We start from the raw sequence: 56191 nt of genomic DNA, 5'->3' as shown, positions 1-56191 counted from the left end.
CCGGCGCGCTGGTGGCGGTGGTGCTCGGATTCCTCACCTTCGGCGCGCAGGCGACCGTCGCGCCCGACGGCGTCCCGGTCGCCGTCGCCGCACCACCGGAGATCGCGCAGCGCCTCGCCGCCCACGGCGGGGGCCAGCTCGCCTGGACCGTCGCCACCCCGGCCGAAGCGCGCCGGCTGCTGGAAGACAAGAAGGTCTACGGCGTGCTCGAACTCGCGCCGGGACCGGCCGCGACTGTGGTGACTGTGGTGACATCGGGGGCGATCAACCCGGCCGGCACCCAGGTCGCGCAGCAGGCGCTCACCGGCGCCGCGACCGCGCTGGCCGGCCCGCCGAAACAGGAGGTCCTGCACCCGGTGGGGCTCGCGGGCCGGATCGCGCCGCTGGCCGCGAGCGCGCTGGCCTGGATCGGCGCGCTCGTCGCGGGCCTCGCGCTGACGCAGCTCGCGAAGCGGACCGGCCGCCCGATCGGGGCCGGCGCCCGGTTCGTCCAGATCACCGGCGCCGGTGCGCTGATCACGGCGGTGGTCGCCGGGTTCTTCGCGCTGTGGGATTCGACGCTGCCGCTGACCGTGGACGTCCTCGGCTTCGTCTTCCTCGCCGCGACGGCGTTCGCGGCCCTGCAAGCCGGGCTGCTGCGCCTGCTGGGCCTGCGCGCGATGGCCGTGCTCGGCCCGCTGTACCTGGTCGCGCCCGCGGTGGCCGGGCAGGTGCCGGAGCTGCTGAACCCGGCCTACCGCGCGCTGCTGTGGTCGTGGACGCCGTTCCGGTTCTCGACGGAAGGCCTGCGCAGCCTGCTGCAGGGCGTGCCGGACGCGCCGGACGTGACGACGGCGCTGTGGGTGCTCGGCGCGCTGCTGGCCGCGGGCCTGCTGGTGGCGCTGTGGCCGGGCCGGTCAGCCCGCCAGGAGGCTGAAGCGCACCTTGCGGACGGGGTTGTCGAGGTTGGTGTCCACTAGGCAGATCGACTGCCAGGTGCCCAGGGCCAGTACCCCGCCGAGCACCGGGATCGTCGCGTAGGGCGGCACCAGCGCGGGAAGCACGTGGTCACGGCCGTGACCCGGGCTCCCGTGCCGGTGCCGCCAGCGGCCGTCGCGGGGGAGCAGCCCGTCGAGCGCGGTCAGCAGGTCCTCGTCGCTGCCGGCGCCGGTTTCCAGGATCGCCAGCCCGGCGGTGGCGTGCGGGACCCAGACGTGCAGCAGGCCGTCGGCCGCGTCGGCGTCGCGCAGGAAGGCCTCGGCTTCGTGGGTGAGGTCGTGGACGACGGCTTCGGCGCCGGTGCGGACCTCGATCTCGGTGGAGTACATGCGTGCCAGCCTAGGCTCAGGATTCCAGGTAGCGCAGCACCGCGAGGACCCGCCGGTTGTCCTCTTCGGACGGCGGCAGGCCCAGCTTGCCGAAGATCGACGTCACGTACTTCTCCACGGAGCCGGCCGAGAGGAACAGCTCCGCCGCGATCGCGGAGTTGGACCGGCCTTCCGCCATCAGGCCCAGCACTTCGCGTTCCCGCGGGGTGAGCCCGCCGAGCGCGTCGGTCCGGCGCGTCGCCGAGAACAGCTGGCTGACGACTTCGGGGTCGAGCACCGTCTCGCCGCACGCGACCCGGCGCAGTGCGTCGAGGAAGTCCGACACCTCGGCGACGCGGTCCTTGAGCAGGTAGCCGACGCCGCCCGCGCGGCCGGCGAGCAACTGGGCCGCGTACTTCGTCTCGACGTACTGGGAGAACAGCAGGATCGCGCAGCCCGGCAGCTCGCGGCGCAGCGCGATCGCCGCCCGCAGGCCTTCGTCGGTGTGCGTCGGCGGCATCCGGATGTCCACAATGGACACGTCGGGAGTGTGGCCGTTGACCGCTTCGCGCAGCGCGTCGGCGTCCTTCACCGCGGCGACGACCTCGTGGCCGCGGAAGGTCAGCAGCTCGACGAGACCCTGGCGCAGGATGGTGGAGTCCTCGGCGATGACGATCCGCATGCCGCGACCCTAGCGGGGCAGCGGCACCCGCGCGGTCACATCGGTCGGACCGCCCGGCGGGCTGGTGACGATCAGCTCGCCGTCGACCGTCCGGAGCCGTTCGGCGACGCCGGCCAGCCCGCCGCCCGGCACGACCCGGGCGCCGCCGGGGCCGCCGTCGTGCACTCTCAGCCGGAGGACGTCCCGCTCTTCGGTGACTTCGACCAGCGTCGTCCCGCCGTGCTTCGCGGCGTTCGTGAGCAGCTCGGCGGCGCTGAAGTAGACGATGGTCTCCAGCGACGGCGGCGGGCGGCGCGGCAGGTCCACCACGACCCGCGCGTCGATCCCGGACCTCGCGACCAGCGTGGCGAGGGCGACGTCGAGACCGGCGTCCAGCGCGGCCGGGTGGATGCCGCGGGCGAGGTCCCGCAGCTCGGTCAGCGCCTGTTTGGCGTTGGCGTGCGCGGCGGTGACCAGCTCTTTGACCTGCGGCAGGTCGGCGTCCGCGAGCTCGTCCTTGGCCAAGCCGAGCTTCATCGCGAGCGCGACCAGCTGCGCCTGCGCACCGTCGTGGAGGTCGCGTTCGATGCGCCGCAGCCGCAGGGCGGCGTCCTCGACCGCGGTCGCGCGGCTCGCCTCCAGGTCCCGCACCCGTTCGGACAGCTCGCGCTCGCCGAGCAGCCCGACGATCAGCAGCCGGTCGAGGGCGGCGAAGGCGTGCGTCACCCGTGGCAGGGCGACCAGCACGAGCAGTCCGGACGCCGACCAGGCCAGCGCGCCGGCCCAGCCGTCGGCGCGGATCTCGAAGACGGGCAGTTCCCGTTCGCCGAGCGGGTACCAGAAGAAGGAGTAGGTGGTGGCGGCGAAGCTGTAGACGCTCGCGACGAAGACGGTGAAGAGCCCGGCGAGGGTCAACGGCAGACGCAGGAGCAGGTAACCGGCGGCCCGCCAGCCCGCGGGATCGCCGACGCGGGCCTTGACCCAGCTCCACAACCCGGGTTTGAGCTCGGGCCGGCGCGGGGCGGGGACGCTGACACCGAGCAGGCGTTTCGCGAGCCCGCGGTGGGCGGCCCCGAGGCCACGGACGTAGAAGACGGCGCCGGCGAGGACGAGGAACCCGAGCAGGACCGGCGTCAGCCAGAGACCGAGCGCGAGGACGACGAGGAAGCTGAGGAGCGAGAAGAGGGTGAGCGGCGCGGCGAGCCACAGCCAGAGGTACTCGGCCCGGAAGTCCCGCGTGGCGAGCGGGCCGAAGATGCGCCGGAGCGGGTGGGGTGGGTCGAGGGTGGTCACGGATTCAGTTTCGCCGCGGGCGGCCGCGGTGCCCATCCGGTTTTCCCCCTAGTCGGGCCGGGGGGACCCCCCGTTTTCCACGCTACCGGCGGGCACCGACAATTTCCGCCCTGGCCGGGGGCCGCGACGTCGCGAATGACTCATTGGGGACCTCCCAGGTCCCCAATGAGTCATTCGCGGCACGCAAAGGGCGTGTCACGGCGCGTCCGGGTCGTCCTCCCGGGCCCGCTGGGCGGCTTCCCGCATCTCGATGACGTCGGTGAGCCAGTCGCCCGTCTCGCGGGCGACGTCGCGGATCGCGCCGGTGATGATCGAAGCTATGTTGCCGACGTGCGTCGCCGCTGATTCGGTGATCACCTGCAGGGTGTCCTTCTCCCGTTCGAACTGGCCCACCATGTCACCCTCACGCTGCTCGGAGCTGCCGGTCGGGTTCCACGGTAACCGGCGACGGCGAACTCTGCGGGAGGGCCAGCTTCACGATCTTCTTCGCCACCGACCAGAGCTGCTTGCGCAGCGGTCCCGTGTGGTAGGGCAGCCCGTACTTCTCGCAGATCGCGCGCACCTCGCCGGCGATCTGCGGGTAGCGGCGCGCCGGGATGTCCGGGAACAGGTGGTGCTCGATCTGGTGCGACAGGTTGCCGCTCAGGATGTGGAACAGCGGGCCGCCGGTGATGTTCGCCGAACCCAGGATCTGGCGCAGGTACCACTGCCCCCGCGACTCCTCCGCCGTCTCCTCTTCGGTGAAGCTCTCGACGTCGGCGGGGAAGTGACCGCAGAAGATGATCGCGAACGCCCACAGGTTGCGGGTCAGGTTCGCCGTCGCGTTGCCGAGGAACGTCAGCGGCGCCAGCGGGCCGGTCAGCAGCGGGAACAGAACGTAGTCCTTGCCGACCTGCCGGGACGCCTTCCGCACGATCTTCTTCAGGATCGGCACGTTGTCGGCCCACGAGCGCTCGCCCTTGACGACGTTCTCGACCTCGAGGTCGTGCAGCATGACGCCCCACTGGAAGAAGATCGCCAGCAGCGTCGCGTACACCGGGTTGCCCAGGTAGTACGGGTGCCACTTCTGGGCGGTGTCCATCCGCAGGATCCCGTAGCCGACGTCGCGGTCCTTGTCGACGATGTTCGTGTACGTGTGGTGGATGTAGTTGTGCGAGTGCCGCCAGTTCTCCGCCGGCGCCACGGTGTCCCACTCGAACCGCTGCGAGCTCAGCGCCGGGTCGCGCGTCCAGTCGTACTGGCCGTGCATGACGTTGTGGCCGATCTCCATGTTGTCGAGGATCTTGGCCAGCGACAGCGCCCCGACGCCGGCGAGCCACGCCGGCGGGAAGAACCCGGCGAACAGCAACGCCCGCCCGGCGACCTCCAGGCCGCGCTGGGTCTTGATGATGTCGTGGATGTAGTCGACGTCCTCCTGGCCCAGGTCGTCGACGATCCGCCGGCGCAGCGCGTCGAGTTCGCGGCCGAACTCCTCGACCTGTTCCGGGGTCAGGCGGTCTTGCAAGCCGGTCATGGTGCACTCCCTAAGCGTCGATCTCGACGTCCCCGACCGGGACGGAGATGCAGAGCTGGATTTCCTCGTCTTCTTCGCCGGAGATCTCGCCCGTCTTGGCGTTGCGGACGCGCCCGGCGGTCTTGAGCTGGGTGCAGGAGAAGCAGATGCCCATCCGGCAGCCGTGCTCCGGCGAGAGCCCGGCCTCTTCGGCCTGCTCCAGCAACGGCTTCCCCGAATTCGCGCACTCGCGGCCGCTGCGCTTGAACCGGACCTGCCCCTCGGCGTTCTCCGTGTCGAAGGTCAGCGCCGGCGGCGTGAACTCTTCGGTGTGCACGCGTTCACCCAGCTCCTCGCGCACGGCGTCCATCAGCGGCTTCGGGCCGCAGACGAACGCCTCCGCGTCGCGGAACCAGGGGGCGACCCGCGCCAGGTGCTCCGGCGAGAAGAACCCGTTCAGGTCACCGCCGTCCGAATGGGTGTACGCGTGGACGACCCGCAGCCCGGGGTGCCGGGCGGCGAGCTCGGCCAGTTCGGTGCGGTACAGCGCGTCGGCCGGGCCGTTCGAGTACTGCAGGAACACGATCTCGCCGGCGTGGCCCTCGTCGGCCAGCGTGCGGGCCATGGCGAGGACCGGCGTGATGCCGCTCCCGCCGGCGATCAGCAGCACGCGGTCCGGCCGCTCGGCGGGCAAGGTGAAGCCACCGTCCGGAGTGGACAGGTTGACGACCGAGCCGACGCCGATCGAGCGGTTCAGGTGCCCGGACACCAGGCCTTGCTCCTTGACCGTGAACTCCAGTTCGCCGTCGTACTGCGAACCGCACGGCGAATAGCACCGGGTGCGCCGGACGCCGTCGATCTCCACCTGGAAGCGGACGTACTGGCCGGCGGTGAAGCCGGGCCACGCGCGGCTGGGCCGGACGGTGAGGGTGACGGTGTCCGGCGTCTGCTTGCGCACCGCCGTGACCAGCCCGCGGATCTCGCGGCGGACCAGCATCGGGTCGACGAGCTCCAGGTACCGGTCCATCCCGTGCGGCGTCAGCAGCGCCTCGGCCAGCGAGGCGAGGCCGCGCACCCGCCGGGGGATGAGCGCCGTCATCGGGAACCTCCTCGGTTACAGTGAACGACTGTACACTCAATAGTGCACTGCAGGAGTGGACTGCCTGTCAACGCGAGACCCCGAGGATGTGACGTGAGCAACGCGGTGGACGCTGTGTTGAGCGGGGCTCCGCCCCGACCCCCGGCAGGGGGCAGGCCCCCTGCACCCCCAAAAGCAGTCCGTACGCTGGAACCCGTGTCCGAACCACTGACGCCCGTGAGCCGCCAGGAGCGCAAACTGCGCACGCGCCAGGCGTTGCTGGACACCGCGCTGGAGCTGCTGGCCGCTCGGCCGTTCGCCAGCCTTTCCCTGCGCGAGGTGGCGAAAGGCGCCGGCATCGTCCCGACGGCCTTCTACCGGCACTTCGCCTCGATGGAGGAACTCGGCGTCGCACTCGTCGAAGAGGCGACGCGCACGCTGCGCGGCATGATGCGCTCGGCCCGCACCGACCCGGACACCTACCAGGGGATGATCAGCGCCTCGGTGGCCACGGTGCACCAATTCGTCCGGGCGAACGAGGACCATTTCCGGTTCCTGACCCGCGAACGCTACGGCGGCGGCCCGCTCGCCCGCGCGATCGGCGTCGAACTGCGGATGTTCTCCGGCGACCTCGCGATCGACCTCGCCCGGTTGGCCCCGCTGCGGTCCTGGAGCACCGAAGACCTGCACATGCTGGCCGACTTGATCGTTTCCGTGATGCTGACGACCATTGTCGAACTGCTGGAAGCCCGGCCCGGTGAAGACGCAAGAATCACCGGAACGGCGGAAAAACGGCTGCGCCTGATCCTGCTCGGCGTCCCGCACTGGAAAACGACCTGAACGTTTCCCGCACGGCGCTCGTACTTCCCGGCACAACCCGCAGACTTGCGACCCTCGTCACTGGGGACTGTCGGTCCGGCGTGGTACAACCCTCGGATCGTGCCTCGCCGATGAGGAGGTCGTGTGACGGACAGCGAACAGAGTCAGCAGCTCACCGTGGGTGTGGTGGCCGAGTCACGCCCCGGGGAGCGGCGGGTGGCCGTGGTGCCCAAACTGGTCGGCCGGCTCGTGCAGCGCGGGCTGCGCGTGGTCGTCGAACCGGGCGCCGGGGCCGGTGCGCACCTGAGTGACGACGCGTACACCCAAGCGGGCGCCGAACTCGGCGACGCGTGGGGCGCCCCGATCGTCGTGAAGGTCAACCCGCCTTCGCCGGAGGAAGTCGCGAAGCTGAGCCGGGGTGCCGTGCTCGTCGGTTTCCTCGACCCCCGCGGCAACCCGGACGGGCTCGTGAAGCTCGAAGAGGCGGGCCTGCGCGCCTTCGCGATGGAGGCGGTCCCGCGGATCTCCCGGGCCCAGGCGATGGACGCGCTGTCGTCGCAAGCCAGCATCGGCGGCTACCGCGCGGTGCTGCTCGCGGCGCAGAAGCTGCCGCGGTTCTTCCCGATGCTCACCACCGCGGCCGGCACCGTCCCGCCGGCCAAGGTGCTGGTGCTCGGCGCCGGCGTCGCCGGCCTGCAGGCGCTGGCCACGGCGAAGCGGCTCGGCGCGCAGACCACCGGCTACGACGTGCGGCCCGAGGTCGGCGAGCAGGTCAAGTCGCTGGGCGCGCAGTTCCTCGACCTCGGCATCGAAGCCGTCGGCGAAGGCGGGTACGCCCGCGAGCTGACGGCCGAGGAGCGCGAGGAGCAGCAGCGGCGGCTCACCGAAGCCATCACGAAGTTCGACGTCGTGATCACCACGGCGCTGGTCCCGGGCCGCAAGGCGCCGACGCTGGTCACCGCGGACGCCGTCAAGGGCATGCCCGCCGGGTCGGTCGTGGTCGACCTCGCCGGCGAGACCGGCGGCAACTGCGAGCTGACCAGGCCGGGCGAGGACGTCGTGGAGCACGACGTCACCATCTCCGCCCCGCTGAACCTGCCCGCCGAAATGCCCTCGCACGCCAGCGAGCTCTACGCCCGCAACGTCACCGAGCTGCTGGAGCTGCTGGTGACGAAGGAAGGCGAGCTGAAGCTGGACTTCGAGGACGAGATCGTCGCCGGTGCCTGCGTGGCCGGGCGCGAAGGGAGCGCGTCGTGAGTCCTCTGGTGCAGAACCTGGCGGTGCTGGTGCTCGCCGGGTTCGTCGGCTTCGCCGTCATCTCGAAGGTGCCCAACACCCTGCACACGCCGCTGATGTCCGGCACCAACGCCATCCACGGCATCGTGCTGCTGGGCGGCCTGGTCGTGCTCGGCCTCGGCGTCGACGGGGTGTTCAACAAGATCCTGCTCGTGATCGCGATCGCCTTCGGCACCATCAACGTCGTGGGCGGGTTCCTCGTCACCGACCGGATGCTGTCGATGTTCAAGGCCAAGAAACCCGCCGCCGGTGAGGAGGACGAGAAGTGACCGACTTCGTCGCGATCCTCTACATCGTCGCGTTCGCCCTCTTCATCTACGGCTTGATGGGCCTCACCGGCCCGCGCACCGCCGTCCGCGGCAACTGGATCGCCGCGGCCGGCATGGGCATCGCCGTCATCGCCACCCTGCTCACCCCCGGCATGGGCAACTGGCTGCTGATCGTGCTCGGCGTCGCGATCGGCGCGGTGGTCGGCGTGCCGTCGGCGCGCAAGGTCAAGATGACCGCGATGCCGCAGATGGTGGCGCTGTTCAACGGCGTCGGCGGCGGCGCGGTCGCGCTCATCGCGTGGGTGGAGTTCAACTCCACCGACGGCTACGCGCACGAACCGGCGTACATCGCGATCGCGTCCCTGTTCGCCGCGATCATCGGGTCGATCTCCTTCTGGGGCTCGAACGTCGCGTTCGGCAAGCTCCAGGAGCTGATCAGCGGCCGCCCGATCACCATGGGCAAGCTCCAGCAGCCGGTCAACGCGCTGCTCCTGCTGGTCGCGCTCGCGTGCGCGGTGGCCATCGTCGCCGGCGGCGACTCCTGGCTGCTGATCGTCGGGCTGCTCGTCGCGTCGGGCATCCTCGGCCTCACCGTGGTGCTGCCGATCGGCGGCGCGGACATGCCGGTGGTGATCTCGCTGCTCAACGCGTTCACCGGGCTGTCGGCCGCGGCGATGGGCCTGGCGCTGGACAACACGGCGCTGATCGTGGCCGGCATGATCGTCGGCGCGTCCGGCTCGATCCTGACCAACCTGATGGCCAAGGCGATGAACCGGTCCATCCCGGCGATCGTCGCGGGCGGCTTCGGCGGCGGGCCGGCGGTCGGCGCGGGCAGCGGGACGAAGGAAGCGCGCCCGGTGCGCTCGACGAGCGCGGCCGACACCGCGATCCAGATGGCCTACGCGAGCAAGGTCGTCGTCGTGCCCGGCTACGGCATGGCCGTGGCGCAGGCGCAGCACACCGTCCGCGAGATGGCGAAGCTGCTGGAGAAGAAGGGCATCACGGTCGCCTACGCGATCCACCCGGTGGCCGGCCGGATGCCCGGGCACATGAACGTGCTGCTCGCCGAGGCCGACGTGCCGTACGAGCAGCTCAAGGAGATGGACGAGATCAACTCCGAGTTCGCCCAGACCGACGTCGCGCTGGTGATCGGCGCGAACGACGTCACCAACCCGGCCGCGCAGACCGACCCGAGCTCGCCGATCTACGGGATGCCGATCCTCAAGGTGAACGAGAGCCGGTCCGTGATCGTCTTGAAACGCGGGATGAGCTCCGGGTTCGCCGGGATCGACAACGACCTGTTCTACGATCCGAAGACCAGCATGCTCTTCGGGGACGCCAAGTCGTCGGTGGGCGAGATCGTGGAGGAACTCAAGGCGCTATGACGACCGGGTCGGATGTTCGTGCGGCGTTCACGGATCCGGCCGAGAATCTCGCTTTCGACGAAGCGCTCCTCCGGGTTGCGCCCGGGTCACCCGTGTTGTGGCTCTGGCGCAACCCGGTTTGCGTCGTGGTGGGGCGCGGGCAGCGGATCGCGCGCGAGGTACGCGTTTCGGAGTGTGAGCGTGACGGTGTCCCGGTGCTGCGGCGGGCCAGCGGCGGCGGCACCGTGTTCCACGACCCGGGCAACCTGAACGTGACGCTGGTCCTGCCCGGCCCGGCCGACCGGCCCCTGGAGGCGCTCGGTCAGGTGATGAGCGCCGCCGTCGACCAGCTCGGGCTGGTGCCGCGGATCGGCGACCGCGGCCTGTTCGTCGGCGACGCGAAGCTGTGCGGGTTCGCCGTGTTCCGCACCAGGACCGGCTTGCTGGCCCACTCGACGCTGCTGGTCGAGACGACCGCGGGTCTGGTCGGCCGCTACCTGACCAGCGCACCGCCGGACCCGCGCCCGCTCGACTCGCACCGCAGCCCGGTGGCGTCGCTGGCCGAGCACGGCCTGCGGCCCGGGTTCCCGGCGGTCGAGGCGGCGGTGCGGGCGGCGGCGTCCCAGCTGCTCGGCACGCTCGTGCCCCGGCCGCCGTCGCCGGCCGAGCTGGTGCAGCAGCGGGCACTGCTGCACACCCGCTACCGCTACCCCTCCTGGCACGCCGACGGCGCCCAGCGCGCAGCCTGACCGGACGCAAGGGCGCACTTTCACGTGAAAGTGCGCCCTTGCGGTTCGGCCGGTGTGGACTTACTCGGCCGCCGAGAACGTGACGGTGGGCACCTTGCGCGCGGCCGCGCGGGTGGCGGGCTTCGGCTCTGCGGCCTTCTTGGTGCGCGTGGGCTTCGCCGGCTCGGCCTTCGTGGTGGCTTTGACCGCGGTGGCCTTCGCCTTGGCGGGTGCGGCCTTGGTGGTGGTGGCCTTGGCCGGGGCTGCCTTGGCGGGAGTGGCCTTCGCGGCCGCCGGCTTCGGGGTGACCTTGGCGGGGGCTGCTTTGGCGGCCGCCGACTCCGGGGTGGCCTTCGCCGGCGCGGGCTTCTTCGGTGTGGTTTTGGCCGGTGTGGTTTTGGCCGGGATGGTCTTGGCCGGGGCGGTCTTCTCGGCGCCGGGGACGATCCGCGGCCGGTTCTTGCGGCCGCCGGTGCGGCGGCCGGCGTCGGCGTAGCGCTGCAGGAATTCGCGCAACGCCCCGGCGTTGGCGAAGGAGAGGTCGATGTCGTAGTCGATGCCGTCCAGCCCGAAGCCGACGGTCTCCGCCGCGGGCTCGCCGGTCAGATCATCCAGCACCCGCACAGCCGTGTTCCTGGCCACGACAAACCTCCCGTGCTCGAACGTGGTGTTCGCGCGCACCGGGTCCGACGGCACCCGGTGCCGCCGATAACTTGCAGCTTCCTGACGGAGGATAACCGCTGGCTTGCGCGATCCCGCGTAGTGGTGTGCGCTGAACCCATGTCTGGACAGACTTTTGACGTAGTGGTGATCGGTGCGGGTCCGGTGGGGGAGGTGGCCGCCGAACGAGCGGCTCGCGGAGGCCTGAAGGTCGCCCTCGTCGAGCACGAACGCTTCGGCGGCGAGTGCTCCTACTGGGCCTGCATCCCGAGCAAGGCGTTGCTGCGGCCGGGAAATCTCCTCGCCGCGGCGAAGCGGGTGCCCGGGGTGCCGGTCGGCGACCGGATCGACCCGGCGGCGGTCTTCGCGCGCCGTGACTGGTTCACCGGCAAGGGCGACGACTCGGGACAGGTCGACTGGGCCCGCGGGGCGGGCATCGAACCGGTCCGCGGCCACGGCGTGCTCACCGGCGAGCGGGAGGTGACCGTCGACGGCGACCGCGTGCTGACCGCGCGGCACGCGGTGATCGTCTGCACCGGCAGCGTGCCCAGCAAGCCGTCGATCCCCGGCCTGGACACGATCCGGCCCTGGGGTTCGCGCGAAGCGACGTCGGCGTCTTCGGTGCCGGGCCGGCTCGGCGTCCTCGGCGGCGGCGTGGTCGGCGTCGAGATGGCGCAGGCGTTCGCTTCGCTCGGCTCGGAGGTCCACCTGGTGATCTCCGGCCCGCGGCCGCTGCCGCGCAACGCCGAATTCGCCGGCGACCTCGTGCTGGCCGGGCTGCGCGAAGCCGGCGTCGAGGTGCACACGGATTCGGGTGTTTCGAAGGTCGCCGCGGGCGAGTCCGGGACGACGTTGACGCTGAAGGACGGTTCGACGCTGGTCGTCGACGAGTTCCTGGTGGCGACCGGCCGCCGTCCCGCGACCGCCGGGCTCGAGCGCTTCGGCATCGAGCCCGGGCACCCGCTGGAGACCGACGACACCGGCCGGGTGTCCGCAGTGGACGGTGGCTGGCTGTTCGCGGCCGGCGACGTCACCGGCCGGGCCCCGCTGACCCACCAGGGCAAGTACGGCGCCCGCGCGGCGGGCGACACGGTGGCGGCGCTGGCCGCGGGCACGCCGGTGTCCACGGAGGCGTGGAGCCGGTTCACGGCCACGGCCGACCACCACGCGGTGCCGCAGGTGGTGTTCACCGACCCGGAGGTGGCCGCCGTCGGCCTGGCGGACGCGCGCCCGGGATCGGCGGACCGCGTCGTCGACATCGACATCGCGGTGGCGGGCTCGTCGCTGCACGCGGACGGCTACACGGGCAAGGCCCGGATGGTCGTCGACACGGAGCGGAACGTGCTGCTCGGCGTGACGTTCGTCGGCCAGGACGTCTCGGAGCTGCTGCACTCGGCGACGATCGCCATCGTCGGCGAGGTGCCCCTGGACCGGCTGTGGCACGCGGTGCCGTCGTTCCCGACGATCAGCGAGGTGTGGCTGCGGCTGCTGGAGGCGTACGGGCTCTGAGGTTCACCGCGCGGGCAGGTCGAGGGCGGCTTTCGCGGCCCTGACCAGGCCGGGATCGTCCGGAGTGGACGATCCCGGCGCCCAGACGGCCTGCACGAGCCGGACGGAGGACCCGTCGAGCTTGCTGGCGTAGGCGGCGTTTTCGAACCGCGGGACGGCGGTGGCGCCCCACTGGCCGGTCTCGCTGGCGAGGTCGAGGACCCCACCGCCGCCCGGAGTGTCGGCGACGGCCTTGAAGGCGGCGGCCTGCGCGGCATCGGGGAATTCGACGACCCCGACGGTGACGGCGGCGGCCCGCCCGTCGACGGTGGCGGCGTAGCTGGCGCGCCGGACGCCGGAGCAGCTGGTTCGCTGCAGGCTGGCCTGGGCATCCCCGAAGGCGTGCGAGGCACACCGCTGATCCCCATCGGCGGTCCGGAGAGCGAACTGAAGGCTCCGCACGGGAGCGGCGGCGGAGGTGCTCGGCGACGGCTGGGTCGCGGGGGTGGGCGAGGGGGAGGGCGCGGCGGCGGTGCCGTCCCCGGTGGTGGCCACGGCGATGGCGGCGACGACCAAGGCGACGAGAGCCGCGATGGCGCCCAGGGGGAGCCAGCGGACGGTCCGGGAGGTCGCGGGGGCGGGGGCGGGGGCGGGGGCGGGTTCGGGCCGGGGACGCGGGAAAGGCGACGGCAGGGGAGGCTGGGTGGTGGCTTGGGTCGGCTCGGGCTCGGGCTCGGCGGGTTGCGGGGCGGGGTGTTCGGGCGTGGCGGGTTCGGGAGTTGCCGGTGCGGGTTCGGTAGAGCTCTCGGGGGCCAAGGCCTCGGTGCCGGGGAACACGGGCCGCGCCGGGGCATCCGCGGGTCGGGCTGGTTCTTCCCGGGCAGGCTCCGGCAGAACTTCGGTGCGTTCCGCTTCCGCATCGGCGGGTGAAGGAGCGGCCGCGGGAGGCTCCGGATCGGCTTCGGTGGGCGGCTCCGGCTTGGCTTCGACCGGAGCGGGCGCTGCCGCAGCGGCAACCGCCGCCACCGTCCCAGCAGGAGCCGGAGCGACCACCCCCGGTGCCTGCGCCGTCACTCCCGCCGCGCCATCGTCCCAAAGGGACTCCGGTGGCGAGTCGTCCGTGAAGCGGCTGAAGCCCTCTCCGAGCAGCACCTCGTCCGGAATCTCCGGGGCCGATGGCGCCAGCCCGTGGATCAGTGCCCGCGCCTGGTCCACCGACCGGGGACGGTGGGCCGTGGCCAAGGACACCGTGGCCGCCAGCATCGTCGTCGGTGTCGGGTGCAGTACCCGGACCGGGCCCGCCAGGTCCGCCGGCGGCTGGTCGACCGTCTCCACGTACGGGCCCACCGCGATGATCGTGGCCACCGGGGCCGTTCCCGGGACCAGGGACGCTATCCGCTTTTCGCACGCCTGGGAGAGGTCCAGGGCCTCCGTGGCCGGGTTGATCGCGTCTTCGTCCGCCACCAACGGCCAGCCGTCCGCCTTCCACGGGCCGCTCAGCGGGGCTTCCAGCCTGAGGGCCGGGTCCGGGAGGTCCACCCCGATCACGATGAGCACCCCGTGCGGGAGCACCACCACCGCCTCGATCGGGCGGTCGCCCGCCGAGCCGCCGATGCCGACGCCGACCAGGGCGATGCCGCCGATCACGGTGCTGCCGCGGCCCAGGGACGCCAGTGCCGCCCGGATGTCGTCCGCCACCCGGGACTGCTGCCGCTCCAGGCGCACCAGTCGCACCGCAATCCCTCCCTGGCTCGTCGTTCCGGGTCAACACGCTAGCGCGCGCCGCGCAACGAACCGTGCGACACGGGGACTCGGAGCCGCTTGCCCTCCGAAAGTGTGCCGCGGGTGACTTGTGGTGTTCATGTGGCCAAACGGCACGGTTGGGGTGCAGAATGTGCTACAACGCATCGGAGGCGGCATTCGGGAGCCGCGCTGAGGCCGCGCTGCAGCTCGGAGTAGGGCGTAGGGGAAGACGTCCCTCGTCGAGCAAGCGGAGGTAGCAGTGAGCACCCGTGGCAGCACCCGAGGTGTGGTGTACGTCCACTCGTCGCCGTCTGCGGTGTGTCCGCACGTCGAGTGGGCCATTTCGGGCACCCTGGGTGCCCGCGTTGACCTGAAGTGGACGGCGCAGCCGGCCAGTCCGGGTCAGCTTCGCGCCGAGTGCGGATGGCGCGCGCCCGCGGGCACCGGCGCCAAATTGGCGGCCGCGCTCAAGGCGTGGCCGATGATTCGGTTCGAGGTGACCGAAGAGCCCAGTGCGGGCGTCGACGGCGAACGGTTCTGTTTTGCGCCGGGCCTCGGCCTGTGGCACGGCCGGACCAGCGCCAACGGCGACATCGTGGTGGGCGAGGACCAGCTGCGCGCGCTCGTCACCATGACCCGCGGCGGCGAATCCCTCGCGCACAAGCTGGACGAGCTCCTGGCCGCGAGCTGGGACGAGGCCCTCGAGCCCTTCCGCCACGCGGGCGACGGCGCGCCGGTGACCTGGCTGCACCAGGTCGGCTGAGGCACGGGCGGGGGCCGGTACGCTTTCCGGCGTGACCACCCCCGCCCCCAGCTCTCGCCAGCGCTGGCTGGTGCCCGTCGTGGTCGTGGTGCTGTCCGTGACCGTCGGTGGCGGCCTGCTCGCGCGCGAGCTCTACCGCCGTCCCGACCAGCCCGCCGACGACACGTCCGTCGCGGTGTCGACGCCGTCCACGTCCACCGGCGGCGAACCGGGCCCGGCGGACGACGTCCGGATGTCCGACGATGCCCGGGCGCACCCGCAGGCCGAAGCCGTTCAGCGGGTCCTGCGCAGGTACTTCGAGGCCATCAACAGCAAGCAGTACGCGCAGTGGACGACCGTGGTCACCGACGAGCGGGCGGCGGGCCAGCCGCAGGGCGACTGGAAGAAGGGCGTTCGCACCACAAAGGACAGCGACGCCCTCGTCTACCGGATCGAACGCTCGTCCGGGAACTCGCTGCGCGTCCTGGTCGGGTTCACCAGCCGCCAGGACCTCGCCGACGCCCCGCCGTTCTTCCGCGAGCCCTGCATCAAGTGGCGGCTCGTCATGCCGATGGTGATCGAGGACAAGGCCCTGAAGATCGCCGCCGTCGACGGCGGACCGCCGCCCGAACACGAGAAGTGCTGAACGCGGAGAAGGGCCCGGCCGGAGCCGGGCCCTTCTTCACGTACTGGCGAAACTCACGCCGTCGGGGTGAACAGCAGCGCGGTGTTGTGCCCGCCGAACCCGAACGAGTTGCTGATCGCCGCGGTCAGCTCGACCTTGCGCGGCTCGCCCGCGACGACGTCCAGCTGCACCCGCGGGTCCAGGTCCGTCAGGTTCAGGGTGGCCGGCACCAGGCCGTGGTAGAGCGACAGGATCGTGATGATCGCCTCGACCGCGCCGGCGCCGCCGACGAGGTGGCCGAGCGCGCCCTTCGGCGCCGTCACGACCGGGTGTTCCCCGACCGCGTTGCGGATCGCCGCCGCCTCGCCGATGTCACCGACCACAGTGGACGTCGCGTGGGCGTTCACGTGCCCGATGTCCGCGGCGGTCACGCCGGCCATCTTCATCGCCGCGCGCATGGCGGCGATCTGGCCGATGCCCTCGGGGTGGTTGCCCGTGATGTGGTAGGCGTCCGAGGTGATGCCGTGCCCGGCGAGCGTCGCGTAGACGCGCGCTCCGCGGGCTTTCGCCAGGTCCGCGCGCTCCAGGATGACCACGCCGGAGCCCTCGCCGAGGACAAAGCCGTCGCGGCTCGCGTCGAACGGCCGCGACGCGCGCGCCGGGTCGTCGTTGCGGGTGGACACGGTGCGGGCCTGGGCGAACCCGGCCAGCGTGATCGGGTGGATGCACGCTTCGGCGCCTCCCGCGATCACGACGTCGGCGCGCCCGGAGCGGATCATCTCCACGCCACTGGCGATGCCTTCGGCGCCCGAGGCGCAGGCCGAGGCCGGGGAGTGCACCCCGGCCCGCGCCTTGAGGTCGATGCCCACGTGCGCGGCCGGGCCGTTCGGCATCAGCATCGGCACGGTCAGCGGCGACACCTTGCGGAGACCCTGCTGGTGCAACAGGTCGTTCTGGGTGAGCAGGGTGACCGGGCCGCCGACGCCGGTGCCGATCGACACGCCGAGGCGGTCGGGGTCGACGTCGGTGTGCTCGTCGGTCGGCTCGCTGTACCCCGCGTCGGCCCACGCCTGGCGGGCGGCGATCAGCGCGACCTGCTCGCAGCGGTCCAGCCGGCGGGCCTGCACCCGCGGCAGGACTTCCGAGGGATCGACGGCCAGCATGCCGCCGATCTTGACCGGTAGCTGCAGCTCCTCGACCCAATCGGCCTCGATCGCGCGAACCCCGCTCGCCCCGGCCAGCAGACCGTCCCAGGTGGACGTCACGTCCCCGCCGAGCGGTGTGGTGGCGCCGAGACCGGTGATCACGACGTCGATGTTGCTCATGGGAGTCTCCTCAAGGAGGGAAGGCCTTACTTGGAGTTGGCCGACACGTAGTTCACGGCGTCGCCCACGGTCTTGAGGTTGGCGAGCTCGTCGTCCGGGATCTTGACGCCGAACTTGTCCTCGGCCTGCACGGCGATCTCGACCATCGACAGCGAGTCGATGTCCAGGTCGTCCACGAACGACTTCTCGGCGGTGACGTCGTCCTGAGCCACACCGGCGACCTCTTCGACGATCTCGGCGAGGCCGGCGAGGATCTCAGCGTTGTCAGCCATGGGGTAGTTCCCTTCTCGGTCCATCTGGGGGTCTGGGCCCGTCGAGCGAGTGCCCGCGGGGAGCGTAACGGTGGTCAGGGGCAGATGAACGCCTGCCCGGCGTAGGACAGGCCCGCGCCGAACCCGACCGCCAGCACCACGTCGCCGGGCTTCGCCGTCCCGGCCTTGCGCATGTGGTCCAGCGCGAGGGGGATGGACGCCGACGAGGTGTTGCCGGAGTACTTGATGTCGTCGGCGACGACCATTTCGTCGCGGGCGCCGTTGGCCCGCAGCTTCTTGGCGATCGCCTCGACGATGCGCAGGTTCGCCTGGTGCGGGATCAGCACGTCCACATCGGACGGCTTGAGCCCGGCGACCTCCAGCGCCTGCATCGCGATCGGCGCGATCTTCGTGGTCGCCCACCGGAAGACCGACTGGCCCTCCTGGTAGATGTACTTGTCGTCGCGCATGTAGATCAGGTCGACCAGGTCGCCCGCGCTGCCCCAGGAGACCGGGCCGATCTGCGGCTCGTCGGACGCGCCGACCACCGCGGCGCCCGCGCCGTCGGCGAAGATGATCGCGTTGGCCCGGTCGGTCGGGTCGACCGAGTCGGTGAGCTTCTCGGCGCCGATCACCAGGACCTTCTTCGCCGAGCCCGCCCGGATCAGGTCCGAAGCGACACCCAGGCCGTAGCAGAACCCGGCGCACGCGGCGTTGAGGTCGAACGCGCCGGGGCTGGGGATGCCGATCCGGGCGGCGACCTGCGCGGCGGCGTTCGGGATGAGCGTCGGCATCGTGCAGTTCGGCAGGATCACCGTGTCCACTTCGGACGGGTCGACGCGGGCGTCTTCCAGCGCGGCCTTGCCGGCGGCGACGGCGAAGTCGGTCAGCGACTCGTCCTTCTCGGCGAACCGCCGCTCGACGATCCCGACGCGCGACTGGATCCACTCGTCGGTGGTGTCCATGATCTTCGAAAGGTCGTCGTTGGTGACGATCTTCTCGGGCTGCGCACTGCCGATGCCCAGCACGCGGCTGCCGCGGGAGCCGGGGTTGAGGCTCAAGACGGGTCGGTCGGTCACGAGGCGTCCTCCTGGCGCAGCGCCGCCAGCTCGGCCGGCGTCTTCAGCGCGGTGATAGTGGTGACGACGCCCTTGAGCTGCCGCTTGACCAGGCCGGTCAGGGTGCCCGCGGGCGCGAGTTCGATCGTGTGGGTGACGCCGAGCGCGGTCAGGCCCGCCATCGTCAGGTCCCAGCGGACCGGCCGGGTGACCTGGGAGACCAGCCGGTCCAGGTACTCGGCGCCGCTGGTGACGACGGCACCGTCCGCGTTGGACAGCAGCGGGCGGACCGGGTCGGCCGGGGTCAGCTCGGCGGCGTGGGCGCGCATCGCCTCTTCGGCGGGCGCCATGTACCGCGTGTGGAACGCGCCGGCGACCTTGAGGGCGCGGATCTTCGTGCCTTCGAGGGGCTCGGCGACGATCTTCGCGATCGTGTCGGCGGCGCCGGAGGCGACGATCTGCCCCGCGCCGTTGCGGTTCGCCGCGGTCAGGCCCTGCTCTTCGAGCCACGCGACGACCTGCTCGGGGTCCCCGAGCATGACCGCGGCCATCGACGTCGGTTCCAGCGCGCACGCCTTCGCCATCTCGGCGCCGCGGACGGCGGCGAGCGCGACGGCGTCCGCCGGCTGCAGCACCCCGGCGATCGCGGCGGCGGCGAGCTCGCCGACGGAGTGGCCGGCGACCGGCGCGTCCGCGGGCACCGGCGCGGTGGCCTGGAGGTGCTCGAAGGTGAGCAGTGACAGCGCCACGATCAGCGGCTGCGCGATCGCGGTGTCCTGGATCTCGTCGGCGTCCGCCTCGGTGCCGAGGCGGAGCAGGTCGAGCCCGGCGCGCTCGGACCACTGCGCCACGCGCTCGCGTGCGCCGTCGAGGTCGAGCCAGGGCGTGAACATGCCGGGGGCCTGGGACCCCTGACCGGGAGCGAGGACTGCTGCTGTCACCCTTCAAGACAACACGGCGAGCGGGCCTTCCGGGGATGCCGACGCTCACAGTGTCTGCGCGGCGTCTTTGTCGGAAACCTCCAAAGACGCGCCGCAGAAGCTCGCGCGTAACCCGGAAGCCTTGTCGGGTTCAATCACCTTTCGCTGTTAAGTCCATCACGTGACGCCCGTCTCGGGAAGGGTCGGTCCTGCGGGGTGAGCAGGACGACGGGGATGACACGATCGGTCTTCCGCGCGTACTCCTCGTACAGCGGGAAGATCTCCACCATCCGGGGCCAGAGGACTTCGCGTTCGGCGGGGGAGGCGATCCGGGCGCGGGCGGTGAACCGGCGGGTGCCGGCCTGGACGCCGACGCTCGGCTCGGCCACGAGGTTCTTGAGCCACGCCGGGTCCTCGTCGGCGCCGGCCTTGGACGCGACGACGACGAAGTCGTCCCCCGCGGTGCCGTAGATCAGGCACGTGCGCCGGGGCACGCCGGTCCGGCGGCCGGTCGTGGCCAGGATCAAGGTGTGCACGCCGTTCGACTCGTGGCCCTCGGTGCCGCCGGAGCCCAGGTACGTGCGGGTCTGCTCGGCGACCCAATCCCACTGCGAGTCGGTGGCGCGGTCGAGGTCGTCGGCGACGGCCATGGTGGGTCCTTTCGTGGGGGTCAGCGGAGCTTTTCGGCCAGCGCGACGATGAGGCCCTCGGGTCCGCGGACGTAGCAGAGCCGGTGGCTGTTCTCGTACTGCACGAGCTCGCCCAGTAACTCGGCGCCGTGGGCGCGCACCCGGGCGAGGACGGCGTCGATGTCCTCGACGGCGAACATGACGCGGCGGAAGCCGAAGGCGTTGACCGGCGCGTCCGGCCGGGCGGGCGCGGGGGCCGCCGGCGCGTGGAACTTCATCAGCTCGAGGCGCCCGTGGCCGTCCGGGGTCCGCACCACGGCCAGGTCGCACCGGACGCCCTCGAGTCCGACGAGGACATCCACCTCCGGACCGCCGACCGTGGCCTCGCCCTCGAGTTCCAGGCCGAGGTCGACGAAGAACGCGAGCACCGCCGCGAGGTCGTCGACGACGATGCCGATGTTGTCGATGCGCCGGATCGTCATGGTTCCTCCTGGGCCACGCGGCCCCGGTGGCCGCTCGTGTCCCCGGGACGGAGCCGGTGCGCGGTTCTCGACATCCGCCTGCTCACCAGAGCCCGCGGGCCCTCGCCAGCCGCCCCACGGTCAACGCGATCCGCAGGACCAGCGCGTCGCGCGGGTCGGCCGGCCGGCAGCCCGTCAGGTCGGCCGCCTTCCGCAGCCGGTACCGGACGGTGTTCGGGTGGACGAACAGCGTCTTCGCGCACGTCTCCAGCACGCCGCCGCTCTCGAGGTAGGCCTCCACCGTCCGCTGCAGGGTCGGGCCCGCCTCTTCGAGCGGGCGGGCGATCGTGTCCACCAGCAGGCGTTCGGCTTCCGCGTCCCCCGACAGCGCGCGCTCGGGCAGCAGGTCCGCCGACCGCACCGGCCGGGGCGCGCCCGGCCAGCCGACCACCGCCCGCAGCCCCGACAACGCCTCCGTCGCGCTGTGGTGGGCCTCCGCCAGCGTCGGGACCGTCGGGCCGGCGACGACCGGGCCCTCGGCGAACGCCACCGACATCCGGGTCAGGATCTCCCGCTCCTTCACCCCGCCCTCGGTCGGCCCGCCCACCACGACCACCAGCCGGGAGCCCTGCACCGACAGCAGCACCGGCCGCCCGACGCGGGCCGCGCGGCTGCGGACCTCGAACACCACCGTCGGCGGGTCCTCCGACGGCGGGTTGCCGACGAGCACGGTCGCCGCCGCGGTCGGGTCCCAGCCCAGCGCCGTGGCCCGCGAGAGCACCGACTCCTCGGCGTCGCCGCGGACGATGCCGTCGACGACCAGCGCCTCCAGCCGGGCGTCCCAAGCACCGCGCGCCTCCGCGGCGGCGGCGTACGAGTTCGCCGCCGCGAACGCGATTTCCCGGCCGTAGCGCAGGATTCCTTCGATCAGGGCGGCTCGTTCCGCTTCATTCGCGGCGAAATCGGGCAGCTGCTCCTCGAACACCTCGATGGCCAGCCGCACCATGCCGACCGCCTGGCGCAGGCTGATCCACCGCGACAGCTCGGCCGGCGCGTCGCGGAACGCCTCGGTCGTGAGCTTCAGCGCTTCCTTGGAGTCGCGCAGCCAGGAGACGAAGCCGGCGGCCCCGGCCTGGGTGATCAGCAGGACGCTCGCGCGCTGGTCGGCGGGCAGCCGGGCGAACCAGGTCAGCCGCCGCTCCATCACCGCGATGCTCGCGCTCGCCAGGCTGCCGGACGCGTGTTCCAGCCGCCGGAGCGTCTTCGCGGACAGTCCGTGGTGCTTCGGCACCCGGCGCGGGGCGGTGGTTCCATCCATGGCGGAGGCGATCCTACGTGCCCGCAACTTTGGTAGGCCCTCGCGGCAACGCGCGAGGGTAGGCGGGGCGTGTAGGGACTGCCTAGGATCGGGGCCTCACACGAACGGGGGAACCGGAATGACCGGTTTAGAAATCGACGGGATCTCCAAACGCTACGGCGACGTGGTCGCCCTGCGCGAAATGACGTTCGACGTCCGGCCGGGGGAACTGTTCGGCTTCGTCGGCAGCAACGGCGCCGGGAAGACCACCACCATGCGGATCGCGCTCGGCGTGCTGTCGGCCGACGGTGGCGAAGTCCGCTACGACGGCGAGCCGGTGACGCACGAAACGCGCCGCCACATCGGGTACATGCCGGAAGAACGCGGTCTCTACCCGAAGATGAAGGTGGCCGAGCAGCTGACGTACCTCGCGCGGCTGCACGGCATGCCCGCGGCCGACGCGCGGGCGTCGGCGGAGAAGTGGACCGAGCGGCTGGGCGTCGCCGGCCGCCGCGACGACGAGGTGCAGAAGCTGTCCCTCGGCAACCAGCAGCGCGTCCAGCTGGCCGCGGCGCTGGTGCACGAGCCGCGGATCCTGGTGCTCGACGAGCCGTTCTCCGGCCTCGACCCGGTCGCGGTCGACGTGATGAGCCAGGTGCTCAAGGAGAAGGCGGCCGAGGGGGTGCCGGTCGTGTTCTCCAGCCACCAGCTCGATCTGGTGGAACGGCTCTGCGACCGCGTCGGCATCGTCCGCAGTGGACAGATGGTGGCCGTCGGCACGGTCGGCGAGCTGCAGGCCGGCGGCGCGGTGCGGCTGCGGGTCGACGTCCCCGAGGCCGGGGACGGGTGGGCCGAGGGCCTGCCCGGGGTCAAGGTGCTCGGCCGGACGGGCCCGGTGACCGAGCTCGAGCTGGGCGAGGGCGCCGACGACCAGGCCGTGCTCAAGGCGGCGCTGGCCACCGGGCCGGTCCGCGAATTCGCCCGCGAGCAGCCGTCGCTGACCGAACTGTTCCGCTCCGTCGTCACGACCGAGGAGGTCCCCGCGTGAACACCCCGGTCCCGGACGTCCGGATGAGCCCCACGGCCGCCGTCGGCCTGGTCGCCTCCCGCGAAATCGGCACCCGCGTGAAGTCGAAGGCCTTCCGCGTCAGCACCGTGATCATGCTGCTGCTCATCGTGGTCGGCATCGTGCTGATCAAGCTGATCGCCGGGGGCGGCGGCGCCGACTCGACCGTCGGCTACACCCCGGCGACCGCCGGGCTCTCGGCGCCGCTGAAGACGGGTGGCCAGGCGATCGGCGTGACCATCGACGTCACCGCGGTCGCCGACGAGGCCGCCGGGCGCGCGAAGCTGGCCGACGGCTCGCTCGACGCGCTGCTCACCGGCGACGGCAAGAGCGTGCACGTCCAGGTGAAGAAGGACCTCGACGGCAATCTGAAGGACGTCGTGCAGGTGCTGTCCCAGCAGGTGGCGGTCAGCCAGCAGATCACCGCGCTGGGCGGGGACCCGGCCCGGTTCCAGGCCGCGGTCGCCTCGGCGAAGTTCGTCGAGGACCCGCCGCTGGAGCAGCCGTACGACTACAACGGCCAGCAGCTCGTGCTGGGCATCATCGCCGGCATCCTGATCTACCTGTCCCTGATGATCAACGGCCAGACCGTCGCGCAGGGCGTCGTCGAGGAAAAGACGTCGCGGGTGGTCGAGCTGCTGCTGTCGACGATCAAGCCGTGGCAGCTGATGGCCGGGAAGGTGCTCGGCATCGGCGTGGTCGGGCTGGTCCAGATGGTGGTCATCGGCGTCGGCGGGGTGGTGACCGGGCTGGCGACGGACGTGCTCACCATTTCCGTCTCGGCGGCCGTGGGCACCGTGGTCTGGCTGGTCGTGTGGTACCTGCTGGGGTTCTTCATGTACTCGATCGTGTTCGCCGCGCTCGGGGCGCTGGTTTCGCGCCAGGAAGACGTCGGCGGCGCGACGATGCCGGCCCTGATGTTCGTGATCGCCGGATACGTGATCGGCATTTCCGCGCTGCCGTCGGATCCGGGCAACACGTTCGTCGAGGTGCTTTCGGTGATTCCGGTGTTCTCGCCGACGCTGATGCCGATGCGCCTGGCGATGGGCGGCGTGCCCGTTTGGGAAGCGGTGGTGTCGGTGGGGCTGGTGGTGCTGCTGATTCCGGTGCTGATCTGGCTCGCCGCGCGGATCTACCGGAACGCCGTCATGCGCACCGGCGCGAAAGTGAAACTGCGCGACGCCCTGCGCGCTGCCTGACGTTTTGCGGCTTTCGCCCGGCCCCGGCCGGTTCTTCGCCCGGTAATGCTCGAGGCCGCCCGGCGCTTGCGGTTTACGCTGCGCCGGACGGCCTCGTCTCCCCGGTCCCCACCGGTAGAACCAGTATGGCCGCCGGTGATCATTGCGCGCCAGTCGTCTCACTCGATCGTGGGGCGCACGACTTGCCGCCGCGGCGTACCTGATCAACGATCCGGTGCAAAAGCCGTGGAGGGAGTCGGTATGGGCCAGCAACTTAAGGACGGGCTCGGGCAAGCGTGGGCGATGGTGGCCACGTTCGTGCCGAAACTCGTCGGTTTCCTGATCGTCCTGCTGATCGGCTGGCTGATCGCGAAGGCCGTCTCGAAAGGGCTGGCGCTCGTCCTCGGGAAAGCCGGCTTCGGCAAACTCGTCGAGAAGACCGGCCTGAGCGGAAAGGTCGGCCGGCAGAAGTTCGACGCCACCGCGATCCTCGTCAAATTGGTGTATTACTTCATTCTGCTGATCGCGCTGCAGCTGGCGTTCGGCGTGTTCGGGCCGACCAACCCGGTGAGCCAGCTGCTCAACGAAATCATCGCGTTCCTGCCGCGGATCGTGGTGGCACTGGTGCTCGTCGTGGTGGCCGCGGCGATCGCGAAGGTGGTGCGCGACGTCGTCGCGTCCGCGTTGTCCGGCCGCGGGGCGGCGCGCCCGCTTTCGGTGGCGGCGTACTGGCTGATCATGGCGTTCGGCATCATCGCGGCGCTGGGCCAGGTGAACATCGCGACGGCGATCACCGGCCCGATCCTGATCGCGGTGCTGGCGACGATCGGCGGCGTGATCGTGGTCGGCTTCGGCGGCGGCCTGATCAAGCCGGCCCAGGACCGCTGGCGCGGCTGGATGGCGAACCTGGAGCACCAGCTCGAGACCCCGGCCCAGCGCACGGGCGAGATGAGCACCGGTCCCGCGGCCCCGCGGGCGACGGCCGGCGTGGACAGCACCCCGACATCGCCGGTCGGCACCCCGCGCCCGCAGGGCTGAGCGGAGGGAGCGGGACGGGCCCGGCGGACGAGGAAGCCGCCGGGCCCTTCCGCGGTCCGGGATGTTCCGCCGGTCACAGTCTCTGGGGAATGCGTCCGCCCGGGAGCATGTTGGGAGCGGTAGGACGAAAGGGGCGTGCCGTGGACTTCCTGCTGCACCACGGAATCACCGTGCTCGGCCAGTGGATCTCGATCGCGGAGCTCGCCGGGCAGGTGTTCGCGCTCGCTGTTGTGTTCCTCGCGCAGCGGCGCACCCTGTGGACGTGGCCCGTGCAGGTCGGGGCCACCGTGCTGCTGTTCGCCGTCTACGTCTCCGCGCACCTCGGCGGGCTCGCCGCGCGGCAGGTCGCCATCCTCGCCATCTCCGTCTACGGCTGGTGGGCCTGGACGCGCCGCCGGGATCCGGTGTTCGGCGTCGTCGTCCGCAAGGGCCGGCTCGCCGAACGGCTCGCGATGGCCGGCGTCTTCGTCGTCGGCACCACCGTGATGGCGCTGGTCCTCGACGCCCTGCACGCGTCCTGGGCACCCTGGCCGGACGCCGCCATCTTCGTCGGCACCCTCGTCGCCTTCGGGGCGCAAGGGCTCGGGCTGGTCGAGTTCTGGCTGGTCTGGCTGGCCGTCGACGCGATCGGCGTGCCGCTGCAGATCTCGTCCGGGCTGTACTTCTCGGCCGCGATCTACATCGTCTTCGCCGGGCTCGTCGTGCACGGCTGGTGGAGCTGGAACCGCTCCGCGAAGCGCGTCGCGGCCTCCGCCGGGGTCATGGCAGCATCCAGCTGAGCACCGCCGTGCTCTGACCCCACACGATCAGGCACATCACGAGCAGCAGCCCGATGCTCCACGGCAGCACCTTCCGCAGCAGCTTCCCCTCTTCGCCGGGCAGGTTCGCGGCCGCACAGGCGATGGTGAGGTTCTGCGGCGACACCATCTTGCCGAGGACGCCGCCGGAGCTGTTCGCCGCGGCCAGCAGGTCCGCCGGCAGGCCCGTCTGGTGCGCCGCCGTCACCTGCAGGGCGCCGAACAGCGCGTTCGCCGAGGTGTCGGAGCCCGAGACGGCGACGCCGAACCAGCCCAGCACCGGCGAGAGGAACGCCAAGCCGGCGCCGGCGGCGGCGATGAACGTGCCGATGGTGCTGGTCTGGCCGGACAGGTTCATGACGTAGGCGAGCGCGAGCACGCCGGTCACGGTGAGGATCGCGAACCGCAGCTCCTTGACCGTCGCCAGCCATTCCCGCGCGGTGTCGCCCGCCTTCACCGCCAGCAGCGCCGCCGTGATGACGCCGGCCAGCAGCACGAGCGTGCCGCCGGTGTTGAGGAACGGCAGCGAGAACGTGTTGCCGGACACCGGTTTCCCGTTCGGCGCGGCGACGTTCAGCCCGGGCCAGTGGAACTTCCAGGTCGCCTTGTCCAGCAGCTTCTTGATCGGCGGCAGCACGGCGATCGAGAAGATCACGATGATGAGCAGGTACGGCAGGTACGCCTTCACGACGTCGTCGCGCGAGTCTTCCGGCGGCGCTTCGGCGGTCGCCGTCCCGCCGGTGCCGATCCGGACGGCTTCGGGCACCGGGCGCCGGGTCTGGGGGAGCGCGACCAGCGCGGCCGCGCCGGCCAGCGCCGCGCCGATGTCGGCCAGCTGCGGCGACACGTAGTTCGAAGCGAGGAACTGCACCAGCCCGAACGCGACCCCGCACACGAGCGCGGGCAGCCAGGTGTCCTTCAGGCCGCGTTTGCCGTCGACGATGATCACCAGCAGCAGCGGCACGACCAGGGCCAGCAGCGGCGTCTGGCGCCCGACGATCGACGAGACTTCCTGCAGCGGCAGCCCGGTGACCTGCGCCAGCGTCACGACCGGCGTCCCCATCGCGCCGAAGGCGACCGGCGCGGTGTTCGCGACCAGCGCGACGACCGCGGCCTTGACCGGGTGGAACCCGACGGCCACCAGCATCACGGCGCTGATCGCGACCGGCGCGCCGAACCCCGCCAGCGCCTCCATGAGCGCCCCGAAGCAGAACGCGATGATCAGCGCCTGGATGCGCGGGTCGTCGGAGATCCGGCCGAACGAGCGGCGCAGCACGTCGAAGTGCCCGGTCCGCACGGTGAGCCGGTAGATCCACAGCGCGTTGACGACGATCCACATGATCGGCCACAGCCCGAACGCGGCGCCCTGCAGCGCCCCGGAGACGGCCTGCACGACCGGCATCCCGTACGCGGCGATGCCCACGACGAGCGCCACGAGCAGCCCGATCAGGGCGGCGTGGTGCGCCCGCATCCGGACGGCACCCAGCAGCACGAGCACGGTGGCCAGCGGCAGCACGGCGACGAGCGCGGACAGCCCCAGCGAGCCCAGCGGCGTCAGATCCTGCACGAACACGGGCGACCTCCGTTTTCCACGATGCGAAAACGGCCTTTCGGCGAGTGTCCGAGATCTTCGTCACAAACCAGGCGGTCCGTCAAGAAGTTGAGACCGGTTGGCCCAACGGGTCAGGCGGTAACCCGGAGCCCGAGTTACGGCTTCGGCTAACGCAGGGTGGCGTGGGAGGGCTTCAGGTCGGCGAGGGTCCGGACGCCGAGCAGCTGCATCGTGCGGACCATCTCCGTGCGGAGGATGTCGACGCAGCGCTGGACGCCGCGCTCGCCGCCGGCCATCAGGCCGTACAGGAACGCGCGGCCGATCAGGACCGCGTCCGCGCCGCGGGCGATCGCCGCCACGATGTCGCCGCCGGAGAGGATGCCCGTGTCGATCCAGACCTCCGCGTCGCCCTGGATTTCGTCCAGGACCGCCGGGAGCAGCTCCAGGGGGGTCGGCGCGCGGTCGAGCTGGCGGCCGCCGTGGTTGGACAGCAGCACCGCGTCCGCGCCGTGCTTCACGACGTCGCGGGCGTCGTCGACGTTCTGGACGCCCTTGACCACCAGCTTGCCCGGCCAGGTGCGGCGCACCCAGTCGAGGTCGTCGTAGTTCAGCGTCGGGTCGAACAGCTTGTTCAGCAGCTCGGCGACGGTGCCGTCGAAGTGGTTGAGCGACGCGAACGTCAGCGGCTCGGTGGTGAGCAGGTTGAACCACCACGCCGGGTGCGTCGCCCCGTCGAGGAACGTCTTGAGCGTCAGCGCCGGCGGGATGGTCAGGCCGTTGCGGACGTCCCGCAGCCGCGAGCCGCCGACCGGCGTGTCGACCGTCAGCATGAGCGTGTCGTAGCCCGCGGCCCACGCCCGATTCATCAGATCTTCGCCGGCGCCGTGGTCGCGCCAGACGTAGAGCTGGAACCACTTGCGGGCGCCCGGCGCGGCTTCGGCGAGGTCTTCGATCGACGTCGTCGCCATCGTCGAGAGCCCGACCGGGATGCCGGTGCGCTCCGCGACGCGGGCCACCGCGCGCTCGCCCTCGTGCTGCATCATGCGGGTGAAACCGGTGGGGGCGAAGGCGAAGGGCAACGCCGAGGTCTTCCCGAGGATCTCGCGGGTCGTGTCCACATCGGACACCCCGCGCAGGACGTTCGGGTGGAACTCGATGCGCCGGTACGCCTGCCGGGCGCGGAGCAGGCTGTCCTCGAGCTCGGCCGCGCCGTCGGTGTAGTCGAACGCCGCCCGCGGGGTGCGCTTGCGCGCGATCATCCGCAGGTCGGCGACGGTGTGCGCGTTCGCCAGCCGCCGGTCGGTGGGGTTCAGCACGATCGGCTTCGGCCGCAGGATCTGCTGCAGCTCACTCGGCCTCGGCAGCCGGCGCTTCGTCACCTTCATCAACTCCCTGCGTGTAACGGGACCCGGCAGACATCAGATGTCTGCCGGGTCCCGAACCTAGCACTTCGGCTCTAGCGCCGAGTCACGCGTTGCCGGATTCCGACGTCTGCGGCCCGGCGGCCGAGATGTCGTCGAGCCGGTACTTCGTGGCGGCTTCGAGGACCTTCGCCGAGTCGACCTCGCCGCGCTTGGCCAGGATCGACAGCGCGCCGACCGTGATCGACTCGGCGTCGACCAGGAACTTCCGCCGCGCCGCCGGGCGGGTGTCGGAGAAGCCGAACCCGTCCGTGCCCAGGGTCAGCATGTCGGTCGGCACGTACGGGCGGATCAGGTCCGGCACCGCGCGCATCCAGTCCGACACGGCCACGACCGGGCCGTTGCTGCCCGAAAGCGCCTCGGTGACGTACGGCACGCGCGGCTCGCTGCCCGGGTAGAGCAGGTTGTCGTGGTCGATTTCGACGGCTTCGCGCCGCAGCTCGGTCCACGACGTCGCCGACCACACCGCGGCCCGCACGCCCCACTCCTCGGCCAGCATCTTCTGCGCCTTGAGCGCGTCCGGCATCGTGACGCCCGAGACGAGGACCTGCACCTCGGGGCCGTCGCCCTCGGGGGCCTCGGCGTACTTGTACAGACCCTTGAGCAGGCCGTCGACGTCGAGGTTCTCCGGCTCGGCGGGCTGCTGGTACGGCTCGTTGTAGATCGTCATGTAGTAGAAGACGTTCTCGCCGTTGCCGTCCGGGCCGGTCTCGCCGTACATCCGGCGCAGGCCGTCCTTGACGATGTGCGCGATCTCGAACGACCACGCCGGGTCGTAGGCGACCGCGGCCGGGTTCGTCGCGGCCAGCAGCAGCGAGTGCCCGTCCGCGTGCTGCAGACCTTCACCCGTCAGGGTGGTCCTGCCGGCGGTGGCACCGATGACGAACCCGCGGGCCATCTGGTCGGCGGCGGCGTACAGGCCGTCACCGGTCCGCTGGAACCCGAACATCGAGTAGAAGATGTAGATCGGGATCATCGGCTCGCCGTGCGTCGCGTACGACGTGCCGACGGCGGTGAACGACGCGGTCGAGCCCGCCTCGTTGATGCCCTCGTGCAGCAGCTGGCCCTTCTCGGACTCCTTGTAGGCCAGCATCAGGCTCGCGTCGACCGACGTGTACGTCTGGCCGTGCGGGTTGTAGATCTTCGCCGTCGGGAACATCGAGTCGAGGCCGAAGGTGCGGGCCTCGTCCGGGATGATCGGGACGACGCGCTTGCCGATCTCGGAGTCCTTCGCCAGCTCGCGGACCAGCCGGACGAACGCCATTGTCGTGGCGACCTCCTGCTTGCCGGAGCCCTTCCGGATGCCCTCGTAGACCTTGTCGCCGGGCAGGACGAGCGCCTTGGCGGACTTCGGGCGGCGTTCCGGCAGGAAGCCGCCGAGCGCCTTGCGGCGGCCGATCAGGTACTCGATCTCGGGCGAGTTCGCGCCCGGGTGGTAGTACGGCGGCAGCTTCGGGTTGCGCTCGAGCTCCTCGTCGCTGATCGGGATCCGCTGGGAGTCGCGGAACAGCTTCAGGTCGTCGAGGGTGAGCTTCTTCATCTGGTGCGTGGCGTTGCGGCCCTCGAACGCCGGGCCGAGGCCGTAGCCCTTGATGGTGTGGGCCAGGATCACCGTCGGCTGGCCGTGGTGCTCCAGCGCCGACTTGTAGGCCGCGTACACCTTGCGGTAGTCGTGGCCGCCGCGCTTGAGGTTCCAGATGTCGGCGTCGGAGAGGTCCTTGACCAGGTCCTTCGTCCGCGGGTCGCGGCCGAAGAAGTGCTCGCGGACGAAGGCGCCGTCGTTGGCCTTGTACGTCTGGTAGTCGCCGTCCGGCGTCACGTTCATCAGGTTGACCAGCGCGCCGTCGCGGTCGGCGTGCAGCAGCGAGTCCCACTCGCGGCCCCAGATCACCTTGATGACGTTCCAGCCGGCGCCGCGGAAGTACGACTCCAGCTCCTGAATGATCTTGCCGTTGCCGCGCACCGGGCCGTCGAGCCGCTGCAGGTTGCAGTTGATCACGAACGTCAGGTTGTCGAGGCCTTCGCCGGCCGCGACGTGGATCAGGCCGCGGGACTCGGCCTCGTCCATCTCGCCGTCACCGAGGAACGCCCAGACGTGCTGGTCGTCGGTGTTCTTGATGCCGCGGTCGCGCAGGTAGCGGTTGAACCGGGCCTGGTAGACGGCGTTCATCGGGCCGAGGCCCATCGACACCGTCGGGTTCTCCCAGAACTCCGGCATCAGGCGCGGGTGCGGGTACGACGGCAGGCCGCCGCCCTCGCCGGCGTGCGAGAACTCCTGGCGGAAGCCGTCGAGCTGCGACTCGCTCAGCCGGCCCTCGAGGAACGCGCGGGCGTAGATGCCGGGGGAGGCGTGACCCTGGATGTAGATCTGGTCGCCGCCGCCGGAGTGGTCCTTGCCGCGGAAGAAGTGGTTGAACCCGACTTCGTACAGCGCGGCGGAGGAGGCGTACGTCGAGATGTGGCCGCCGACGCCGACGCCGGGGCGCTGCGCCCGGTGCACCATGATCGCCGCGTTCCAGCGGATCCAGGCGCGGTAGCGGCGCTCGATGTCCTCGTCGCCGGGGAACCAGGGCTCGTTCTCGGTGGGGATGGTGTTGACGTAGTCCGTCGAGGTCAGGGCCGGGACGCCGACGTTCCGCTCCCGGGCCCGCTCGAGGATGCGCAGCATCAGGTATCGGGCCCGCTGCTGACCGCCCCTCGCGAGAGCCTCGTCGAAGGAGTCCAGCCACTCGGCGGTCTCCTCCGGGTCGATGTCGGGCAGGTGCGCCGCCAGTCCGTCACGGATGACGCGTACGCGTGCCGGGGTCTCCTTGCGGGAGGCGCCGTCATTCTGCGGGGCCAAGGGGTCTCCTTGCGAAAAGTTGTAGCCGGTGGTGCTCGTACGCGGGGGTGTACGACTCTCCATCGTCGTCTTCCGTCCCGGCTTCCGCACCGCTACTTGGCGGTAACATGGGCCGACCCGGTCGAGCCACTCCCTGCGCGCGGTGTATCGCGCGCGCGTTTTCTTCCTCCCCACCCTAGGGGACGACCCCCGGAGGGGTGGCAGAGCGGGGGCGCGAGGTACCCGAAACGCCCTCGCGGGGGGCCGGTCGCGGGCCGTATCCTGCGACACGAGTTGTCACAGATCCGGTGTGGACGGTTGCGCGCGGAGCCTCACCAGTGTTCGCTATCGGCAACCGGGTAGCCGAGTGTGGCCCAGGCGTACCCTCCGAGGGTGCATCGAAGCCACGCTCCGTCGCAGTTGGAGGAGTGAAAGCAGTGGTCGCCGCGGGAGACGCTGATCAGAGCAGCGTCGCCGAGAGGCTCGGCATCAAGCCCGAGATGGTGGTCCAGGAGATCGGCTGGGACGAGGACGTCGACGACGACGTCCGCGCGGCGATCGAGGAGCAGATCGGCGGGGACATCCTCGACGAGGACGCCGACGAGGTCATCGACGTGGTGCTGCTCTGGTGGCGCGAGGACGACGGCGACCTGGGCGACGCGCTCATCGACGCCCGGGGCCCCCTGGAGGAGACCGGCGTGATCTGGGTGCTGACCCCGAAGAACGGGCAGCCCGGGCACGTCGAGCCGAGCGAAATCGCCGAAGCCGTGCCCGCCGTGGGCCTGGCCCAGACCGCCAACATGAGTGTGGGCGCGAACTGGATCGGCACCCGCCTGGTGTCACCCAAGTCGAAGTCGAAGCAGCGCTGAGCCGGTCTCGCCGGACGGACACGATAGGGTTGTCGTCGCAGGCACGTGTCCGTTCGGGAGAGGAAACGCCGGTATGACCGTCGAGGTCGGTTCTCAGGCCCCTGACTTCACGCTCAACGACTACAACAAGCAGCCGGTCCAGCTGTCGTCGTTCCGGGGTGACAAGCCGGTGCTGCTGGTTTTCTACCCCTTCGCGTTCAGCGGCATCTGCACCGGCGAGCTGTGCCAGCTCCGCGACGAGTTCGCGGACTACGACGGCAAGGGCGTCCAGGTGCTGGGCGTCTCGATCGACACGCCCTTCGCGCTCAAGGCGTGGGCCGAGAAGGAGGGCTACCAGTTCCCGCTGCTGTCCGACTTCTGGCCGCACGGCGAGGTGGCCCGCGCGTACGGCGTCTTCAACGAGGCGGCGGGCTTGGCGGTCCGCGGCACGTTCCTGATCGACACGGCAGGCGTGGTCCGGTTCGCCGAGGCCAACGCGCCGGGCGAGGCCCGCGACCAGCAGGGCTGGAAGAAGGCCGTGGCCGAACTGACGGCTTGAGTTTCCTCCGGCGGCGGCCCGGGTGTGGGCCGCCGCCGTGAGGGGCGCATAGCTCAGCGGAAGAGCACTCGGTTTACACCCGAGCGGTCGCAGGTTCGAACCCTGCTGCGCCCACCGTTTTGGGCCCCGAGAGCCTCGGGGCGCCGCCGGTCGACCTCGTCCGCCGGCCGGTTCGTCTGGCCGTGGTGGTCAGAACCAGGTGATCCGGGCCACCTCCGTGCCGGAGCAGATCGCCACCGCGTCGGAGAGACGGCCGTTGAGGTTGTTGGTCATCATCGTGTACGCGTAGTTGAGCCCGTCGGTCGTTTCCGTGACCCAGCCGTAGGGGCCGAATTCGCCGGAATTGCGATGGGACTGCACGTAGCAATAACTCTCGACGTTGTCCACGCGCGCGTACACCCCGCAGCTGGGGTGGTAGTACATCCTGAGGGTGCCGATCCGGCCGAACCAGTTGAAGGTCTTCGTGGCGTGCACCCCGAAACCCCCGGCGCACGGGGTGCTCGTCGGGTACTGCCCCTCGTAGGCGTAGACCGGGTATTCGCCGCTCAACAACGGTTTTGCCTCGGCCGCGCCCGGGAGCAACACCGAGGCTACGACGATCGCCGAATTGATCAAGCCCGCCCAGGCGAGCACGCGTCCTCGAGTTTTCACATTTCCCCCTGGTGGATTGTTGCGCTGTGTCGAGCATCACAGTCGGTCGGCCGGGCGTCAATCCGCTGCCGCTCCTCACTCCGCCATGGCCGGTTCCGGCACCACGGCTTCGGTGCGGCGCATCGACGTCACCAGCAGCGCCAGCCCCGCGAACAGCACCGCCGCGATCACGCCCGTCACGTTCAGCGCGCTGGTGAACGCCGCCTTCGCCTGCTCGGCCACCTCCGGGCGGGTGACGTCGGCCGCGAGCGTCGTGCCCGCCGGGAACGCCCCGTGGTACACCGCCGATGCGGTGAGGCCGATCAGGGCCATGCCCAGGGATCCGCCGAGGTAGTTGCCGGTGTCCGCCATCGAGGCGGCCGAACCCGCGCGCTCCGGGGGGACCGCGCCCACCACCAGGCCGATGCCCAGCGCGAACAGCGGGCCCGTGCCCAGCGCCAGCACCGTGATCCCCGCCACCACCGGTACCACGCCGTCGGTCACCGCCGGCAGGAGGCTGCCCGCCGCCGAGACCACCAAGCCGCCCGCGATCGCCGTCGCCGGCTTCACGAACCGGGTCAGGGCCGGGGCCGTCATCGTGCCCGCCGCCACGCCGAGGCCCATCGGGGCGAACAGCAGGGCCGAGACGAGCGGGGAGTGGCCGAGGACGCTCTGCAGGTACTGCGTCACGAGCAGCCCGACGCCGGCCATCGCGACGCCGGCGAACACCAGCGCCACCAGCACCGCGGTGAACGGGCGGTTGCGGAACAGCCGCAGGTCCAGCAGCGGTGACGCCGTCCGCAGCTGGCGACGGGCGAAGACGAGGCCCAGCAGCGTCCCGGTGGCGATCGCCGCGACCGGCAGGACCGCCGAACCGGCCGCCAGCTGCTTGAGGCCGAAGACGATCAGCAGCACGGCGGCCAGCGAGAGCGCGACACCCGGGAGGTCCAGCCGCCCGGACACCGGCGCGCGGAACTCCGGCAGCAGGACCGGGCCCGCGACCAGCAGGACGGCCACGGCCGGGACCGCGACCAGGAAGACCGAGCCCCACGAGAAGTGCTGGAGCAGGAAGCCGGCGAACACCGGGCCGGCCGCACCGCCCGCGAACTGGCAGGTGGCCCAGATCGAGATGGCCTTGCCGCGCTGCTTCGGGTCGCGGAACATGTTCGTGATCAGGGCGAGCGTCGACGGCATCAGCGTCGCCCCGGCCACGCCGAGCGCCGCGCGGACGACGATGAGCATGACCGGCCCGGTCGAGAAGGCGGCGACGATCGACAGCAGCCCGAAGGCCCCGCCGCCGGCGAGCAGCAGCCGCCGTCGCCCGATGCGGTCGCCGAGCGTGCCCATGGTGATGACGAACCCGGCGACGACGAAGCCGTAGCTGTCGGTGATCCACAGCTGCTCGGTGCTGCTCGCGCCGAGATCCGCGCTCAGCTGCGGCAGCGCGAGGAACAGCGAGGTCATGTCCATCGCGACGAGCAGGGTGGGCAGCACGAGGACCGCCAGTCCCAGCCACTCCCGCCGTCCGGCCGGCTTCTCCATCTTCGGGCTCCTTCTCCGTGGTCCGTTTGCCAGGGGTCGGAGCCGTTCCGCGGGACCGGACACGCGCTCGGGAAGTTTTTCCGATAACCGCGGCCGCTAGCGTCGAGGGCGTGAAGATCATCCTGCTGGGGGCCACCGGCCTCGTCGGGCGAGCCGTCGCCGCCGCCCTCGAACCACGGCACGAGGTCGTGCCCGTCTCGCGGACTTCGCCGCTCGGCGCGGACCTGGCCGATCCCTCATCGCTCGACGCGCTCTTCGAGACCGCCGCCGACGCCGTCGTGTGCTGCGCCGCCAACGTCCCGCTGCGCCCGCTCGCCGAGCTGACCGACGAGCAGGTGCTCGACGACCTGCGCGCCAAGCTGCTCGGTCAGGTCGCGCTCGCCCGGCGAGCGGTGGAGCGCCTCCCCGCCGCGGGCTCGATCACGCTCACCGGCGGGACGTTCACCGAGCCGATCCCGGGCAGCGGGCTCGGTGCGCTCGCCAACGCCGGCCTCGAGGCCTTCGTCCGGTCGGCCGCCGCCGAACTGCCGCGCGGGCCGCGGATCAACGTCGTCAGCCCCGGCTGGATCGGCGAAACCCTCGAGGCGATGGGGGAGGACGGCGGGCGCGGGACGCCGGTGGCGGTGGTTGCCGAGGCCTACCGGGAACTCGTCGAAGGCGACGCGAACGGCCGGACCGTCGTGCCCCGGTGACCGGGAACTTTGTCAAGATCCACACGGAAAACCCGGGAGTTCTTGTGGGATAGGCAAAATTCGATCTCCGCGGGTAACGGGTGATTGGCGGTGACCGACAGGAAGATCGGCAAGTGACCAACTCACCTGAGGGGGAACCTGTGAAGGGTTCTGGGTTTTTGAAGCGAGCCGCCGCCGTCGTCGCGGTGCCCGTGCTCGCCGTGCTCGTGGGGGCCGTGCCGGCGCACGCGCAGCCGGTCGCCACGGGGTCGCTGTCGTTCAGCGGTGACCAGGGCGACTACATCAGCGGGGGCCGTTCCTACGCCTACTCCACCGAAGCGAAGGACGGGCTCACGGTCAACGCGTCGGCGGACGGCAACCACGTCGCCGTCAGCATCAGCGGCTTCAACAGCGACTGGTGGACGCTCGACCTCGCCGCGCCGAGCGGCACGAGGCTGGCCGCCGGCACCTACGACGGGGCCACGCGGTACCCGTTCCAGGGGGTCAACGCGCCGGGGCTGGACCTGAGCGGCAACGGCCGGGGGTGCAACACCCTGACCGGGACGTTCGCCGTCCAGAACGTCGTCTTCGGGCCGAACGGCTACGTCCAGACGCTCGACGCCACCTTCGAACAGCACTGCGAAGGCGGCACGGCGGCCGCGCGCGGTGAGGTGCACATCGCGAACCCGCCGGCCCCGGCGGAGCTGGCGATCGGGCTCGAGGTGGCCACGGACGGCACCGCGAGCACGCTCAACGGCAACGCGTACCTGCACGGCACCGTCGACTGCACCGCGCCGGCCAAGGTCACCTTGAGCGGGTCCGCGACGCAGGTCAAGCGCAACGTCATCATCCGCGGCACCTACTCGGCGCAGGTCGCCTGCACGCCGGGCGCGCCGGCGCCGTGGACGGCGACCGTCGTCCCGTCGGGCACCACGCCGTTCCAGAAGGGCAACGCGGAGGTCGTCACCCAGGCGACCGCGCTCGACCCGAACTACAACACCAACGTCTCGGTCGACGACACCACCGTCGTCACCTTGGTGAAGGGCTGAGTTCCCGGCCGTGGGGCCGCCGGAACGGGCGGCCCCACGGCCCTCATGCCGCGTGCCAGGCGTGCTCGGCGAAGGCCTCGTCGAGCGGGGCCCGGGTGAGCCGGTTCGCGAACGTCGACAGCGTGTACGTCCCGATTCCCAGCACCACCTCCAAGGCGTTGCGTTCGGTGTAACCGGCGCCGGTGAACGCTTCCAGCGTGTCGGCGGCGACTTCGCCCCGGGTGTCCAGCACCGCGTGGACGAAGACGCGCAGCGCCTCCAGCCGCGGCTCCGGCAGCGGGGCCTGGGCCCGCAGCGCCGCCACCACTTCCGGGGCGGCGGAGAGCCGGGTCAGCGTGGCCGTGTGCATCGCCACGCAGAGGTGGCACTCGTTGCGCGCGGCCACCGTCATGATCAGCACTTCGCGTTCCAGCGCCGTCAAGGTCGTGGCTTCGAAGATCGCGCTGAGCTTCAGGAACCCGTTCAGCAGCTCCGGCGAGGTCGCCAGCCGGGCGACGGCGGACGGCACGCGGCCGAACTTCTTCGCGGTGGCCGTCATCGCGGGGCGGGCGGCCGGGGGTGCAGACTCCGGGGTGTGATCGGCGAACAAGGCGTCTCCCGGGATAGGATCGACAACGTGGTTGTCGAAACCGTAAACCAGGTTGTCGAGTTTGGCAAGGCGCCGTGACCGGCACACCCGGCTACGAGCTGCCCCTCCTCCTCTTCGGCGGCTTCCGCACGCTGATCGACCGCCTGCACGCCGAACTGGCGCGCCGCGGCCACCCCGCCATGCGGCCGTCGTACGGCTTCGCCATGCAGGCGGTCGGGGTCCAGGGGGCGACGGCGTCGGAGATCGGCCGCCGCCTCGGCGTCTCCAAGCAGGCGGCGGGCAAGACGGTCGAGCGGCTGGAGGCGCTCGGGTACGTCGAGCGCGCCGACGACCCGGCGGACGCGCGCCGCAAGATCGTCCGGCTCACCCCGCACGGCATCGACGCGCTCGGCAAATCGGCGGAGATCTTCGACGAACTGCGCGCGGACTGGGCGCGCACGGTCGGCGCCGGACGGATCGCGGCGCTCGAGGACGACCTGCGTGCGGTCGTCGGCCCGGCGGCGTTCCGCCTCGACGCGGCCGGCTGGTTTTCGGGCTAGAAGCCGCAGCCGGGGTCCGGGGCGTCCTCCGACAGCGGGCTGCCCGCCGGGAGCACGTACAGGACTTCCAGCACCAGCGGTGTCGATCCCAGGTTGCGGCCGATGTGCACCTGGTCCGGCTTCTCGGTGAACGCGCGCCCGGTGCCGAAGATGCCGTCGATGCTGCAGTCGGCCAGGTTGTGCGTCAGCGTGCCGGCCTTGACGTACGCGTACAGCGTGCCGTCGTGGAAGTGCCAGCCCGTGTAGCCGCCGGGCTGGACGGTGATCTCCCGCAGCGTGTAATCGGTGTGCCCGATGGTTTTCTGGGCCAGGATCGTGCCGGTGACGCCGCTGCCGGGCGTCGCGGACGCGGTCGAGGGGAGCACCAAGGCCGCGGCGACGGCGGCCAGGACAACGGTGAGCGGCTTGCGCATCGGCCCAAGCTACCGCGTCCGGGCCCGTCCGTGGGGCGGCGATCCCGGTAGCGTGCCACGCATGGACGCGGACGTTTTCGGGCAGGTCCTCGGCGCGGTGCGGGATTTCGTGCGCAAGGAGGTCGTGCCGCGCGAGGCCGAGATCGACGAACGCGACGAAATCCCGGCCGGAATCCGGGACAAGGCCGCCGAACTGGGCCTGTTCGGCTGGGCGCTGCCGGAGGAGTACGGCGGGCTCGGCCTCGGCATGGCCGAAGACGTCCGGCTGGCGATCGAACTCGGCTGGACGACACCCGCGTTCCGGTCGCTGTTCGGCACCAACAACGGCATCGCCGGCCAGGCGATCGTGCACCACGGGACGCCGGAGCAGCGCACCCGCTGGCTGCCGCGGCTGGCCGCGGGCCGGGCGATCGCGTCGTTCGCGCTCACCGAAGCCGAGGCCGGCTCCGACCCGGGCGGGCTGACCAGCCGCGCCGTCCGCGACGGCGACCGCTACCGGCTCTCGGGCACCAAGCGGTTCATCACCAACGCGCCGCTCGCCGAGGTGTTCGTCGCGTTCGCCCGCACCGATCCGGAAGGCACCGGCAGCCGCGGGATTTCGGCGTTCCTCGTGCCCGCGGGCGCGCCCGGCGTCACCGTCGGCCCGCATGACGCCAAGATGGGCCAGGCCGGCGCGTGGACGTCGGAAGTGGTCTTCGACGACGTGGAGCTGTCCGCCGACGCGCTGGTCGGCGAGGAGGGCGCGGGGTTCGGCATCGCGATGGCCTCGCTCGCCCGCGGTCGCCTGCACATCGCGGCGCTGTGCGTCGGCTTGGCCGAGCGGGCGCTGGCCGAGGCCGTCGAGTACGCGCGGACGGCGCGCCAGGGCGGCCGGGTGATCGGGGAATACCAGCTGGTGCAGGCGCTGCTCGCGGAGTCCCACGCCGAGCTCGCGGCCGGCCGCGCGATGGTCCACGAAGCCGCCGCGAAGTACGACTCGGGTGAGGACCGCAAGCTCGGGCCGTCGTCGGCGAAGCTGTTCTGCACCGAGATGCTCGGCCGGGTCGCCGACCGCGCGGTGCAGGTGCACGGCGGCACGGGGTACGTCCGCGGCGTGACGGTCGAGCGCATCTACCGCGACGCGCGGCTGTTCCGGATCTACGAGGGCACGAGCGAGATCCAGAAGCTCGTGATTGCGCGGCAGCTGCTCAAGGGCTGAACTTGCGCTGGAGCCCGCTCCAGGACTTAGCGTCGGGACATGACCACCGCACAGCACAAGATCGGCTCGGGGTTCGGCGCCACCAGCACCGCGGCCGAGGTCGTCGCCGGCATCGACCTCACCGGCAAGCTCGCGATCGTCACCGGCGGGTACTCCGGCATCGGCCTGGAAACCACCCGGGCGCTGACCGCCGCGGGCGCGCACGTCGTCGTCCCGGCCCGCCGCCGCGCCACGGCGGAAGAAGCGTTGCGGGGCTTGGGGAACGTCGAGGTCGGCGAACTCGACCTGGCCGATCTCGGCAGCGTCCGCGCGTTCGCTGCGCGGTTCCTCGCGTCGGGACGCGGGATCGACGTCTTCATCGGCAGCGCCGGGATCATGGCGTGCCCGGAAACGCGCGTCGGCCCGGGCTGGGAAGCGCAGTTCGCCACCAACCACCTCGGGCACTTCGCGGTGGTGAACCGGCTCTGGCCGGCGTTCACCCCCGGCTCGCGCGTGGTCTCGGTGTCCTCGCGCGGCCACCACTACGGCCCGGTGCGCTTCGACGACTTGAACTTCGAGCGCGGCTACGACAAGTGGCTCGCCTACGGCCAAGCCAAAACGGCGAACGTGCTCTTCGCGGTGCACCTCGACCGGCTGGCGCGCGACCACGGCGTCCGCGCGTTCGCGCTGCACCCGGGCCGGATCCTCACCGACCTCGTGCGCCACCTGGACCGGCAGGAGCTCGTCGACGCGGGCATGGTGGACGAGGCCGGCCGGGTCACCGGAGGCGCGAAGACCCCGGAGCAGGGCGCCGCGACCCAGGTCTGGGCGGCGACGTCCCCGCAGCTCGACGGCCTCGGCGGGGTGTACCTCGAGGACTGCGACATCGCCGGGCCCGCCCCGGCGGACGGCACCCGCACGGGGGTGCAGAGCTACGCGACCGATCCGGTGCTCGCCGAGCGGTTGTGGACGGTGTCGGCCGAGCTGACCGGCGTGAACGCCTTCGCCTAGGCGGACGGGGTGGCGCGAACCCCACCACCGGACGTCGGGCCGCCGCCACCGCGAACCGGGGTGCCGGCCTGATGGTCCGCGACCGGGCCGGCGACGAAGCTGGCTTCGAACAGCCCGGAGTCCCCGAACGAAGGAAAAGCATGCCGAGAGTCGATTCCGTGCGCCGCAACCTGGTTCGTGCCACCGGTGTTGCGCTGGTGGGAGTGTTCTGCGCGCTCGCGGTACCCGGGACGGCCGGTGCCGTGGTGAACGGGACGGACTCCACCGAGCGCTACGGGTTCATGGCCTCGATCCCGGAGATCGTGCCCGAACTGAACAACGCCCGCGGGGTCTGCGGGGCGGTGCTGATCCACCCGCAATGGGTGGTGACCGCGGCGCACTGCGTCGATCCGGGGCGCAACCCGGCCGTGCCGGAGGGAACCGTGCGCATCGGCAGCGAGCGGCGGACCGGCGGCGGTACCGTGCGCGCGATCGACCGGTGGGTGCGCCACCCGGGCTACCGGCCGGGCACGCCGAACGAGAACGACATCGCGCTGGTCCGCCTGGACCGCCCGGTTCCGCAGCAGCCGATCCGCGTCGCCGGCCGGCCCGGCCGGCCCGGCACGCCGACCCGCTTGCTGGGCTTCGGCACCACGGTCGACACCGGCGACATCACCGAGGCGGTGTTCCCCGAACGGCTCCAGCAGCTCGACACCCGCCGAGCGGCGGAGCGGGAGTGCTCGCCCGGCTACGCGGATGCGACCCGGCTGTGCACCGTGAGCCGCAAGCCCGACGCGATGGCGTGCATGGGCGACTCCGGCGGGCCGCAGGTCCAGCGCGGAAAGGGCGGCCGGTGGGAGCTGATCGGCGTCACCTCCGGCCCCGGCGACGACGACGTGCCCTGCGCCAACGGGCCCGGCCTCTACACCAGCGTGCCCGCCTACGCCGGCTGGATCCACCGCACCGTCCACGGGTCCGGCGCCCGGCCGGAAGCCCGCGGCTAGAGCTTTTCGAGCTGCCGCACCAGCAGGTCGATCTCGTCCTCGGTGTTGTAGTAGTGCACCGACGCCCGGACCATGTCCGGCAGGGCGCGCGCGGTGAAGTCGTACTGCGCCGAGGTGCGCGTCGACAGCGACGTGTTGATGTCCGCCTCGGCCAGCCGCGCCTTGATCTCCGCGGCCTCCTTGCCGTCGATGCTGAAGGTGACGAGACCGCACTTGCGCGCGCCCGCGTCGTGCACCTGCGCGCCGGCTTCGGTGAGCCGGCCGCGCAGGGTGGCGGCCAGCGAAGCCACGCGCTCCTCGATGGCCGGCAGGCCCCAGCCGAGCGCGTAGTCGATGGCCGCGCCGAGGCCGCACACGGCGGCGAAGTCGCGTTCCCACACCTCGAAGCGCTTGGCGGTCGCGTCGACGACGTATTCCGTCGGCGATTCCCAGCTCGCCGAGTGCAGGTCGAGCATGGCCGGCTCCAGCCGCTCGCGCAGCCGCGGGTGCACGTAGAGGAAGCCGGTGCCGCGCGGGCCGCGCAGGTACTTGCGGCCCGTCCCGGACAGCGCGTCGCACTTCAGGCGCGTGACGTCGAGGTCGAGCTGGCCCGCCGACTGGCACGCGTCCAGCAGGAACGGGATGCCGGCCGCCTCGGCGACCGCGCCGATCTCCTCGGCCGGGTTCACCAGCCCGCCCTGGGTGGGTACGTGGCTGACGGCGATCAGCTTGACGTCGCCGTCCACGCGCCGCCGCAGCTCTTCGACGTCCAACTGCCCGGACTCGTCGTCGCCGATCACCTCGACGACCGCGCCGGTGCGCCCGGCGACCTGCAGGAACGCGATGGCGTTGCTGGCGTACTCCGCCCGGGACGTCAGGATCCGGTCCCCGGGGCCGAACGGCAGCGCGTAGAACACCGCCTGCCAGGAGCGGGTCGCGTTGTCGGTGAGCGCGATGTCGTCGGGCCTGGCGCCGAGCAGCCGGGCCACCGACGCGTACACGGCGTCCAAGCGGTCCGCGGCTCCGGCGGCGGCTTCGTAGCCGCCGACCAGCGCTTCGTGGCGCAGGTACTCGACGACGGTGTCGGTCACGACGGCCGGGGGCAGCGCCGCGCCCGCGTTGTTGAAGTGAACGACCCGGGTGCAGCCCGGGGTCTCGCGGCGCGCACGTTCGACGTCGAAGCTCATACCAACTGAATACAGTAGATAGTTATTGTATGCAATACTGCCCGCCATGGCCCGCACCCCGTTGCGCAGCGACCTCATCGAGCAGATCACCGCCCGCGTGCTGGACCGGCGCCTCGCCGCCGGCACCCGCGTCAACGAGGTGCACCTGGCCCGGGAGCTGGGCGTCAGCCGGACGCCGCTGCGGGAGGCGCTGATCGGGCTCGCCGACCGCGGGCTGCTGGTCTCCGCGCCCGGCCGCGGGTTCCTGGTGCCGCCGTTCGACCCGGACGAGGCGCGCCGGCTCTACCCGCTGGTGGCCGAGCTCGAGGCCCTCGCGCTGCGCTGGACGTCGCCGCTGGAGCTGGCCGGGCTGCCGGACGCGCTCGACGCCGTCGCCGACGAGATGGCCGCGGCGCTCGCGAACGGCGGCGATCTGTCCGCATTGGACGATCGGTGGCACGCGCTGCTGCTGTCCCGCTGCCCGAACCCGCACCTGCTGCGGCTGATCGAGCAGACCAAGCCGCTGCTCAAGCGGTACGAGTCGGCGTACTTCGCCCGGGACGGCCACGCGGGGGAGAGCATCGGCGAGCACCGCCGCATTTCGGCGGCCCTGCGCGACGGCGACCTGGCCGCCGCGTCCGCGGTGCTCGTCGCCAACTGGGTCAAAGCACTGGCGTACCTGGGGAAGGACGAAAGATGATCATCGCGCACCTGAGCGACCTGCACCTCGACGGCGAGGCGCGCGCGGAAGACCGCGTCGCCGCCGTGCTGGGCTACCTCGGCGGGCTGGCGGAACCGGTCGACGCCGTTGTCGTCACCGGCGACATCGCCGACCACGGCACGGCCGCGGAGTACGCGCGCGCCGCCGAACTGCTGAAGTACCCGGCGCCGGTGCTGGTGTGCCCGGGCAACCACGACGTCCGGGCGGCGTTCCGGGCGGGGCTGCTCGATCTGCCCCCTTCCGACGGCCCGATCGACCTGGCCCAGGAGATCGACGGGGTGCTGTTCGCGATGTGCGATTCGACGATCCCGGGCGACGGTGCGGGTTTCCTCGCCGACGAGACCCTGGCGTGGCTCGACGGCGTCCTTTCCGGCGGCGACGGCCCCGCGTTCGTCGCGTTCCACCACCCGCCGGTCGAGGTCGGCGTCCCCCTGGTGGACGCGATCCGCCAGTCCGGTCCGGAGCGGCTGGCTGCGGTACTCGCCCGCCACCCGCGGGTCACGGCGCTGCTGGCCGGCCACGTGCACACGGGCGCGTCGACGACGTTCGCCGGCGTTCCGCTGCGCATCGCCCCCGGCGTGGTGTCGGGCTCACTGCTCCCGGCGGAGCCGGGCGGGGACAGCGCCTGGGCCGAGGGCGGCCCGCTGGAGTACGATCGCCCGCCGGCCCTGCTGCTGCACATCCTGCACAACGACGGCCGGCTGACCAGCCACCACCGCACCATCCCGCTCTGACCGGTCCCCCGAAGTCGCCACTTTCCCTACGAAAGTGACGCCTTGGACCCCCGGAGGCGCCACTTTCCCTATGAAAGTGGCGCCTGGATCTCAGCTGGTGAACACCGGCAGGGTGATGCGGGACGGGCGGGCCTCGTCGTGGAACACCTCGAAGCGGTTCGGCTTCCCGTCCACCGCCGACGTCACCGGCTCGCCCGTGCCGTGGTTGCGCGCGAACCGGGGGAACGCGCCGCCCGCCACCTGGACCCGCAGGCGGTGGCCGCGGCGGAAGCGGTAGGCCGTCGGGTCCAGCGTCACCTCCGCCGTCACCACCCCGTCGGCGTCGGCCGAAGGGACGCCCGGGCGCAGCCGCAGGATCCCGTCCGTCACGTTGCGGGAGATGCCGCCGGCGTCGACGTCGCAGAGCCGGACGTAAACGTCGGCGTGGCCCAGCTCGGTGCGCATGTGGACGGTCGCCGACACCTCGCCGATCACGTCGAGGTCGGACGGGAGCGGCTCGCCGGTGAACACCAGCACGTCCGGCCGGGCCTCGACCTCCTGGTTGTCGCGCTGCTTCCACTCGCCCGTCAGCAGCGGCCCGCCGACGGCCGGCGTCGGGTCGGCCGGGTCGTACGTGAACGGCGTCGGCAAAGCCGGTTCGCCGAACGCTTCGCCGAGCCCGCCGATCGGCCGCAGGTGCGCCTCGGTCGCCTTCGACGGCGGCGGCCACGACTCGAAGTCCAGCCACGTCCCGGCGCCCTGCAGGAACAACCGGACCGGGGAACGCTGCAGCTGGGTGCGGTCGCCGAGCAGGTGGGCGCGCAGGAACCCGAGCTGGTCGCGGATCATCGGGCCCATGCTCGCGGGTTCGCCGTGCGCCCACGGCCCGATCGTGATCCGCGGCGCCTTGCCGGCTTCGGCGAGGCGCCGGAAGTCGCGCAGCTGCGAGCCGACGAACAGGTCGTACCAGCCGGTGACCATCGACACCGGGACGTCGAGCTCCGCCACTCCGGCGCTGTGGTCGGACATGGCCCAGAAGCCGTCGCCCGGCTCGAAGTGGCCGGTGACGTCCTGGAGGAAGGTCACCGGCTTGCCGATCGCGGCCACGTCGGCGCCGCTCAGCGGCAACGCCGACATCGCCCGCCGGGTCTTCCGCGTCTGCACCGGGTTCGGCAGCGCGGCGAAGCGTTCTTCCTGGCGGCCGATCATCGCCGACCACGAGATCATGTTGTCCGCCGCGAGCACCCCGCCCGGGTAGAACGTCGAGACGAACTCCGACGCCGTGACGCCGAGGCACATCGCCGCCAACGGCGGGTCGAGGTAGGGCCCGACCGCCCACTGCGTGTACCCGAGGTAGCTGGCGCCGGCCATGCCGAGGGTCCCGTCGCACCACGGCTGGGCGCGCAGCCATTCGGCGGTCGCGATGCCGTCCTCGCGTTCGAGGTGGAACGGCCGGAACTCGCCGCCGGAGCCGAACGAGCCGCGGGTGCTCTGGACGACCGTCTGCAGTCCGTGCCGGGCGAACGTCTCGCCGAAGAGCTTCGAGGCCAAGCCCTTGCGCCCGTACGGCGTGCGGATCAGCACCACCGGCGCCGACGTCGTCCCGGCCGGGGCGTACCGGTCGGCGAGCAGCGTGACGCCGTCGGGCATCGGGACGGCGAGATCGCGCGTCACGACCGGCTTCGGCCCTTCGGTGCGGGGAAGCCCGAGCAGCTTGTCGACAAATCGGTCCAGCACCGGTGGCCCCGCCTTCCGAAGTGGAGTAGATCCTTCCGGATCCGACCGTACCTCAGTTCGCCCGCGCAAGGGTCTCCGGCGGCGGCCGCGTCGCCGGCTCTTCGGCCCGCATCAGGCCGTTGTCACGGTGACGTGCTCCCCGCCGAAGCGGCCAGTTTTCCGGTGACCCGCAGGGTGTCCGGGCCGGCCGGGACGTCGAACCCGCACAGCTTCAGCGCCGCGGCGAGCACGGGCACGCGGGCCCGGTCCCCGCCGTCGGCGATCTTGATCGCGATCGCGGTGCCGTCCGGCAACGCGGCGACCTGGACGGCCTCGAAACCGTCCTTGGCGATCAGCCCTGGCACCGCGCGCATGACGGCGGTGACGTCCCGGCGGCTGCCGCCGACCAGTTCCGGGTGCGTCCGGATCCCGGCGGCGACCAGGTGGTCCGGCGTGCTGGGCGCGGCCGTGGCGATCTTCGACACGGCCGTCGCGAGGCCCCGCAACGTCGTCGCGAAGAGCGGCGCACCGCAGCCGTCGACCGCGACCCGCGCGATGCCGCGGCCGGTCAGGTCCTCGACGGTCGCGGCGATCGCGCGCTGCAGCGGGTGGGCCGGGTCGAGGTAGCCCTCGGCCGTCCAGCCGTTCAGCGCGCACGTCGCGAGCATCGCCGCGTGCTTGCCGGAGCAGTTGTGCGCCAGCCGGGCCGGCGCCCGGCCGGCGGCGATCCAGCGGTCGCGCTCGACCGGGTCGAACGGGAAGTCCGCCGGGTTGCCCAGCCGGTCGGGGGAGCGCCCGTCGAGGACTTCGAGGACGGCGTCCAGGTGCATCGGCTCGCCGGAGTGGCTGGCCGCGGCGATCGCGAACCCGGCGGGGGACAGGCGCAGCCCCAGCCGCGCCATCGCCGTCGCCTGCAGCGGTTTCGCCGTCGACCGCGGGTACACCGCGGTGTCGACGTCCCCGGCGGCGAACAGCGTCGAGCCGTCCGGGGCGAGCACCACGAGGGACCCGTGGTGGACACCCTCGACCATCCCGCCGCGGACCAGCTCGGCGAGGGGTTCGTGGCTCACAGCCCCTCCTCGTCGAACGCGCGCATGTCGATCCGCTTGCGCACGCCGAACCAGCCCGCGACCAGGGCGACGAGGATCACGGGCAGCGCCAGCAGGGTGATCCGGCCGGTCTCGTCGAAGCCCATCAGGACAACGACGGCGGCGAGGAACACCAGCGTCGCGATCTCGGTGTACGGCGAGAACGGCAGCCGGAACGACGGCCGCTCGAGGCCGTCGCGCTCGGCCTTGCGCACGAACAGCAGGTGGCAGAGCACGATGATGGCCCAGGTGGCGAGGATGCCGATCGCGGCGAAGTTGAGCACGATGTCGAAGGCCTCCTTCGGCACCAGGTAGTTGAGCCCGACGCCGAGCACGCAGACGGCCGCGGTCAGCAGGATCCCGCCGTAGGGCACGTGGTTGCGGTTCATCACGCCGGTGAACTTCGGCGCCGAGCCCGCCACCGCCATCGACCGCAGGATGCGGCCGGTCGAGTACAGGCCGGAGTTCAGGCTCGACAGCGCCGCGGTGAGCACGACCAGGTTCATCACGCTGTCCGCGGCGGGCACACCCAGGTGCGAGAGCACGGTGACGAACGGGCTCTGGTCCTTCGTGTAGGAGCTCCAGGGCAGCAGCATCGCCAGCAGCACGACCGAGCCGACGTAGAACACGAGGATGCGCCACATGATGGAGTTGATCGCCTTCGGCATGATCTTCTCCGGGTGCTCGGTCTCGCCCGCGGCGACGCCGACCAGCTCGACCGAGGCGTAGGCGAACACCACGCCCTGCACGATCAGCACCATCGGCAGCAGCCCGGACGGGAAGATCCCGCCGTGGTCGGCGATCAGCTGCGGGCCGCCCGCGACGCCGTCGATCGGCGTCTGCGTCACCAGCAGGAAGATGCCGATCACCATGAACAGCACGAGCGCGGCGACCTTGATGATGGCGAACCAGAACTCCATCTCGCCGAACAGCTTCACCGACACCATGTTCAGCGTCAGGACCACGGCGAGCGCGATCAGCGCGAGCACCCACTGCGGGATCGGCGAGAAGAACGACCAGAAGTGCGCGTACAGCGCGATCGCCGTGATGTCGGCGATGCCGGTGGTCGACCAGTTGAGGAAGTGCATCCAGCCGGCGACGTACGCGCCCTTCTCGCCCATGAACTCGCGGGCGTAGGAGACGAAGGCGCCGCTGGAGGGCCGGTACAGGATCAGCTCGCCGAGCGCGCGGACGACGAAGAAGGCGAAGAGCCCGCAGACGGCGTAGACGATCGCCAGCGCCGGCCCGGCCTGGGCGAGCCGTCCGCCCGCACCGAGGAAGAGGCCGGTGCCGATCGCCCCGCCGATGGCGATCATGTTGACGTGCCGGGGCTTCAAGGCCTTGTGGTAGCCGGCGTCGCCCGCGTCCGGGGTCGTGGCGGTGAGGGTTTGCTCGGTCACTGGTCCCCGTTCACGATGCTGGTCAGAGTGGCTTCGACGTGCGTGAGGTGCGCCGTCATGGCTTCGACGGCGGCGGCCTCGGAGCCATCGGCGATCGCCGTGACGATCTGCCGGTGCTCGACGTTCGACCGGCAGCGCCGGTCGCCGAGCTGGTTGAGGAAGGCGGACTGGCGGGCGAGCGCGTCGCGGATCTCCTCGATCACCTTCCCGAACACGGGGTTGCCCGAGGCCTGGGCGATGGTGATGTGGAAGAGCGAGTCGAGCGCGACCCAGGCCGTGTTGTCGGTCTCGGCGTCCATCCGGTCGAGCAGGTGCGCGAGCAGGTCGAGGTCGTCCTGGCTGCGGCGCACGGCCGCGTACCCGGCGACGGGGATCTCGACGTGCCGGCGCACTTCGATGAGATCGCGGGCCGAGTAGGGCCCGAAGGTGGGGTTGTCGGCCGGGCCGGTCGCGGTGACGAAGGTGCCCTTGCCGGTCTTCGACTCGGTCATGCCGAGCGCCTGCAGCCCGCGCAGAGCTTCCCGGACCACCGACCGGCTGACCTCGAACTCCCTGCTCAGGGCGGCTTCGGAGGGGAGCTTCGCGCCGACGGCGTACTCGCCGCGCTCGATCGACGCGCGCAGGTGGGCCAGCACGGCTTCCATGGCGCTCACCCGGCGAGGACCACCTTGTCCGGCTGTCTGGCTGTCAGACAGGTTCATGGCGGGAATGCTCGGTCCCGGGATTCGGGCTGTCAACGCGAGCGACGGCGTCTGTGGTTCACCTCACCGGGTGGCCTGGCTCGCCCGGAGGTCGCCGGGATGCCGTCCGCGTGACCGTCCGGCAGCGGCGCGTGTCGTGATCGTTTCCGCCGAAGGAGCCGCGCGTCGGTGCACTCGTCCGGCCCCGCCGAGGCGCACAATCGAGCCCGGCGAGTGCGGGATAGGGTGGGAGGCCCGGGCGCGCCGGTCCGATCCACCTAGGGGAGGTTTTTGCTGGTGTCGAACGATTCTTTCGTCCACCTGCACGTCCACACCGAGTACTCGATGCTCGACGGTGCGGCGAAGATCGCTCCCCTCTTCGCGGAGGCGTCGCGCCTCGGCATGCCCGCGGTCGGCATGACCGACCACGGCAACATGTACGGCGGCGACGAGTTCTACCAGCAGGCCAAGAAGGTGGGCATCAAGCCGATCATCGGCATCGAGGCCTACATCGCCCCGGAGAGCCGCTTCCACAAGAAGCCCGTCTTCTGGGGGCAGGCCAACCAGCGCGGCTCGGACGAGTTCGGTGAGGGCGGCGACGTCTCCGGTGGCGGTGCGTACACGCACATGACCATGCTCGCGGCGGACGCGACCGGGCTGCGGAACCTCTTCAAGCTGTCTTCGCTGGCCAGCATGCAGGGCTACTACCGCAAGCCCCGGATGGACCGCGAGCTCATCTCCGAGAACCACGCCGGCATCATCGCGACGACGGGCTGCCCGTCCGGCGAGGTGCAGACCCGGCTGCGGCTGGGCCAGAAGGAGGCGGCGATCCAGGCCGCGTCCGACTACAAGGACATCTTCGGCGCCGACAACTTCTTCCTCGAACTGATGGACCACGGCCTGCCGATCGAGCGGTCGGTCCGCGAGGGCCTGCTGGAGATCGGCCGGCTGCTCGACCTCAAGCCGATCGCCACCAACGACTCGCACTACGTCACCAAGGACCAGGCGGACACGCACTCGGCGCTGCTGTGCGTCCAGGCGGGCAAGACCCTCAACGACCCGACCCGGTTCAAGTTCGACGGCGACGGTTACTACCTCAAGTCCGCCGCGGAGATGCGCGAGTACTGGGACAAGGAGGTCCCGGGCGCGGCTGACACGACGCTGCTGATCGCCGAGCGCGTCGAGTCCTACGACGAGGTCTACGCGCACAAGGACCGGCTGCCGTTCTTCGAGGTGCCGGAGGGCTACGACCAGGGCGGCTGGCTGCGCGAAGAGGTCCAGCGCGGCCTCAAGTGGCGCTTCCCGGACGGCGTGCCGGACGAGTCCTACAACGAGCGGATCGAGATCGAGCTCGACGTCATCATCGGGAAGGGCTTCCCGGCCTACTTCCTGATCGTCGCCGACCTCATCAGCTACGCCCGCAAGGTCGGCATCCGGGTCGGCCCCGGCCGTGGTTCGGCCGCCGGGTCGCTGGTCGCGTACGTCCTCGGCATCACCAACCTGGACCCGATCCCGCAGAAGCTGCTGTTCGAGCGGTTCCTCAACCCCGAGCGCGTCTCGATGCCCGACATCGACATCGACTTCGACGACCGCCGGCGCGGCGAGATGATCCGGTACGCGACGGACAAGTACGGCGCGGACAAGGTCGCCCAGGTCATCACCTTCGGCACGATCAAGACCAAAGCGGCGATCAAGGACTCCGCGCGGGTCCACTTCGGCCAGCCCGGCTACGCGATCGCGGACAAGATCTCCAAGGCGCTGCCGCCGCCGATCATGGCGAAGGACATCCCGCTCTCGGGCATCGTCGACTCGAAGCACGAGCGCTACGGCGAAGCCGCCGAGGTCCGCGCGCTCGTCGAGACCGACGACGAGTGCAAGACGATCTTCGAGACCGCCCGCGGCCTCGAGGGCCTGATCCGCAACGCCGGCGTCCACGCCTGCGCGGTCATCATGTCCAGCGAGCCGCTGACCAACGCCATCCCGCTCTGGCAGCGCGACGACGGCTCGATCATCACCGGCTGGGACTACCCGTCGTGCGAGGCCATCGGCCTGCTGAAGATGGACTTCCTCGGCCTGCGCAACCTCACCGTCATCGGTGACGCGATCGACAACATCAAGACCAACCGCGGGATCGACGTCGACCTCGACACCCTGGGCGTCGACGACCCCGAGACGTACAAGCTGCTGGCCCGTGGCGACACGCTCGGCGTGTTCCAGCTGGACGGCGGCCCCATGCGCGACCTGCTGCGCCGCATGGAGCCCACGGTGTTCGACGACATCGTCGCGGTCGGCGCGCTGTACCGCCCCGGCCCGATGGGCATGAACGCGCACAACGACTACGCCGACCGCAAGAACAACCGGCAGAAGGTCAAGCCGATCCACCCGGAGCTCGACGAGCCGCTGCGGGAGATCCTGGCCGACACCTACGGCCTGATCGTGTACCAAGAGCAGATCATGCACATCGGCCAGAAGGTGGCCGGGTACACGATGGGCCGCGCGGACGTGCTGCGCCGCGCGATGGGCAAGAAGAAGAAGGAAGTCCTCGACAAGGAGTACGAGGGCTTCGAGGCCGGCATGCGGGCCAGCGACCTGCGGCCCGGCGGCTTCTCGCCCGAGGCGATCAAGGCGCTGTGGGACACGATCCTCCCGTTCGCCGGCTACGCGTTCAACAAGAGCCACGCGGCCGCGTACGGCCTGATCTCGTACTGGACCGCGTACCTCAAGGCGAACTTCACCGCGGAGTACATGGCCGCGCTGCTGACGTCGGTCGGCGACAACAAGGACAAGTCGGCGGTCTACCTGTCCGAGTGCCGCCGCCTCGGCATCAAGGTGCTGCCGCCGGACGTCAACGAATCGGCCCTGCGCTTCGCGGCCGTCGGGGACGACATCCGCTTCGGGCTCGGTGCCGTCCGCAACGTCGGCGCGAACGTCGTCGAGTCGATCATCAAGACCCGCGAGGAGAAGGGCAAGTACGCCTCCTTCACCGACTTCCTCGACAAGTCCGAGCTCGTGGTCTGCAACAAGCGGGTCATCGAGTCGCTGATCAAGGCGGGCGGCTTCGACTCGCTCGGCCACACGCGGCTGTCGATGATCCAGGTCCACGAGGACGCGGTCGAAGCGGTCGTCCCGCTCAAGCGCCAGGAGGCGATGGGCCAGTTCGACCTGTTCGGCTTCGGCGGCGACGAGGGGGAGGCGGCGCCGTCGTCGTCCCCGCTCGCGCACCTGAAGTTCGGCGAGGAGGAGTACCCGCGCAAGCAGCTGCTCGCCTACGAGCGCGAGATGCTCGGCCTGTACGTCTCGGCGCACCCGCTGGACGGCGCCGAGCGGATCCTGCGCAAGCACGCCCCGAAGCCGATCGCGAGCATCCTCAACGATCCGCCGAAGGAAGGCGAGCTGGTGATCTCCGGGCTGATCACCTCGCTCGAACGGCGGGTCAACAAGAAGGGCGAGCCCTGGGCGATCTGCACGGTCGAGGACATGGACGCCTCGCTCGAGGTGCTGTTCTTCCCCAAGTCGTACGCCCTCTTCGCGGGTGAGCTCATCGAGGACAACGCGGTCCTGGTCAAGGGCCGGGTCAACTGGCGCGAAGACAAGATGTCGATCTTCGGCGGCGGCCTGGCGACGCTCGACCTGTCGGAGGTGGGCACGGGCAACGGCGACGACGAGCCGCCGCTGGTGCTGCTCGCGGCGGCCGAGAAGATCGACCAGTCCGTGGTCAGCGAGCTGCGGTCCACGCTGCTGGCGCACAAGGGGGAGACCCCGGTCCACCTCAAGCTGGTGGGGAAGAACCAGACGGTCTTCGCGCTCTACGACTACCCGGTGAAGGTCAGCTCCATGCTGATCGGCGAGCTCAAGGGCATCCGCGGGATCACCGCTTCCACCTGACGGGCGGTCCGCGCGCACATCCCCCCTTTCGTGTTTGCCGAGTGGGTATCCCCGCCCCGTGAACTCGCGTGAGGTCAGCCCTTCGATGTCGTCCGAACCCGATCCCCGGCGCTGGAAAGCGCTGGCCGTCTCGCTCACGGCCGGGTTCATGGGCCTGCTCGACGTCAGCATCGTCAACGTCGCCCTCCCCTCGATGCAGTCCGGGCTGCACGCGAGCAGCGGCGGGATCCGCTGGGTCGTTTCGGGCTACGCGCTGGCGTTCGGCCTGGTCCTGGTCACCGGCGGCCGCCTCGGCGACGCGTTCGGCCGCCGGAACATGTTCCTCGGCGCCCTCGCCGCCTTCGTCCTCACCAGCGCGCTGGCCGGCGCGGCCCCGAACGAGACCACGCTGGTGCTCGCCCGCCTCGCCCAGGGCGTGGCGGCGGGCATGCTCACCCCGCAGAACACCGGCCTGATCCAGGACCTCTTCCGCGGCGCCGAGCGCGGCCGCGCGTTCGGGATGTTCGGCGCGGTCGTCGGGATCTCGACGGCGGTCGGCCCGATCCTCGGCGGCGTCATCCTCGCCGTCTTCGGCAGCCAGGACGGCTGGCGCTGGGTGTTCTACGTCAACGTCCCGATCGGTGTGCTCGCGTTCGTCCTCGCGTTGCGGCTGCTGCCGCGCAGCGAGAAGAAGCAGCTCAAGATCTCTTCGGAAATCGACTTCGTCGGCATCGTGCTGCTCGCGGTCGCCGTCCTCGGCGTGCTGCTCCCGGTCGTCGACGCCGACCAGGGCGGCCTCACGCGGCTGTGGTGGCTGTTCCCCATCGCGGTCGTCTTCGGGGTCGTGTTCGTCCGCTGGGAGCATTCGGTGGTGCGGCGCGGCCGGTCGCCGCTGCTGGACACCCGCCTGTTCACCGGCACCCCGGGGTACGCCACCGGCGCGGCGGTCGGCGCGCTCTACTTCTGCGGGTTCGCCGGGATCTGGCTGGTCTTCGCGGTGTTCTTCCAGCAGGGCCTCGGCTACACGCCCCTGCAGTCCGGCCTGTCGGTGACGCCGTTCGCGCTCGGTTCGGCGGTGTCCGCGGCCGTCGCCGGCCGGCTGGTGCCCCGGTTCGGCAGGCGGCTCACCGTCACCGGGCTGGGCATGGTCGCCGTCGGGCTGCTGGCCGTCGCGCTGCTCGCCGAGCTGGTCCCGCCGTCGGCGTCCGGGTGGGCGTTCGCGCTGCCGCTGCTGTTCGCCGGGGTGGGCGGCGGGATGGTGATCTCGCCGAACACGACGTTGACGCTGGAGTGCGTGCCGGTCCGGATGGCCGGGGTCGCCGGCGGCGCGCTGCAGACCGGCCAGCGGATCGGCACGGCGATCGGCACCGCCGTACTCGCGTCGGTGTTCGGCATGGTCATCGGGAGCGGCTACCCGACGGCGCTCACCGTGGCGCTCAGCTGCGCGGCCGTCCTGACGTGCGGCGCTCTTGTCCTTGCGGTCGCCGAGCTCCGGGCGCGGCGCCACCGGGCTTTCGAGGAGGAGCGGGCAGCCCAGGAGGACGAGACTTCCGCGGCGGATGTCCACCGGGGCTGAACCGGACACTACTTTCCGCAGATCGGCGATGCTCCATCCGAGTGACGAGCACGGAAAGACACTGGTGCTACGCAGAGCAACCGGGTAAGTCTTATGGAGCCTTCACTGCGCGGATTGGCTACCGACAGTGGTAATCAGTCGGCCACCCGGGGATGGGGTGACCGGCTTGAGCGATCGAGGCGTCCGGAGTTTGAAGGAATGGACACACTCGGTCACCTTCCGGCCAGTGGATGTCGGCGTCCGCGGGGGACCGTCCGGCATTCGCGGAAGGGCTGCCCATCGGCGCCCGCCGGCGCGTGACGGCGGCGGGCGGGCCCGGGGGAGGGGGAACCGGGCCCGCCCGTCTTCCCCGTGTCGTGCTTCCACGCGGCTCGTGATCATGTTGGGATGACCGCGTCCGACAGGCACGAGCCCGGGGAGCCCCGATGACCGAGCAGCTGCCGCACCGGGCGTGGTACCGGCCGATGCGCTCCCGCGACAGCGGCGAGCACCACCGCGTGGCGACCCCGCTGGAGCTGTTGTTCGACCTGTGTTTTGTGGTCGCCGTCGGCCAGGCCGCGGCCGCGCTGCACCACGCGCTGACCGAGGGGCACGCCGCGCACGGCGTCTCGTCCTTCGCGATGGTGTTCTTCGCGATCTGGTGGGGCTGGCTGAACTTCAGCTGGTTCGCCTCGGCGTTCGACACCGACGACGTCCCGTACCGGCTGGCGACGCTCGTGCAGATCGCCGGCGGCCTGACCGTCGCGGCGGCGGTGTCGAGCGCGTTCGAAGGCGACTTCCGGCTGATGGTCGCCGGGTACGTCCTGATGCGGCTCGCGCTGGTGTTCCAGTGGCTGCGGGCCGCGCGGTCGGACCCGGGCTGCCGTCCCGCCGCCCTGCGGTACGCGATCGGCATCACGGCCGTCCAGGTGCTGTGGGTCTCCTACCTGTGGCTGCCGCACGGGGTGCGCGTGGCCGCCTTCGTCGTCTTCGCGGTGCTGGAGATGGGCGTCCCGATCTGGGCCGAGAGACGGCAGGGCACAACGTGGCACCCGCACCACATCGCCGAGCGGTACGGCCTGTTCACGCTGATCGTGCTCGGCGAGGTGATCCTCGGTGCGACGAACGCGGTCAAGGAGGGCGCCGCCGAACCCGGGCACGGGGGCGCGCTGATCTCCCTGGCCGCGGCCGCACTCGTCCTCGTGTTCTCGATGTGGTGGCTCTACTTCGACCGGCCGGGGCACACGCGGCTCGTCCGCCGTCCGGGCATGTTCACGTCGATGAGCTGGGGGTACGGCCACTACTTCATCTTCGCTTCCGTCGCGGCCGTCGGCGCCGGCCTCGAAGTGGCGGTCGCCTACGACACGGGGACGCTGCACCTCGGCGGGGTCGCCGCGGCCCTGCCGACCACGGTGCCGGTCGCGGTCTTCCTGCTCAGCGTGTGGCTGCTGCACATCGGCCCGACCAACGAGTGCCGCCCGATCGCCGTCGGCTTCCCGGTGACGGCGGTGCTCGTCCTGGCGGCGTCCTTCACACCGGCGCCGATCCACGTGACCGCCGGGCTCGCGGCCGCTTTGGTCGTGCTGACGGTCGTCGCGACCCACGGGTCGCCGCGGCGCTAGTTCCGGCGGATCGGTGCAGGTCAGGGGCCTGACGCGAAAAAAGGTACCCCCCCGTGCAAGGGGGTTTCGGGGGCATGTAAAGTTCTCCAAGTCGCCAGGGAAACCGAGCGGCCGCCGGGAACACGAACCAAGCTCCCACGATCGTGGTAGAGTGGGTGGTCCCGAACCAGGGTGGTATCCCTGGAACAAAGCTTGAAACAATAGCCGAAGACCAAGGCGCTTCGCGGCGCGGCGGTCCGAAGTGTGTTGCTTGAGAACTCAACAGTGTGCTAGTGAACTAAGCCAGTAGAGCTTATGTATTGAAACCTCGTATGAGGT

At 71.2% G+C, this 56191-nt stretch carries 53 protein-coding genes and 1 tRNA gene (1 of these 54 cut by a window edge); 27 read left to right on the top strand and 27 right to left on the bottom strand.

Annotated elements, in window-relative coordinates; all coding sequences use genetic code 11:
• A protein-coding gene (locus tag Q5425_RS10775; protein ID WP_308672007.1) for an ABC transporter permease crosses the window boundary here: on the top strand, positions 1–959 show its 3' portion. Its footprint begins 43 nt before the window's first position; 959 of the gene's 1002 nt are visible here — the last part of the coding sequence; the start codon falls outside the window, past its left edge; its stop codon occupies positions 957–959.
• Here Q5425_RS10775 and Q5425_RS10770 read toward each other — a convergent pair.
• The 6 genes from Q5425_RS10770 to Q5425_RS10745 all read right to left on the bottom strand — a co-directional run bounded on the left by Q5425_RS10770 (position 897) and on the right by Q5425_RS10745 (position 5831).
• On the bottom strand, positions 897–1307 hold the full coding sequence (locus Q5425_RS10770) for a secondary thiamine-phosphate synthase enzyme YjbQ (RefSeq protein ID WP_308672006.1): 411 nt from the start codon (positions 1305–1307) through the stop codon (positions 897–899). The genes Q5425_RS10775 and Q5425_RS10770 overlap by 63 nt on opposite strands.
• A gap of 16 nt (positions 1308–1323) precedes the next feature.
• Entirely contained in the window at positions 1324–1968 is a 645-nt protein-coding gene (locus tag Q5425_RS10765) for a response regulator transcription factor (protein ID WP_308672005.1), read from the bottom strand.
• Positions 1969–1977: 9 nt separating this feature from the next.
• Positions 1978–3276 (bottom strand): sensor histidine kinase, encoded by a 1299-nt coding sequence (locus tag Q5425_RS10760; protein ID WP_396135146.1) that lies wholly within the window; start codon positions 3274–3276, stop codon positions 1978–1980.
• A 159-nt stretch (positions 3277–3435) separates the two neighbouring features.
• The gene (locus Q5425_RS10755) at positions 3436–3636 is read right to left on the bottom strand and encodes a hypothetical protein (RefSeq protein ID WP_308672003.1); all 201 of its coding nucleotides are present in this window, start codon (positions 3634–3636) and stop codon (positions 3436–3438) included.
• A 7-nt stretch (positions 3637–3643) separates the two neighbouring features.
• The gene (locus tag Q5425_RS10750; protein ID WP_308672002.1) at positions 3644–4753 is read right to left on the bottom strand and encodes an acyl-CoA desaturase; all 1110 of its coding nucleotides are present in this window, start codon (positions 4751–4753) and stop codon (positions 3644–3646) included.
• A gap of 10 nt (positions 4754–4763) precedes the next feature.
• Positions 4764–5831, bottom strand: coding sequence for an FAD-binding oxidoreductase (locus Q5425_RS10745; protein ID WP_308672001.1), 1068 nt, complete (start codon positions 5829–5831; stop codon positions 4764–4766).
• Between the two features lie 195 nt (positions 5832–6026).
• Between Q5425_RS10745 and Q5425_RS10740 the strand changes: the two genes are divergently transcribed.
• From Q5425_RS10740 to Q5425_RS10720, 5 genes are all read left to right on the top strand, one after another.
• A complete protein-coding gene (locus Q5425_RS10740; protein ID WP_308672000.1) occupies positions 6027–6650 on the top strand; it encodes a TetR family transcriptional regulator in 624 nt (207 codons plus the stop codon).
• 123 nt (positions 6651–6773) lie between these two features.
• Positions 6774–7886, top strand: coding sequence for a Re/Si-specific NAD(P)(+) transhydrogenase subunit alpha (locus Q5425_RS10735; protein ID WP_308671999.1), 1113 nt, complete (start codon positions 6774–6776; stop codon positions 7884–7886).
• A gap of 5 nt (positions 7887–7891) precedes the next feature.
• A complete protein-coding gene (locus Q5425_RS10730; protein ID WP_013223978.1) occupies positions 7892–8194 on the top strand; it encodes an NAD(P) transhydrogenase subunit alpha in 303 nt (100 codons plus the stop codon).
• Positions 8191–9579: an NAD(P)(+) transhydrogenase (Re/Si-specific) subunit beta gene (locus tag Q5425_RS10725; RefSeq protein WP_308671998.1), complete on the top strand. Its 1389-nt coding sequence runs from the start codon at positions 8191–8193 to the stop codon at positions 9577–9579. Before Q5425_RS10730 ends, Q5425_RS10725 begins: the two co-directional genes overlap by 4 nt.
• Positions 9576–10307, top strand: a complete 732-nt coding sequence (locus Q5425_RS10720; RefSeq protein WP_308671997.1) for a lipoate--protein ligase family protein — start codon at positions 9576–9578, stop codon at positions 10305–10307. Before Q5425_RS10725 ends, Q5425_RS10720 begins: the two co-directional genes overlap by 4 nt.
• Before the next feature lie 60 nt (positions 10308–10367).
• Here the strand turns inward: Q5425_RS10720 and Q5425_RS10715 are convergent, their stop codons facing one another.
• Entirely contained in the window at positions 10368–10928 is a 561-nt protein-coding gene (locus tag Q5425_RS10715; protein WP_308671996.1) for a histone-like nucleoid-structuring protein Lsr2, read from the bottom strand.
• Between the two features lie 138 nt (positions 10929–11066).
• On the opposite strand from Q5425_RS10715, the gene Q5425_RS10710 reads away from it, so the two are divergent.
• Positions 11067–12455: an NAD(P)/FAD-dependent oxidoreductase gene (locus Q5425_RS10710; RefSeq protein ID WP_308671995.1), complete on the top strand. Its 1389-nt coding sequence runs from the start codon at positions 11067–11069 to the stop codon at positions 12453–12455.
• A 3-nt stretch (positions 12456–12458) separates the two neighbouring features.
• On the opposite strand, the gene Q5425_RS10705 is transcribed toward Q5425_RS10710, so the two are convergent.
• Positions 12459–14168: a hypothetical protein gene (locus tag Q5425_RS10705; RefSeq protein ID WP_308671994.1), complete on the bottom strand. Its 1710-nt coding sequence runs from the start codon at positions 14166–14168 to the stop codon at positions 12459–12461.
• A gap of 268 nt (positions 14169–14436) precedes the next feature.
• On the opposite strand from Q5425_RS10705, the gene Q5425_RS10700 reads away from it, so the two are divergent.
• Positions 14437–14940, top strand: coding sequence for a DUF3145 domain-containing protein (locus Q5425_RS10700; protein ID WP_206786553.1), 504 nt, complete (start codon positions 14437–14439; stop codon positions 14938–14940).
• Positions 14941–14971: 31 nt separating this feature from the next.
• Positions 14972–15565 carry a hypothetical protein gene (locus tag Q5425_RS10695; protein WP_308671993.1) on the top strand — a complete coding sequence of 198 codons (594 nt, stop codon included), beginning with the start codon at positions 14972–14974 and terminating at the stop codon, positions 15563–15565.
• A gap of 53 nt (positions 15566–15618) precedes the next feature.
• Here the strand turns inward: Q5425_RS10695 and Q5425_RS10690 are convergent, their stop codons facing one another.
• From Q5425_RS10690 to Q5425_RS10660, 7 genes are all read right to left on the bottom strand, one after another.
• Positions 15619–16869 (bottom strand): beta-ketoacyl-[acyl-carrier-protein] synthase family protein, encoded by a 1251-nt coding sequence (locus Q5425_RS10690; protein WP_308671992.1) that lies wholly within the window; start codon positions 16867–16869, stop codon positions 15619–15621.
• A 26-nt stretch (positions 16870–16895) separates the two neighbouring features.
• Entirely contained in the window at positions 16896–17141 is a 246-nt protein-coding gene (locus Q5425_RS10685) for an acyl carrier protein (protein WP_004559006.1), read from the bottom strand.
• Positions 17142–17215: 74 nt separating this feature from the next.
• Positions 17216–18199, bottom strand: coding sequence for a beta-ketoacyl-ACP synthase III (locus Q5425_RS10680; RefSeq protein ID WP_308671991.1), 984 nt, complete (start codon positions 18197–18199; stop codon positions 17216–17218).
• A complete protein-coding gene (locus tag Q5425_RS10675) occupies positions 18196–19119 on the bottom strand; it encodes an ACP S-malonyltransferase (RefSeq protein WP_308671990.1) in 924 nt (307 codons plus the stop codon). Before Q5425_RS10675 ends, Q5425_RS10680 begins: the two co-directional genes overlap by 4 nt.
• Before the next feature lie 134 nt (positions 19120–19253).
• Positions 19254–19748 (bottom strand): nitroreductase family deazaflavin-dependent oxidoreductase, encoded by a 495-nt coding sequence (locus Q5425_RS10670; RefSeq protein WP_308671989.1) that lies wholly within the window; start codon positions 19746–19748, stop codon positions 19254–19256.
• A gap of 20 nt (positions 19749–19768) precedes the next feature.
• Positions 19769–20209 (bottom strand): VOC family protein, encoded by a 441-nt coding sequence (locus Q5425_RS10665; protein WP_308671988.1) that lies wholly within the window; start codon positions 20207–20209, stop codon positions 19769–19771.
• Between the two features lie 82 nt (positions 20210–20291).
• Positions 20292–21506, bottom strand: a complete 1215-nt coding sequence (locus Q5425_RS10660; RefSeq protein WP_308671987.1) for a helix-turn-helix domain-containing protein — start codon at positions 21504–21506, stop codon at positions 20292–20294.
• Positions 21507–21624: 118 nt separating this feature from the next.
• Between Q5425_RS10660 and Q5425_RS10655 the strand changes: the two genes are divergently transcribed.
• From Q5425_RS10655 to Q5425_RS10640, 4 genes are all read left to right on the top strand, one after another.
• On the top strand, positions 21625–22533 hold the full coding sequence (locus tag Q5425_RS10655; RefSeq protein WP_308671986.1) for an ATP-binding cassette domain-containing protein: 909 nt from the start codon (positions 21625–21627) through the stop codon (positions 22531–22533).
• A 23-nt stretch (positions 22534–22556) separates the two neighbouring features.
• Positions 22557–23750: an ABC transporter permease gene (locus tag Q5425_RS10650; RefSeq protein ID WP_308672214.1), complete on the top strand. Its 1194-nt coding sequence runs from the start codon at positions 22557–22559 to the stop codon at positions 23748–23750.
• 240 nt (positions 23751–23990) lie between these two features.
• Entirely contained in the window at positions 23991–24767 is a 777-nt protein-coding gene (locus Q5425_RS10645) for a mechanosensitive ion channel family protein (RefSeq protein ID WP_308671985.1), read from the top strand.
• Positions 24768–24907: 140 nt separating this feature from the next.
• On the top strand, positions 24908–25546 hold the full coding sequence (locus tag Q5425_RS10640; RefSeq protein WP_308671984.1) for a nicotinamide mononucleotide transporter family protein: 639 nt from the start codon (positions 24908–24910) through the stop codon (positions 25544–25546).
• Here Q5425_RS10640 and Q5425_RS10635 read toward each other — a convergent pair.
• The 3 genes from Q5425_RS10635 to aceE form a co-directional block, all read right to left on the bottom strand.
• Positions 25527–27137, bottom strand: a complete 1611-nt coding sequence (locus Q5425_RS10635; protein WP_308671983.1) for an L-lactate permease — start codon at positions 27135–27137, stop codon at positions 25527–25529. The two genes, Q5425_RS10640 and Q5425_RS10635, sit on opposite strands and share 20 nt — an antisense overlap.
• Before the next feature lie 146 nt (positions 27138–27283).
• Complete coding sequence (locus Q5425_RS10630; protein WP_308672213.1) at positions 27284–28495, bottom strand: alpha-hydroxy acid oxidase; 1212 nt, start codon at positions 28493–28495, stop codon at positions 27284–27286.
• 88 nt (positions 28496–28583) lie between these two features.
• The gene (aceE, locus tag Q5425_RS10625; RefSeq protein ID WP_308671982.1) at positions 28584–31379 is read right to left on the bottom strand and encodes a pyruvate dehydrogenase (acetyl-transferring), homodimeric type; all 2796 of its coding nucleotides are present in this window, start codon (positions 31377–31379) and stop codon (positions 28584–28586) included.
• Between the two features lie 416 nt (positions 31380–31795).
• Between aceE and Q5425_RS10620 the strand changes: the two genes are divergently transcribed.
• The 3 genes from Q5425_RS10620 (at position 31796) to Q5425_RS10610 (ending at position 32879) form a co-directional block, all read left to right on the top strand.
• Positions 31796–32227, top strand: coding sequence for a DUF3052 domain-containing protein (locus Q5425_RS10620; RefSeq protein ID WP_290059845.1), 432 nt, complete (start codon positions 31796–31798; stop codon positions 32225–32227).
• Positions 32228–32300: 73 nt separating this feature from the next.
• Entirely contained in the window at positions 32301–32765 is a 465-nt protein-coding gene (locus Q5425_RS10615; protein ID WP_308671981.1) for a peroxiredoxin, read from the top strand.
• A 42-nt stretch (positions 32766–32807) separates the two neighbouring features.
• Positions 32808–32879: transfer RNA gene (locus Q5425_RS10610), tRNA-Val, on the top strand.
• Between the two features lie 75 nt (positions 32880–32954).
• On the opposite strand, the gene Q5425_RS10605 is transcribed toward Q5425_RS10610, so the two are convergent.
• Both Q5425_RS10605 and Q5425_RS10600 read right to left on the bottom strand, forming a co-directional pair.
• Positions 32955–33416 carry a hypothetical protein gene (locus Q5425_RS10605; protein ID WP_308671980.1) on the bottom strand — a complete coding sequence of 154 codons (462 nt, stop codon included), beginning with the start codon at positions 33414–33416 and terminating at the stop codon, positions 32955–32957.
• Between the two features lie 75 nt (positions 33417–33491).
• A complete protein-coding gene (locus Q5425_RS10600; RefSeq protein ID WP_308671979.1) occupies positions 33492–34937 on the bottom strand; it encodes an MFS transporter in 1446 nt (481 codons plus the stop codon).
• Between the two features lie 110 nt (positions 34938–35047).
• Between Q5425_RS10600 and Q5425_RS10595 the strand changes: the two genes are divergently transcribed.
• Positions 35048–35629 (top strand): short chain dehydrogenase, encoded by a 582-nt coding sequence (locus Q5425_RS10595; RefSeq protein ID WP_308671978.1) that lies wholly within the window; start codon positions 35048–35050, stop codon positions 35627–35629.
• A gap of 158 nt (positions 35630–35787) precedes the next feature.
• Positions 35788–36657: a hypothetical protein gene (locus Q5425_RS10590; RefSeq protein WP_308671977.1), complete on the top strand. Its 870-nt coding sequence runs from the start codon at positions 35788–35790 to the stop codon at positions 36655–36657.
• A gap of 43 nt (positions 36658–36700) precedes the next feature.
• Here Q5425_RS10590 and Q5425_RS10585 read toward each other — a convergent pair whose 3' ends face one another.
• Positions 36701–37195 carry a carboxymuconolactone decarboxylase family protein gene (locus tag Q5425_RS10585; RefSeq protein WP_308672212.1) on the bottom strand — a complete coding sequence of 165 codons (495 nt, stop codon included), beginning with the start codon at positions 37193–37195 and terminating at the stop codon, positions 36701–36703.
• A 125-nt stretch (positions 37196–37320) separates the two neighbouring features.
• Here Q5425_RS10585 and Q5425_RS10580 point away from each other — a divergent pair, with 125 nt between their 5' ends.
• The gene (locus Q5425_RS10580) at positions 37321–37785 is read left to right on the top strand and encodes a MarR family transcriptional regulator (RefSeq protein WP_308671976.1); all 465 of its coding nucleotides are present in this window, start codon (positions 37321–37323) and stop codon (positions 37783–37785) included.
• Here the strand turns inward: Q5425_RS10580 and Q5425_RS10575 are convergent.
• Entirely contained in the window at positions 37782–38198 is a 417-nt protein-coding gene (locus tag Q5425_RS10575; RefSeq protein WP_308671975.1) for a cupin domain-containing protein, read from the bottom strand. The two genes, Q5425_RS10580 and Q5425_RS10575, sit on opposite strands and share 4 nt — an antisense overlap.
• Positions 38199–38259: 61 nt before the next feature.
• On the opposite strand from Q5425_RS10575, the gene Q5425_RS10570 reads away from it, so the two are divergent.
• From Q5425_RS10570 to Q5425_RS10560, 3 genes are all read left to right on the top strand, one after another.
• Positions 38260–39396: an acyl-CoA dehydrogenase family protein gene (locus Q5425_RS10570; RefSeq protein ID WP_308671974.1), complete on the top strand. Its 1137-nt coding sequence runs from the start codon at positions 38260–38262 to the stop codon at positions 39394–39396.
• Between the two features lie 39 nt (positions 39397–39435).
• The gene (locus Q5425_RS10565; RefSeq protein WP_308671973.1) at positions 39436–40386 is read left to right on the top strand and encodes an SDR family NAD(P)-dependent oxidoreductase; all 951 of its coding nucleotides are present in this window, start codon (positions 39436–39438) and stop codon (positions 40384–40386) included.
• 140 nt (positions 40387–40526) lie between these two features.
• Entirely contained in the window at positions 40527–41369 is an 843-nt protein-coding gene (locus tag Q5425_RS10560) for a serine protease (protein ID WP_308671972.1), read from the top strand.
• Here Q5425_RS10560 and Q5425_RS10555 read toward each other — a convergent pair.
• Positions 41366–42535 (bottom strand): aminotransferase class V-fold PLP-dependent enzyme, encoded by a 1170-nt coding sequence (locus Q5425_RS10555; RefSeq protein WP_308671971.1) that lies wholly within the window; start codon positions 42533–42535, stop codon positions 41366–41368. The genes Q5425_RS10560 and Q5425_RS10555 overlap by 4 nt on opposite strands.
• A gap of 46 nt (positions 42536–42581) precedes the next feature.
• Between Q5425_RS10555 and Q5425_RS10550 the strand changes: the two genes are divergently transcribed.
• Together Q5425_RS10550 and Q5425_RS10545 are read left to right on the top strand one after the other, a co-directional pair.
• The gene (locus Q5425_RS10550; RefSeq protein ID WP_308671970.1) at positions 42582–43214 is read left to right on the top strand and encodes a GntR family transcriptional regulator; all 633 of its coding nucleotides are present in this window, start codon (positions 42582–42584) and stop codon (positions 43212–43214) included.
• Entirely contained in the window at positions 43211–43969 is a 759-nt protein-coding gene (locus Q5425_RS10545; protein ID WP_308671969.1) for a metallophosphoesterase, read from the top strand. The genes Q5425_RS10550 and Q5425_RS10545 overlap by 4 nt, the downstream gene beginning before the upstream one ends.
• Before the next feature lie 90 nt (positions 43970–44059).
• Here Q5425_RS10545 and Q5425_RS10540 read toward each other — a convergent pair whose 3' ends face one another.
• The 4 genes from Q5425_RS10540 to Q5425_RS10525 all read right to left on the bottom strand — a co-directional run bounded on the left by Q5425_RS10540 (position 44060) and on the right by Q5425_RS10525 (position 48796).
• Positions 44060–45685 (bottom strand): CocE/NonD family hydrolase, encoded by a 1626-nt coding sequence (locus tag Q5425_RS10540; RefSeq protein WP_308671968.1) that lies wholly within the window; start codon positions 45683–45685, stop codon positions 44060–44062.
• A gap of 122 nt (positions 45686–45807) precedes the next feature.
• Positions 45808–46734, bottom strand: a complete 927-nt coding sequence (locus tag Q5425_RS10535; RefSeq protein ID WP_308671967.1) for an asparaginase — start codon at positions 46732–46734, stop codon at positions 45808–45810.
• Complete coding sequence (locus Q5425_RS10530) at positions 46731–48152, bottom strand: amino acid permease (protein ID WP_308671966.1); 1422 nt, start codon at positions 48150–48152, stop codon at positions 46731–46733. The genes Q5425_RS10535 and Q5425_RS10530 overlap by 4 nt, the downstream gene beginning before the upstream one ends.
• Complete coding sequence (locus Q5425_RS10525; RefSeq protein ID WP_308672211.1) at positions 48149–48796, bottom strand: FadR/GntR family transcriptional regulator; 648 nt, start codon at positions 48794–48796, stop codon at positions 48149–48151. The genes Q5425_RS10530 and Q5425_RS10525 overlap by 4 nt, the downstream gene beginning before the upstream one ends.
• A 333-nt stretch (positions 48797–49129) precedes the next feature.
• On the opposite strand from Q5425_RS10525, the gene dnaE reads away from it, so the two are divergent.
• The 3 genes from dnaE (at position 49130) to Q5425_RS10510 (ending at position 55873) form a co-directional block, all read left to right on the top strand.
• Positions 49130–52717, top strand: a complete 3588-nt coding sequence (dnaE, locus tag Q5425_RS10520) for a DNA polymerase III subunit alpha (RefSeq protein ID WP_308671965.1) — start codon at positions 49130–49132, stop codon at positions 52715–52717.
• A gap of 85 nt (positions 52718–52802) precedes the next feature.
• A complete protein-coding gene (locus tag Q5425_RS10515; protein WP_308672210.1) occupies positions 52803–54272 on the top strand; it encodes an MFS transporter in 1470 nt (489 codons plus the stop codon).
• A 425-nt stretch (positions 54273–54697) separates the two neighbouring features.
• Positions 54698–55873, top strand: a complete 1176-nt coding sequence (locus Q5425_RS10510) for a low temperature requirement protein A (RefSeq protein ID WP_308671964.1) — start codon at positions 54698–54700, stop codon at positions 55871–55873.
• Positions 55874–56191: the final 318 nt, after the last annotated feature.

This window comes from Amycolatopsis sp. A133 (assembly GCF_031082405.1).
GTDB lineage: Bacteria > Actinomycetota > Actinomycetes > Mycobacteriales > Pseudonocardiaceae > Amycolatopsis.
This window is presented reverse-complemented; position numbering and strand designations above follow the sequence as displayed.

Coding starts and splice junctions, on each gene's coding strand:
- Q5425_RS10770 (WP_308672006.1), bottom strand. CDS start 1,307: ATGTACTCCACCGAGATCGAGGTCCGCACCGGCGCCGAAGCCGTCGTC.
- Q5425_RS10765 (WP_308672005.1), bottom strand. CDS start 1,968: ATGCGGATCGTCATCGCCGAGGACTCCACCATCCTGCGCCAGGGTCTC.
- Q5425_RS10760 (WP_396135146.1), bottom strand. CDS start 3,276: ATGGGCACCGCGGCCGCCCGCGGCGAAACTGAATCCGTGACCACCCTC.
- Q5425_RS10755 (WP_308672003.1), bottom strand. CDS start 3,636: ATGGTGGGCCAGTTCGAACGGGAGAAGGACACCCTGCAGGTGATCACC.
- Q5425_RS10750 (WP_308672002.1), bottom strand. CDS start 4,753: ATGACCGGCTTGCAAGACCGCCTGACCCCGGAACAGGTCGAGGAGTTC.
- Q5425_RS10745 (WP_308672001.1), bottom strand. CDS start 5,831: ATGACGGCGCTCATCCCCCGGCGGGTGCGCGGCCTCGCCTCGCTGGCC.
- Q5425_RS10720 (WP_308671997.1), top strand. CDS start 9,576: ATGACGACCGGGTCGGATGTTCGTGCGGCGTTCACGGATCCGGCCGAG.
- Q5425_RS10710 (WP_308671995.1), top strand. CDS start 11,067: ATGTCTGGACAGACTTTTGACGTAGTGGTGATCGGTGCGGGTCCGGTG.
- Q5425_RS10690 (WP_308671992.1), bottom strand. CDS start 16,869: ATGAGCAACATCGACGTCGTGATCACCGGTCTCGGCGCCACCACACCG.
- Q5425_RS10685 (WP_004559006.1), bottom strand. CDS start 17,141: ATGGCTGACAACGCTGAGATCCTCGCCGGCCTCGCCGAGATCGTCGAA.
- Q5425_RS10670 (WP_308671989.1), bottom strand. CDS start 19,748: ATGGCCGTCGCCGACGACCTCGACCGCGCCACCGACTCGCAGTGGGAT.
- Q5425_RS10665 (WP_308671988.1), bottom strand. CDS start 20,209: ATGACGATCCGGCGCATCGACAACATCGGCATCGTCGTCGACGACCTC.
- Q5425_RS10660 (WP_308671987.1), bottom strand. CDS start 21,506: ATGGATGGAACCACCGCCCCGCGCCGGGTGCCGAAGCACCACGGACTG.
- Q5425_RS10655 (WP_308671986.1), top strand. CDS start 21,625: ATGACCGGTTTAGAAATCGACGGGATCTCCAAACGCTACGGCGACGTG.
- Q5425_RS10650 (WP_308672214.1), top strand. CDS start 22,557: ATGAGCCCCACGGCCGCCGTCGGCCTGGTCGCCTCCCGCGAAATCGGC.
- Q5425_RS10645 (WP_308671985.1), top strand. CDS start 23,991: ATGGGCCAGCAACTTAAGGACGGGCTCGGGCAAGCGTGGGCGATGGTG.
- Q5425_RS10615 (WP_308671981.1), top strand. CDS start 32,301: ATGACCGTCGAGGTCGGTTCTCAGGCCCCTGACTTCACGCTCAACGAC.
- Q5425_RS10600 (WP_308671979.1), bottom strand. CDS start 34,937: ATGGAGAAGCCGGCCGGACGGCGGGAGTGGCTGGGACTGGCGGTCCTC.
- Q5425_RS10585 (WP_308672212.1), bottom strand. CDS start 37,195: ATGACGGCCACCGCGAAGAAGTTCGGCCGCGTGCCGTCCGCCGTCGCC.
- Q5425_RS10575 (WP_308671975.1), bottom strand. CDS start 38,198: ATGCGCAAGCCGCTCACCGTTGTCCTGGCCGCCGTCGCCGCGGCCTTG.
- Q5425_RS10570 (WP_308671974.1), top strand. CDS start 38,260: ATGGACGCGGACGTTTTCGGGCAGGTCCTCGGCGCGGTGCGGGATTTC.
- Q5425_RS10565 (WP_308671973.1), top strand. CDS start 39,436: ATGACCACCGCACAGCACAAGATCGGCTCGGGGTTCGGCGCCACCAGC.
- Q5425_RS10560 (WP_308671972.1), top strand. CDS start 40,527: ATGCCGAGAGTCGATTCCGTGCGCCGCAACCTGGTTCGTGCCACCGGT.
- Q5425_RS10555 (WP_308671971.1), bottom strand. CDS start 42,535: ATGAGCTTCGACGTCGAACGTGCGCGCCGCGAGACCCCGGGCTGCACC.
- Q5425_RS10550 (WP_308671970.1), top strand. CDS start 42,582: ATGGCCCGCACCCCGTTGCGCAGCGACCTCATCGAGCAGATCACCGCC.
- Q5425_RS10545 (WP_308671969.1), top strand. CDS start 43,211: ATGATCATCGCGCACCTGAGCGACCTGCACCTCGACGGCGAGGCGCGC.
- Q5425_RS10525 (WP_308672211.1), bottom strand. CDS start 48,796: ATGGAAGCCGTGCTGGCCCACCTGCGCGCGTCGATCGAGCGCGGCGAG.
- Q5425_RS10515 (WP_308672210.1), top strand. CDS start 52,803: ATGTCGTCCGAACCCGATCCCCGGCGCTGGAAAGCGCTGGCCGTCTCG.
- Q5425_RS10510 (WP_308671964.1), top strand. CDS start 54,698: ATGACCGAGCAGCTGCCGCACCGGGCGTGGTACCGGCCGATGCGCTCC.